This is a genomic window from Sphingobium lactosutens (assembly GCF_013393185.1).
GTDB lineage: Bacteria > Pseudomonadota > Alphaproteobacteria > Sphingomonadales > Sphingomonadaceae > Sphingobium > Sphingobium lactosutens_A.
Genome location: NZ_QJQX01000069.1, coordinates 1 through 57,671, shown reverse-complemented (window position 1 = coordinate 57,671; position 57,671 = coordinate 1). Strand labels below are relative to the sequence as shown.

At 63.3% G+C, this 57,671-nt stretch carries 46 protein-coding genes, 2 pseudogenes and 1 riboswitch (1 of these 49 running past the window's edge); of the genes and pseudogenes, 22 read left to right on the top strand and 26 right to left on the bottom strand.

Annotated features, from left to right (window positions below; all coding sequences use genetic code 11):
- Both DM806_RS18880 and DM806_RS18875 read right to left on the bottom strand, forming a co-directional pair.
- Window positions 1–221: the 5' end (the start) of an IclR family transcriptional regulator gene (locus DM806_RS18880; RefSeq protein ID WP_179044700.1), read on the bottom strand. The gene continues 574 nt to the left of window position 1, outside the view; only the first 221 of its 795 coding nucleotides appear in the window; its start codon is at window positions 219–221; the stop codon falls past the left edge of the window.
- A gap of 82 nt (window positions 222–303) precedes the next feature.
- Window positions 304–1,086 (bottom strand): IclR family transcriptional regulator, encoded by a 783-nt coding sequence (locus tag DM806_RS18875; protein WP_179044699.1) that lies wholly within the window; start codon window positions 1,084–1,086, stop codon window positions 304–306.
- A 255-nt stretch (window positions 1,087–1,341) separates the two neighbouring features.
- Here DM806_RS18875 and DM806_RS18870 point away from each other — a divergent pair.
- The 3 genes and pseudogenes from DM806_RS18870 to DM806_RS18860 all read left to right on the top strand — a co-directional run bounded on the left by DM806_RS18870 (window position 1,342) and on the right by DM806_RS18860 (window position 4,701).
- Window positions 1,342–2,351: pseudogene (locus tag DM806_RS18870) on the top strand (IS110 family transposase).
- A 201-nt stretch (window positions 2,352–2,552) separates the two neighbouring features.
- A pseudogene (locus DM806_RS18865) lies at window positions 2,553–2,729 on the top strand (transposase); the annotation flags it as partial.
- Window positions 2,730–3,228: 499 nt separating this feature from the next.
- Window positions 3,229–4,701 carry an MFS transporter gene (locus DM806_RS18860; protein WP_179044698.1) on the top strand — a complete coding sequence of 491 codons (1,473 nt, stop codon included), beginning with the start codon at window positions 3,229–3,231 and terminating at the stop codon, window positions 4,699–4,701.
- Window positions 4,702–5,008: 307 nt separating this feature from the next.
- On the opposite strand, the gene DM806_RS18855 is transcribed toward DM806_RS18860, so the two are convergent.
- The 4 genes from DM806_RS18855 to DM806_RS18840 form a co-directional block, all read right to left on the bottom strand.
- Window positions 5,009–5,149, bottom strand: a complete 141-nt coding sequence (locus tag DM806_RS18855) for a hypothetical protein (protein WP_179044697.1) — start codon at window positions 5,147–5,149, stop codon at window positions 5,009–5,011.
- A 199-nt stretch (window positions 5,150–5,348) separates the two neighbouring features.
- Window positions 5,349–6,713: an efflux transporter outer membrane subunit gene (locus DM806_RS18850; protein ID WP_179044696.1), complete on the bottom strand. Its 1,365-nt coding sequence runs from the start codon at window positions 6,711–6,713 to the stop codon at window positions 5,349–5,351.
- On the bottom strand, window positions 6,710–9,859 hold the full coding sequence (locus tag DM806_RS18845; protein WP_372859632.1) for an efflux RND transporter permease subunit: 3,150 nt from the start codon (window positions 9,857–9,859) through the stop codon (window positions 6,710–6,712). Before DM806_RS18845 ends, DM806_RS18850 begins: the two co-directional genes overlap by 4 nt.
- A 10-nt stretch (window positions 9,860–9,869) precedes the next feature.
- Window positions 9,870–11,003, bottom strand: coding sequence for an efflux RND transporter periplasmic adaptor subunit (locus DM806_RS18840; protein WP_179044695.1), 1,134 nt, complete (start codon window positions 11,001–11,003; stop codon window positions 9,870–9,872).
- A 351-nt stretch (window positions 11,004–11,354) separates the two neighbouring features.
- On the opposite strand from DM806_RS18840, the gene DM806_RS18835 reads away from it, so the two are divergent.
- Window positions 11,355–12,083, top strand: a complete 729-nt coding sequence (locus DM806_RS18835; protein WP_179044694.1) for a response regulator transcription factor — start codon at window positions 11,355–11,357, stop codon at window positions 12,081–12,083.
- Window positions 12,080–13,444 (top strand): ATP-binding protein, encoded by a 1,365-nt coding sequence (locus DM806_RS18830; RefSeq protein WP_179044693.1) that lies wholly within the window; start codon window positions 12,080–12,082, stop codon window positions 13,442–13,444. Before DM806_RS18835 ends, DM806_RS18830 begins: the two co-directional genes overlap by 4 nt.
- A 3-nt stretch (window positions 13,445–13,447) precedes the next feature.
- Here the strand turns inward: DM806_RS18830 and DM806_RS18825 are convergent, their stop codons facing one another.
- The 10 genes from DM806_RS18825 to DM806_RS18780 form a co-directional block, all read right to left on the bottom strand.
- Window positions 13,448–13,774, bottom strand: a complete 327-nt coding sequence (locus DM806_RS18825; RefSeq protein WP_179044692.1) for a DUF3325 domain-containing protein — start codon at window positions 13,772–13,774, stop codon at window positions 13,448–13,450.
- Window positions 13,771–15,279, bottom strand: coding sequence for a PepSY-associated TM helix domain-containing protein (locus DM806_RS18820; RefSeq protein WP_179044691.1), 1,509 nt, complete (start codon window positions 15,277–15,279; stop codon window positions 13,771–13,773). Before DM806_RS18820 ends, DM806_RS18825 begins: the two co-directional genes overlap by 4 nt.
- Window positions 15,276–15,581, bottom strand: a complete 306-nt coding sequence (locus DM806_RS18815) for a ketohydroxyglutarate aldolase (RefSeq protein WP_179044690.1) — start codon at window positions 15,579–15,581, stop codon at window positions 15,276–15,278. Before DM806_RS18815 ends, DM806_RS18820 begins: the two co-directional genes overlap by 4 nt.
- A gap of 4 nt (window positions 15,582–15,585) precedes the next feature.
- Window positions 15,586–17,679: a TonB-dependent siderophore receptor gene (locus DM806_RS18810; protein WP_179044689.1), complete on the bottom strand. Its 2,094-nt coding sequence runs from the start codon at window positions 17,677–17,679 to the stop codon at window positions 15,586–15,588.
- 105 nt (window positions 17,680–17,784) lie between these two features.
- Window positions 17,785–18,624, bottom strand: coding sequence for a hypothetical protein (locus DM806_RS18805; protein WP_372859631.1), 840 nt, complete (start codon window positions 18,622–18,624; stop codon window positions 17,785–17,787).
- 61 nt (window positions 18,625–18,685) lie between these two features.
- Window positions 18,686–19,846 carry a hypothetical protein gene (locus DM806_RS18800; RefSeq protein ID WP_179044688.1) on the bottom strand — a complete coding sequence of 387 codons (1,161 nt, stop codon included), beginning with the start codon at window positions 19,844–19,846 and terminating at the stop codon, window positions 18,686–18,688.
- Window positions 19,843–20,937 carry an endonuclease/exonuclease/phosphatase family protein gene (locus tag DM806_RS18795; protein ID WP_179044687.1) on the bottom strand — a complete coding sequence of 365 codons (1,095 nt, stop codon included), beginning with the start codon at window positions 20,935–20,937 and terminating at the stop codon, window positions 19,843–19,845. Before DM806_RS18795 ends, DM806_RS18800 begins: the two co-directional genes overlap by 4 nt.
- Before the next feature lie 136 nt (window positions 20,938–21,073).
- Complete coding sequence (locus DM806_RS18790) at window positions 21,074–21,706, bottom strand: 2-dehydro-3-deoxy-6-phosphogalactonate aldolase (RefSeq protein WP_179044686.1); 633 nt, start codon at window positions 21,704–21,706, stop codon at window positions 21,074–21,076.
- The gene (locus tag DM806_RS18785) at window positions 21,703–22,569 is read right to left on the bottom strand and encodes a 2-dehydro-3-deoxygalactonokinase (protein ID WP_179044685.1); all 867 of its coding nucleotides are present in this window, start codon (window positions 22,567–22,569) and stop codon (window positions 21,703–21,705) included. The genes DM806_RS18790 and DM806_RS18785 overlap by 4 nt, the downstream gene beginning before the upstream one ends.
- A 41-nt stretch (window positions 22,570–22,610) precedes the next feature.
- Entirely contained in the window at window positions 22,611–23,108 is a 498-nt protein-coding gene (locus tag DM806_RS18780) for a nuclear transport factor 2 family protein (RefSeq protein WP_179044684.1), read from the bottom strand.
- A 95-nt stretch (window positions 23,109–23,203) separates the two neighbouring features.
- Here DM806_RS18780 and DM806_RS18775 point away from each other — a divergent pair, with 95 nt between their 5' ends.
- The 8 genes from DM806_RS18775 to DM806_RS18740 all read left to right on the top strand — a co-directional run bounded on the left by DM806_RS18775 (window position 23,204) and on the right by DM806_RS18740 (window position 35,003).
- Complete coding sequence (locus DM806_RS18775; RefSeq protein WP_179044683.1) at window positions 23,204–24,118, top strand: NAD(P)H-binding protein; 915 nt, start codon at window positions 23,204–23,206, stop codon at window positions 24,116–24,118.
- Between the two features lie 8 nt (window positions 24,119–24,126).
- Window positions 24,127–26,310: a PQQ-dependent dehydrogenase, methanol/ethanol family gene (locus DM806_RS18770; RefSeq protein WP_179044682.1), complete on the top strand. Its 2,184-nt coding sequence runs from the start codon at window positions 24,127–24,129 to the stop codon at window positions 26,308–26,310.
- Window positions 26,311–26,318: 8 nt separating this feature from the next.
- Window positions 26,319–27,968, top strand: coding sequence for a GMC family oxidoreductase (locus DM806_RS18765; protein WP_179044681.1), 1,650 nt, complete (start codon window positions 26,319–26,321; stop codon window positions 27,966–27,968).
- 49 nt (window positions 27,969–28,017) lie between these two features.
- The gene (locus tag DM806_RS18760) at window positions 28,018–29,493 is read left to right on the top strand and encodes a carotenoid oxygenase family protein (RefSeq protein WP_179044680.1); all 1,476 of its coding nucleotides are present in this window, start codon (window positions 28,018–28,020) and stop codon (window positions 29,491–29,493) included.
- A 211-nt stretch (window positions 29,494–29,704) separates the two neighbouring features.
- Complete coding sequence (locus DM806_RS18755) at window positions 29,705–32,104, top strand: TonB-dependent receptor (protein WP_256869393.1); 2,400 nt, start codon at window positions 29,705–29,707, stop codon at window positions 32,102–32,104.
- 15 nt (window positions 32,105–32,119) lie between these two features.
- Window positions 32,120–33,589, top strand: a complete 1,470-nt coding sequence (locus tag DM806_RS18750; protein WP_179044679.1) for an aldehyde dehydrogenase — start codon at window positions 32,120–32,122, stop codon at window positions 33,587–33,589.
- A gap of 2 nt (window positions 33,590–33,591) precedes the next feature.
- Window positions 33,592–34,002 (top strand): hypothetical protein, encoded by a 411-nt coding sequence (locus tag DM806_RS18745; protein ID WP_179044678.1) that lies wholly within the window; start codon window positions 33,592–33,594, stop codon window positions 34,000–34,002.
- Between the two features lie 116 nt (window positions 34,003–34,118).
- Entirely contained in the window at window positions 34,119–35,003 is an 885-nt protein-coding gene (locus DM806_RS18740) for a BadF/BadG/BcrA/BcrD ATPase family protein (RefSeq protein ID WP_179044677.1), read from the top strand.
- Here the strand turns inward: DM806_RS18740 and tenA are convergent.
- Entirely contained in the window at window positions 34,976–35,638 is a 663-nt protein-coding gene (tenA, locus tag DM806_RS18735; protein WP_372859629.1) for a thiaminase II, read from the bottom strand. The two genes, DM806_RS18740 and tenA, sit on opposite strands and share 28 nt — an antisense overlap.
- A gap of 224 nt (window positions 35,639–35,862) precedes the next feature.
- Between tenA and DM806_RS18730 the strand changes: the two genes are divergently transcribed.
- On the top strand, window positions 35,863–36,321 hold the full coding sequence (locus DM806_RS18730; protein WP_179044676.1) for a hypothetical protein: 459 nt from the start codon (window positions 35,863–35,865) through the stop codon (window positions 36,319–36,321).
- Window positions 36,322–36,393: 72 nt separating this feature from the next.
- Here the strand turns inward: DM806_RS18730 and DM806_RS18725 are convergent, their stop codons facing one another.
- The gene (locus DM806_RS18725; protein ID WP_256869392.1) at window positions 36,394–37,131 is read right to left on the bottom strand and encodes a hypothetical protein; all 738 of its coding nucleotides are present in this window, start codon (window positions 37,129–37,131) and stop codon (window positions 36,394–36,396) included.
- 292 nt (window positions 37,132–37,423) lie between these two features.
- Window positions 37,424–37,533: riboswitch (TPP riboswitch) on the top strand.
- A gap of 33 nt (window positions 37,534–37,566) precedes the next feature.
- Between DM806_RS18725 and DM806_RS18720 the strand changes: the two genes are divergently transcribed.
- The 5 genes from DM806_RS18720 (at window position 37,567) to DM806_RS18700 (ending at window position 45,064) form a co-directional block, all read left to right on the top strand.
- Entirely contained in the window at window positions 37,567–39,861 is a 2,295-nt protein-coding gene (locus tag DM806_RS18720; protein ID WP_179044674.1) for a TonB-dependent receptor, read from the top strand.
- On the top strand, window positions 39,858–41,000 hold the full coding sequence (locus DM806_RS18715) for a phosphotransferase enzyme family protein (RefSeq protein WP_372859633.1): 1,143 nt from the start codon (window positions 39,858–39,860) through the stop codon (window positions 40,998–41,000). The genes DM806_RS18720 and DM806_RS18715 overlap by 4 nt, the downstream gene beginning before the upstream one ends.
- Complete coding sequence (gene pnuC / locus DM806_RS18710; protein ID WP_179044673.1) at window positions 41,000–41,596, top strand: nicotinamide riboside transporter PnuC; 597 nt, start codon at window positions 41,000–41,002, stop codon at window positions 41,594–41,596. Before DM806_RS18715 ends, pnuC begins: the two co-directional genes overlap by 1 nt.
- Before the next feature lie 189 nt (window positions 41,597–41,785).
- Entirely contained in the window at window positions 41,786–42,997 is a 1,212-nt protein-coding gene (locus DM806_RS18705) for a carbohydrate porin (protein ID WP_179044672.1), read from the top strand.
- Window positions 42,998–43,126: 129 nt separating this feature from the next.
- Complete coding sequence (locus DM806_RS18700; protein WP_179044671.1) at window positions 43,127–45,064, top strand: rhamnogalacturonan lyase; 1,938 nt, start codon at window positions 43,127–43,129, stop codon at window positions 45,062–45,064.
- Window positions 45,065–45,232: 168 nt separating this feature from the next.
- Here DM806_RS18700 and DM806_RS18695 read toward each other — a convergent pair whose 3' ends face one another.
- From DM806_RS18695 to DM806_RS18675, 5 genes are read right to left on the bottom strand one after another with little or no spacing between them, the layout of a single operon-like run.
- Window positions 45,233–46,837, bottom strand: a complete 1,605-nt coding sequence (locus DM806_RS18695) for an MFS transporter (RefSeq protein ID WP_179044670.1) — start codon at window positions 46,835–46,837, stop codon at window positions 45,233–45,235.
- A complete protein-coding gene (locus tag DM806_RS18690) occupies window positions 46,834–47,889 on the bottom strand; it encodes an amidohydrolase family protein (RefSeq protein WP_179044669.1) in 1,056 nt (351 codons plus the stop codon). Before DM806_RS18690 ends, DM806_RS18695 begins: the two co-directional genes overlap by 4 nt.
- Window positions 47,890–47,892: 3 nt before the next feature.
- On the bottom strand, window positions 47,893–49,320 hold the full coding sequence (locus DM806_RS18685; protein ID WP_179044668.1) for an NAD-dependent succinate-semialdehyde dehydrogenase: 1,428 nt from the start codon (window positions 49,318–49,320) through the stop codon (window positions 47,893–47,895).
- Between the two features lie 5 nt (window positions 49,321–49,325).
- Window positions 49,326–50,084, bottom strand: coding sequence for a nuclear transport factor 2 family protein (locus tag DM806_RS18680; RefSeq protein WP_179044667.1), 759 nt, complete (start codon window positions 50,082–50,084; stop codon window positions 49,326–49,328).
- A 37-nt stretch (window positions 50,085–50,121) separates the two neighbouring features.
- Window positions 50,122–51,546, bottom strand: a complete 1,425-nt coding sequence (locus tag DM806_RS18675; RefSeq protein ID WP_179044666.1) for an MFS transporter — start codon at window positions 51,544–51,546, stop codon at window positions 50,122–50,124.
- 132 nt (window positions 51,547–51,678) lie between these two features.
- Here DM806_RS18675 and DM806_RS18670 point away from each other — a divergent pair, with 132 nt between their 5' ends.
- Entirely contained in the window at window positions 51,679–52,581 is a 903-nt protein-coding gene (locus DM806_RS18670) for an SDR family NAD(P)-dependent oxidoreductase (RefSeq protein WP_179044665.1), read from the top strand.
- Here the strand turns inward: DM806_RS18670 and DM806_RS18665 are convergent, their stop codons facing one another.
- From DM806_RS18665 to DM806_RS18655, 3 genes are all read right to left on the bottom strand, one after another.
- Complete coding sequence (locus DM806_RS18665) at window positions 52,582–53,160, bottom strand: hypothetical protein (protein WP_179044664.1); 579 nt, start codon at window positions 53,158–53,160, stop codon at window positions 52,582–52,584.
- A gap of 212 nt (window positions 53,161–53,372) precedes the next feature.
- Window positions 53,373–54,641 (bottom strand): MFS transporter, encoded by a 1,269-nt coding sequence (locus DM806_RS18660; RefSeq protein ID WP_179044663.1) that lies wholly within the window; start codon window positions 54,639–54,641, stop codon window positions 53,373–53,375.
- Window positions 54,642–54,672: 31 nt separating this feature from the next.
- Window positions 54,673–55,458: a 2-keto-4-pentenoate hydratase gene (locus DM806_RS18655; protein ID WP_179044709.1), complete on the bottom strand. Its 786-nt coding sequence runs from the start codon at window positions 55,456–55,458 to the stop codon at window positions 54,673–54,675.
- A 130-nt stretch (window positions 55,459–55,588) separates the two neighbouring features.
- On the opposite strand from DM806_RS18655, the gene DM806_RS18650 reads away from it, so the two are divergent.
- Entirely contained in the window at window positions 55,589–56,641 is a 1,053-nt protein-coding gene (locus DM806_RS18650) for a LacI family DNA-binding transcriptional regulator (protein WP_179044662.1), read from the top strand.
- Between the two features lie 60 nt (window positions 56,642–56,701).
- Window positions 56,702–57,535, top strand: a complete 834-nt coding sequence (gene kduI / locus DM806_RS18645) for a 5-dehydro-4-deoxy-D-glucuronate isomerase (protein ID WP_179044661.1) — start codon at window positions 56,702–56,704, stop codon at window positions 57,533–57,535.
- Window positions 57,536–57,671: the final 136 nt, after the last annotated feature.

Here is a 57,671-nt window from a genome sequence, read left to right as displayed (position 1 = left end):
TAGCGTCCGGTCGCTGCATCCTTGTATAGCCATCGCCGGCGTTCCATCACGATGATGACGCGAAATAGTTCGCTGATCGATCGGTCGAGGCGTTGCGCAATCTCGGATACTGGCAATCCTTGCGGTGCGTCGGCCAGTAGCTCCAGAATATCAAAGCCTTTCTCGAGCGCGGGAGCGGAATATTCCTTTGCCTTGGCTTTCGGCGAGCCTTCTTCGATCATGGTTGCGTGGTAATCCCGTCATGCGGCAGGTGCAATGTGCGATATGCCAAGGCGGGCCTTTCTTGAATGAAGCAAGACACTGTCACCCGGTCCAGCCGACCTCATGGGATATTCTGCGCGCGGCTTCGCCAAGCTGAATGCGGGTCTCCTCACTATCGAGGGTAGACCCGTCCAACCGGGTCAGGAAGGGGATGGTCAACGCGGCGGAGATGCGCCCGTTGAAATCGAAAATCGGGTAGCTCACATCAATGATGCCGGATACTCTTGCGCTGGGCTGCTTTTCATAACCACGCTTTCGAACGGTTGCGAGGCGCTTGCGGAGCTGATCAAGGGACGCCAGGTCCATATCCGGCAATTTATCCAATATGTCATCAAGCCGGTCCTCGTCCGCATAAGCGAGCAAGACATGACCCGAGCAGCTGGTTGCGAGTTCGATAACCGCTCCGAGTTGCATCGCAAAGCCTGAAGGACCGCCATTCTCCTGACGCAGCACGACAAGTCCGTGCATGCCCGAACGGATGACGAGGTGACAGGACTGGTTTGTCGCCAGCGCCAGCGCCTGCATCTGGGGCGCCGCCGCGCTCGTCAGCGACTGTGTCAGCGTAGCCCGATACATGATGTCCAGCATCCGGTACGTGACGATGTATCGGTCGTCGCCTGGTTCCTTGTGGAGCCAGCCGCGCCGTTCCATGACCAGTAGAATCCGGTATATCTCGTTCATCGAACGACCGAGGCGCCGGGCAATCTGGCTCGCGGTCAAACCGCCATCCGTATCGGCCAGCAATTCAATGATGTCGAACCCCTTTTCCAGCGCGGGGGCGATATATGATTTTGACGGATTTTTTATGGGTTCGGCCGCAATCATAGCCGGTACGTAATGAAGTCACGGCGGCCATGCAACCACCTGCGCAGATCGCCTGTCGAACAAGAGCAGCAAAGCGCCATGCCTGATCCGCAATAGCGCTGCTTATCATGTTCCAATGATGTGTCGCAACCAGGCAGCTAGATGCCGTAATGGGCCGGCGTCTCCAAGGTAGCCAGGTGGCTGGCTGTCCCTCAGAATGATGGTGTTGGAACGAGGTCCGAGCGATCGGCCTCAAGCATCATGAGAGGAACAGCCATGGACTATTATGCCGGCATCGATGCCTCTCTGAAAGAAAGCAGCGTTTGCGTGGTGGATGCGAAGGGCAAGGTGGCCAGCGAGCCTGCCTGATTGGCTATTTCGACGAGCTGGATCTGACGGTGGTTCGCATCGGCCTGGAGGCACGCCCACTTTCCTAGTGGCTGCACGCGGCGCTGGTTACATCGGGACGGGAAGTCGTGTTGCTGGAGACCCGACACGTGAAAGCGGCGCTTTCAGACATGACGGTGAAGACGGACCGGAAGGATGCGCGCGGGATCGCGCAGTTGCTCTGCATGGGTTGGTATCGTCCGGTTCATGCAAAATCGCCGCCCGCCCAGGACGTCCGGGCTACTGGTCGGGCGCAAGCTCCTGCAGGGCAAGCTCCTCGACGTGGAACTGAGCATCCGGGGTATATTGCGCGGCTATTATGGGCTGAAAGTCGGCGAAGTGAGCCGCGGGCGTTTCGAGGCGCGGGTTCACGAGCTGATCGCAGGACACGCCACATTGTCGATGGTGATCGGCGGGGTTCTGGCAGCACGGGCCGCCTCGTGGAGTGAGTTTATGAGGCTTCACCGCGAGATGCTGAAGATCGCGCGCGCTGACAAGATTTGCCAGAGATTGATCACTACCTCAGGCGTCGGGGGCTTGTCGCGCTGACCTATCGGTCGGCCGCGGATGATCCAAACGGGTTCGGCAGATCCAATACGGTTGGCGCCTATTTCGGACTCACCCCGAAGAAATATCAATCAGGCGAGACGGATCGCGATGGCGGCGTCAGCAAGGTCGGCGACGCAATGGTGCGGATGGCGCTGTTCGAGGCGGCGCATATCATGTTGACGTGGGCGATGCGCTTTTCCAGCCTAAAGCGCTGGGCGCTCGATGTGGCCCAGCGTCGCGGCATGAAGCGTGCCAAGGTCGCGTTGGCTCGCAAGCTGGTTGTCGTGCTCCACCGCATGTGGATGGATGCGACGGATTTTGGCTGGGGAGCTGCGTCGAGGGCAGTGTAAGGAAAGATTTTTTGATTGAGGCGGACCCCTGATAAAAGGTCAGATTCGAATGAGGTCCCGTCGCTGGGACGCAGGCTTGGCAAGGTCGTGTGTAGTGCTGTGATCGTCTCGACGAAGAACGCTTCCTAGGCTCAGGACCTATTAAATTGGTTGCGAGGATGGCGATCGGTTGATTCAATGGCGGCGCGAGGAGGCGTCGTCATGAGTGATCTGATCTGGCTGTCGGAGGCGCAGATGCGCCGGATCGAGCCATATTTTCCGCTGTCGCACGGCGTGCCATGGGTGGACGACCGTCGGATTATCAGCGGTATCATCTTCGTGATCAGGAATGGCTTGCGATGGCGCGATGCGCCGGCCGACTATGGTCCGCCGAAGACAACGTGAGGATAAAAACCCAATGTGCGCCTGAGAAACAGACGCTTGAACGGCAGCCATCGCATGTATTTCCACGCAATTTTTCCGCTCGGCAACACCTTCACCGATAACCCTGGAGAAAGTGGATCATTCAAACTTCCCTTCCGTAGCGAATCGATGCGCGAGGGTGAAAATCCAGTCTTAGATTTCATTTTTCGGTATCTTCAAGGCGTGGCCACAGAGGATAATCGCGATAAAAACTGCGATAAAAGGGGTGTCTAAACAGGGCTGGCCGGGGCTAGCCGTGTCTAGATCTCCGCTCTTCGTAATCTCATCTAACCCACTGGAAGCACGCTCTATTTGAAAATCTGGAGTGCGATTTCAGTAACTTAGCTCCGGTGCAAAATGCCGGTTCCCTATGAATTCGTATGCCTGCCTTGCTCCTCATGCCTTGCCGTGCCAGCCCTGCGTTTCGGGCGCAGGCGGCGGGAGGCCGGTCGCGTAAGGACAGGAAGGGAAAGGCATGGAAAAGCCTCGCCAGGGCTTCGCCGGGCTGTGGAATATCAGTTTCGGATTCTTCGGCATCCAGATCGGGTTTGCCCTGCAAAATGCCAATATGAGCCGTGTTTTCCAGTCACTGGGATCCAGCATAGACGATCTTTCGGCCCTGTGGGTTGCGGCGCCGCTGACCGGGCTGCTGGTGCAACCAGTGATCGGTCATCTGTCCGATCGGACATGGCTCGGCCGGCTAGGGCGGCGGCGGCCCTATTTTCTGCTGGGCGCCATATTGGCCGCGACCGCTCTGCTGCTCATGCCCCGCAGCGACGGCCTGTTAGCGGCGGCGCTTCTGCTCTGGATGCTCGATGCCAGCCTCAACATTTCGATGGAGCCTTTCCGCGCCTTTGTCGGTGATATGCTGCGCAAGGATCAGCATGTGGTCGGCTACGCGGTGCAGACCGCCTTCATCGGTACGGGTGCGGTGGTGGGGTCGCTCTTTCCCTATGCGCTCGACCATATGGGCATCGCCAATGTTGCGCCTGCGGGCGAAGTCCCCGACACGGTGCGTTACAGCTTCTGGGTTGGCGGAGCGGCGCTCTTCGGCGCGGTGCTGTGGACGGTGCTGACGACACGTGAATATACGCCTCAGCAGATGCAGGCGTTCAGCGACGAGACGGAAGCGCATCTTGCGCCCGATCTGGCGGCGAGGAATCCGCTGCCCTGTCTGGCATGGATCGGCGCCGGCGCAGCCATTGCATTGCTGGTCGAGATTTGGGGAATGGAGAAGGAAGTCTATCTGCTCGGCGCATTGCTGGCGGGCTATGGCCTTGCCAGCCTGGCGGCGATCCTGCTGGCGCGTGCGGGACGGGTGGACAATATGCTGGCTCATATCATCGGTGACGTGGCAGGGATGCCGCCGATCATGCGGAAACTGGCCGTCATCCAGTTTTTCAGCTGGTCGGCGCTCTTCATCATGTGGATCCACACGACCCCGGTCGTGGCCCAATATATGTTCGGATCGGCCGATCCCGCGAGTGCGGCCTATCAGGCGGGCGGCAACTGGGTCGGTGTGCTCTTTTCAGTCTATAATGGCGTGGCGGCGGTGGCGGCTTTGACGCTTCTGCCCTGGATCGCCCGGCGGATCGGGCAGGCCCGCACGCATGCGCTGTGCCTGCTCGCCGGCGCGGCTGGCTTTGGAAGCTTCCTTTTCTTGCGCGATCCCGACTGGCTGCTGCTGAGCGAAGTCGGGATCGGCATCGCCTGGGCCTCTATCCTCGCCATGCCCTATGCCATGCTGGCGTCGAGCCTGCCGGCGGCAAAGATCGGCGTTTATATGGGGCTGTTCAACATTTTCGTGGTGGTGCCGCAATTGCTCGTAGCGACCGCCATGGGATCGATCATGAAGGCCTTTTTCCCCGGCGATCCGATCTGGACCATGGCTTTTGCCGCCGTGACGCTGATGGTTGCCGCGCTTGCCTCGCTGCGAATCAAGGCATGAAGTGATTCGCATCATAACGGCTTCTTGATGGTCTGACGCGGACGATAGAATATCCGGTTGACGCTACGGAAGCGTTGCAACCTGCCACGGATGCATATTTTGCAATCGCGAGAAGGTTTTTCGCACTTGCAGCAAAAACAGCTTTAGGTCAGAAAGAACATGCCTTTCAGGCATCCTCTCCTAAAACTTTCACGGGCTGATCTTCGGATTGGCCCGTTTTTTTATATGCACAATCAGATCTCTGGCAGGGAACGCCAATGTTTCGCTGCTGGCGGTACATTCGTCCGAAGTTGACAAAACGCAATGGTCAGCGCCGGTGCGTCGCACCATCGGCATCGGCCCGTCGCGCCGCGAGCGGACAAATCAGCTGGTTGAGCCGGGTTTCGTCCTGCACAGCGGACGCAAAAGCGTTACAAATCCAATCCAGAAACCGCGCCAGAAACAGCATGGCCCTCTCCATCCTCTTTGCGCCGATCATAGCATATGCGCAGTCCGATTGAAGAGGAAGCAGGGGACCTGACACAAATGATACGGTGGAGTACGGCTTCACGCGCCAGCCGCTTGCATCTGCCGGGGCTGTGCAGCCGGAGCATGTCGACATCTGGCGCATTGGGCATGCCGGCCGATTGGCTGCTGGGAACCCGACCCTACTGGTCTGCGCCGATCACGCGGTAGAGGAGAATATGATTGCTGATCAGGGCGAGATCGGTCGCAATCGCCGATTGTCGCGCGCTGTAGAGCGATCGCTGACTGGTAAGTGTCGTCAGGAAGGTATCGACGCCAGCGCGATACCGCTGGTCAGCCAGGTCATAGGCACGGCTGCTTGCGGCTACGAGCCGCCGCTGTGCGGCCTGCTGAGCGTCGATCGTCCCGTCGCGTGCCAGCGCGTCTGCCACTTCCCGAAAGGCGGTCTGGATCGCCTTCTCATATTGCGCGAGATAGAGATCGCGCTGCGCCTTGCTATAGTCGAGATTGCCCCGGTTCGCGCCGCCGAAGATGGGCAGGCTGGCCGATGGACCGACCGACCAGACGAAAGCATTGCCCTTGAACAACGCCGAGAGCGCCGAACTGGCGACGCCGATGGCGGAGGTGAGGCTGATCTTCGGGAACATCGCCGCTCGCGCCGCGCCAATGTCGGCATTGGCGGCTTTGAGTTGATGCTCGGCCTGGAGAACGTCGGGTCGCTGGAGCAGGATATCGGACGAAAGGCCGGCCGGTACTCGGGCGACGCCTGCGATCAGGCTGTCCAGCGAGGCGGGAAGCAGGGCGTCCTCGATCGGCGTGCCCGCGAGCAGATCCAGCGCATTGCGATCCTGTGCGACCTGGGTGATGTTGGCGGCGACATCGGACGCGGCCTGCTCCACCGTCGTTTCCGCCTGATGCACGTCGAGCTTGCCTGCAAGGCCGGCGGCGTTGAGCGAGCGGGTGAGGTCGAGCGTGCGCTGGGCGCTTGCCTGGGTCTGGCGCGACAAAGCGAGCAACTCCTGATCCGCCGCCAATGTGGCATAGGCGGTCGCCGTTTCGGCGATCAGGGTGATCCGGGTCGAGCGCGCGCCTTCCTCGGTCGCCAGGTAGGATTCCAGCGCCGATTCCGTCAGATTGCGCACCCGACCGAACAGGTCGATCTCGAATGCGCTAAAGCCCAGGTCCGCGCTGTAGCTGTTCTGGCGCGCATCATTCTGCCGGGCGACACTGGCGCCGGCATCAGCAGTGATGGTCGGCAACTGCGCCGCCCGCTGGACGCGATATTGAGCACGGGCCGACTGGACATTGGCGAGCGCGGCGCGCAGATCCCGATTATTGGCCAGGGCGCGTTCGACGATCGTCCTTAGCCGAGTGTCCTGCACCAGCTGCGTCCAGGGTAGGCCGGCCTGCGAATCCAGACGGCTCGCATAAGCCGCGCCGGTCGGCAAGGTTGCGGGCACAGGCGGGGCAGGGCGCTCATAATGGGGCGCCATGTTGCACCCGCCCAACAGGAGCATTGCGCTCAACGACAAACGCGTGCGGTTCATGCCGGAACTCCTGCTTCCGCGGCAGCGGGAGGTGCGGCCTTCGGTTTGCCACTGCCGAAAAGGCGAGCGATGGTGAGGAAGAACAGCGGTACGAAAAAGACCGCAAGCACGGTAGCCGTCGTCATGCCGCCGATCACTGCCGTACCGATCGCGACGCGGCTCTGCGCGCCCGCACCGGTGGCGATCGCCAGCGGGATGACGCCGGCGATGAAGGCGAGGCTGGTCATCAGGATCGGGCGGAAGCGTAGACGCGCGGCTTCCAGCGCGGCGTCCCATGCGTTCCTGCCCTCATGATGGGCCAGTTCGGCGAACTCCACGATCAGGATCGCATTTTTCGCAGCCAGCCCCATGGTGGTGAGTAGGCCGACCTGGAAGAAGATATTATTCTCCAGTCCCCGGGCCCAGACCGCAATCACCGCCCCGACCAGCCCGAGCGGTATAACCAGCAGGACCGCCAGTGGGATCGACCAGCTTTCATAAAGGGCGGCGAGGCAGAGGAAGACGACCAGCACCGACAGACCATAAAGCAACGGCGCCTGCCCGCCCGACAGCTGTTCCTGATAGGACAGTCCGCTCCAGGCATAGCTGGTGCCCGCAGGCAGTTGTTTCTGCAACTCTACCATCCGGTCCATGGCCTCACCCGAACTGGCGCCTTCACTCGCCTGGCCCTGGATCTCGAAGGCGGAGAGACCGTTGAAACGCGATACGCTGCTGGGCCCCATGGTCCAATGGGTCGTGGCGAAGGCGGAGAAGGGCACCATTTCCCCTGTGCTGCTGGAACGCACCATCCAGTTGTCGAGGTCGCTCGGCAGGGCGCGATAGGGCGCATCGGCCTGCATGTAGACGCGCTTCACGCGGCCCCGGTCGACGAAATCATTGACATAGGTGCTGCCCCAGGCAGAACTCAGCACATCATCGACGTCAGCCTGCGTCAGGCCGAGTACCGCCAGCTTTTCGGTATCGACATCGACCTTGAGCTGAGGCGTGTCCTCCAGTGACGCAGCGCGGACGCCGGCCAGCATCGGATCTTTCGCTGCGGCCGCCAGAAGCTGGTTCCGCAGTTCCAGGAAGCGTTCCCGGCTGAGGCCAGCGCTGTTGAGCAGTTCAAAGGTAAAGCCGTTGGACTGGCCAAGACCGCGGATGGCAGGCGGCGTCATCGCCAATATCTTCGCGTCGCGGATCGCGGCCAGTTGCTTGGTCGTGCGGCCGGCGATGGCGCCCGCCGTGTTGGCTGCGCCCTTACGATCATCCCATGGCGCGAGGTTGATAAAGCCCTGACCCACATTCTCACCCTGACCCTGGAAGCTGAACCCGGTCATGATGAAGGCGAAGGAGACATTGTCCTTTTCGTCGTTCAGGAAATAATTCTGAACCTGATCGATCGCCGCGTTGGTACGGCTGGACTTGGCGCCGGCGGGGAGCGTGACCTGCACCATGACCTGGCCCTGATCCTCGACCGGCAGGAAGCTGGACGGAAGGCGCACGAACAACAGGACCAGCACCGCCAGCACCACGACATAGAGCGCCCAGTACAGCTTGCGCCGGCTCATCACCCGCTCGGTCCGGCGTATATAACCGTCTGTCATCCGTTCGAACCAGCGATTGAACTTGCCGGCCCAACCCTTGTGTCGCTTTTCATTGTCCGACCCTTTGAGCAGGGTAGCGCAGAGCGCCGGCGACAGGATCAGCGCGACCACGACCGACAGCAGCATGGACGAAACGATGGTGATCGAGAATTGCCGGTAGATGACGCCGGTAGACCCGCCGAAAAACGCCATGGGCAGCAGCACGGCGGACAGGACCAGGGCGATGCCGACCAGCGCGCTGCCGATTTCATCCATCGATTTCATCGTGGCGTCGCGTGGAGAAAGGTCCTCTTCCTCCATGATGCGCTCGACATTTTCGACGACGACGATCGCGTCATCGACCAGCAGGCCGATAGACAGCACCATACCGAACAGGGTCAAGGTGTTAATGGAATAACCGAACAGGGCGAGGATGCCGAACGTGCCGAGCAGCACCACCGGCACTGCGATCGCCGGCACCAGCGTAGCGCGCCAGCTCTGGAGGAAGACGAACATCACGATGACGACGAGGACCACCGCCTCGACCAGCGTCTGGATGACTTCCTCGACCGACAGCTTGATGAACGGCGTGGTATCGCGGGGATAGACGATCTTGTAGCCGTGCGGCAGGTTCGGCGCCAGTTCGGCGACCCGCGCCTTGACCAGCTCGGCGGTCTTGAGCGCATCGGCGCCGGGCGCCAGCTGCAACGCCATGCCCGATGCGGGATGACCGTTCAGGCGGGCCGAAGTGGTGTAGCTTTCATTGCCCAGTTCGACGCGCGACACGTGGGACAGATGGACGATCGATCCGTCGCTTTGCGTCTTGACGATGATCTTGCGGAACTGGTCGGGCGTCTGGAGGCGTGCACGCGCCGTCACCGTAGCGTTGATCTGCTGGTCGGCCGGGGCCGGGTCCGCGCCGATCTGTCCAGCGGACACCTCGATATTCTGCGCCTTGATCGCCGTTTCCACGTCTGACGGCATCAGCTTGACGGCAGCAAGCTTATAGGGATCGAGCCAGATGCGCATCGCATATTGCGATCCGAAAATCTGGGTTGCGCCAATGCCGTCGATGCGCGCGATCGAATCCTGGAAATTATTGACCAGATAGTCGGCAATGTCCGCCTGGGTGGCATTGTCGGTTTCGTCGTACAGGCCGACCAGCATCAGGAAGTCGGTCTGCTGCTTGGTAACGGTCAGGCCTTGCTGCTGCACCGCATTGGGCAGACGGCTGAGCGCCTGCTGCACGCGATTCTGCACCTGCACCTGCGCGGTGTCCGGGTCGGTGCCTTTCTCAAAGGTCACGGTGATGCGCGACTGCCCCGTCGCCGTCGACGAGGAAGAGAAATACATGAGGCCGTCGATGCCGGTCAGTTGCTGTTCGATGACCTGGGTGACGCTGGTTTCGACGGTTTCGGCCGAAGCGCCTGGATAAGTGGCGCTGATACCGACGCCCGGAGGCGCGATGTCGGGATATTGTGCGATCGGCAGCGACAGCATGGCGCCAAGGCCGGCGAGCATGATGCCGATGGCGATGACCCAGGCAAAAATGGGCCGTTCGATGAAATAGCGGCTCAGCACGGCAAAGCTCCTACTTCACCGTCGCGACGGCGATGGGCTTCACCACATCGTCAGGCTGAACCTTGTCGGTGCCTTCGACGATCAGCTTGTCACCGGCTTTCAGGCCTGCGGTGATCAGCCATTTGTCGCCTATTGCCTGAGCAGCGGTCACGGTCCGGCGTTCGACCTTGTTCGTCTTGGTCACGACCAGTGCGGTGGCATTGCCCTTGGGATCGCGGGCGATGCCCTGCTGCGGCGCGAGGATGGCGCCAGGCACCACCGACTGCGGCGCAACGACGCGAACGAACATACCGGGTAGCAGCAATCCGTCGGGATTGGGGAAGCGCGCGCGCAACGTGACCGTGCCACTGTTCACATCGACGATCGGTTCGGCGAACTCGATGCGGCCTTCGAGCGGATAGTCGGTACCGTCATCCAGCTTCAGGCGAATGGTCGCGCTGGCGGGAAGGGTCTTGCCCGCCGCCAGCGAACGCCGCAGTTGCAGCAGTTGCGCGCTCGACTGGGTCACATCGACATAGATGGGGTCGAGTTGTTGGATCGTGGTCAGCGGATCGGTCTGGCTAGCCGTGACCAGCGCGCCGGGGGTGAAGAGGGTACGGCCGATGCGCCCGCTGATCGGCGCGCGAACCAGCGTGAACTCCAGGTTGACGCTGCTGGTCTGGAGACTGGCGCGAGCCTGCTGCACGGCCGCCTTCGCCTGGCGGGCAGTGGCAGTCACATCGTCGCGATCCTGTGCGCTGACAGCTTCGGTCTCGCCCAGGCTGTGATAGCGCTGCGCCTTCGCCTGGGCTGCGATCGCAGTCGCCTCGGCGCTGGCCAATGTCGCGAGCGCCTCGTCCCGCGAAGCGCGATAGAGACGCGGGTCGATCTGGTAGAGTGGCTGACCGGCGCTGACCGTCGATCCTTCGGTAAACAGGCGTTTCTGGATCAGCCCGGCCACCTGCGGACGCACTTCAGACACCATGGTCGATACGGTGCGGCCGGGCAGTTCGCTTGCCACGGTCACATTCTGGGTGGTCAGCGTCACCACGCCGACTTCAGCCGGTCCTTTCTTGGGAGCCTTTTCCTGACCGCATGCAGCAAGCAGCATGAGCAGGGCAATCGGTGCGACCCGAAGGCTGTGAAGGTGGGCAGAAATCGGCATGGGATCGGTGTCAGTCCTTGCAGTCAACATTACGGGCCCCTGCGATGCCACCCGCGGCGGCCAGGCGGTGGATCGGACGCACGGGGGGAGGGGGAGGGGATGTGCGCCGTCGATCCGGCCTGTCCAATCGGGCTTTCCGGCCATGGAGGCGGGAAGGGTCATCGCAAGGGCTCCGCTTTGTGCCGGCCGAGGGAAGCCGACATCGTCCTCTTGTCGATTTTACCCGTCACGTCATAGCGCGACTTGTTTTCCGATTGGGTCGGTCGGTTGCGGTGCGTATCGCTTTGTATCAGCCTGTATCGCGAGCAAAGGGGCGCAGACTTTTCGTGCGGGCAGCGCTAGGAAAGAGCCATGGTTGACTCTGCCCTTGCCCGGCCGGCCACGTTGTTGGTGGTCGATGACGACGCGGATATTCGCGAACTTGTCGTCGCTCAGCTGCAACAGGAAAATTACCGTCTGCTGTCGGCATCCAATCTGATCGAATTGCGCCAGACCCTGCGCGACGAGTCGGTCGACCTGATTGTCCTTGACCTCAACCTGCCCGATGGCGACGGACTTTCCTTGTGCCGCGAATTGCGGGCGGAGGGATCCGACGTGCAGATCATGATGGTGACGGCGCGGGGCAGCGCGATCGACCGGGTGCTGGGGCTGGAACTGGGGGCAGACGACTATCTGACCAAGCCTTTCGAACCGCGCGAACTTCTCGTGCGTATTCGCAACCTGCTGCGGAGGGCGCGCAGCGACCCCCCCTCGCGCGGCGGGACGATGCGTTATGCCCATTTCGGGCCTTGGCGGCTGGATTTGCAACAGCGCCGACTGGTCGCGCCCGATGAGCGGCTGGTGATGCTGTCGTCTGCTGAGTTCCGCTTGCTCAGCCGCTTCATCGAGGAACCGAACATCGTGTTGGCACGGGAAACATTGCTTCCGGAACGGCGCGCCACTGCCGCTTTCGACCGGTCGATCGATCTTCAGGTCAGTCGGCTGCGCCAGAAGCTGGCCGCGATCCGGGGCGGGGACGAATTGATCCTGACGGTGCGGGGCGAAGGCTATGTGCTGGCGAGCGGGGTCGATTATTCATGATCCAGCGCTCGGTGCAGCGCGTGCGCGCCTTTTTCGGCACGATGGCGGGGCAGATCTTCTTGATCCTGACCGTCGGCATGTCGGTCGCCGCGATCATTGCGCTGCTGGTCGCCGAGCAGGCGCGCCATCATGACTTCGAGCGCGTGCGACGGCAACGCGTCGTCGCGAGCGCCGTCGACATCGCAGCGCGCCTGCGGCGCGATCCGACCCAGGTCGAGGCGATGATGGCAGCGCACAATATCGTCGGCGCCTATCCCGAGCCGGAAGGAGTCGCGATCAGCGAACCCGACGCCGATCTGGAAGCGGCGCTGAAGGAACGTTTCGGCGCCCGATCGCAGCCTCAGGCGGGGCAGGTCCCGGTCGGTCTGTGCTTTCCCCCCAAGGAAAGGAAAGATCGGGCGGCAGGCCTGATCGATGCACCCAGGCCGGATTGCTGGGTCGTGCGCTTCACGGACAATGGCGGCCAGCGGCGCGCGATGGCGCTGACCTTTCCGCGTATCGCCAAGCCGCCCAGCACCGTGTTCAATCCTCTCTATCTGCTGGTGATCATTGCTGCATCGACCGGGCTGGCGATCCTAGTGGCGCGCTTCGTATCCAAACCGCTGCGACGGCTGGAACGCGCTGCGGAAGCCTTTTCGCTGTCGCTCGACCCCGAAGAAATTCCTGCCACCGGGCCGGAGGAGGTGCGGGCGGCGCTATCCACCTTCAACCTGATGCAGCGTCGCGCGCGTGCCGGCTTCGCCGAGCGCACGCAATTGCTCGCCGCGATCAGCCACGACCTTCAGACCCCGTTGACGCGTATGCGGTTGCGTCTGGAACTGGTGGAAAAGGGCGAATTACGCGATCGGCTGCTTTCGGACCTTCAGGCGATGCAAACGCTGGTACGGGAAGGACTGGACCTCGCCAGCAGCACGGAATCGCGTGAGGAATGGTCGGTGGTCGATGTCGATTCGCTCCTGGCAAGCATGGCCGAGGACGCCCAGGATCTGGGGCAGCCGGTGCGCTTTTCGGGTGGATGCGGCGGATCGGCACGGGTGAAACCCAATGCGTTGACCCGCTGTATCGCCAATCTGGTCGACAATGCAGTCAAATATGCCGGTAGCGCAGAGATCACTTGTACCCGAACGGCCGGACGGCTGCTGATCCACGTCCGCGACCATGGCCCTGGCATAGCGACCGACCAGATCGACCAGATGTTCGAACCCTTTACCCGAGGCCCCGGCAGCCAGCCGGGTGGAAGGCATGGCACGGGGATCGGACTCACCATCGTTCGATCGCTGGCGATGAGCTTCGAGGCTTCGGTGCGGCTACGCAATGCGGAGGATGGCGGCGTGATCGCCACCATCGACATGAAGGAATGATGCTCAGACCCGCAGGACGATGCCGGCCAGAATGAAGAGGCAAGCCACCACCAGGCCCGGCTGCAGCCAGGCAGGGCGATAGGTAAGGCCGAGCATGATGATTCCGCCAATCAGCGGCAGGAGTCCGCACCAGCTTACCAGTCCGACGCCGCCCTGCCAGAGCGGCGCGATACTGAACAGGGACAAGGCTAGCAGGCACCATCCCGCCGGCGCGAGCAATGGCGTGACAGCCGGCTGTTGCCAGGGACCGCTAATCACCCGACGGTGGCGATCCATGCTTGCGGCCAATGCGAACAGGCCGAGATAGAGGAGGCCGGCGGTGACGATCATGCCGTGACCGTCCGGCGGCGGGCCGGGAGGGGGGGATGCTTCGGACGGCGCTGGCGAAGGGCGACCGCCAGCAGTCCGGATGCGGTGGCCAGCAGCATCAGGTTGATGGTTGCCATGACCAGCCCCCCGGCCCAGATCGGTCCCAGGAGCGCAGCAGACAGGCAGGCGATGGCGAGAAGGCCGAGCAGGCTTGGCCAGCCGATTGTCGGCGGCAGGATCAGGCCCGCCAACACGGCAGCACCGGCCGTCCAGAGTGCGACAGACACTTCGGCTTCGGCGCGCGCCGCGATGCCCAGGGGCAGCAAACGATTGGCCAACAGGAAGGCGACCGCGCCGAGCGGGGCGCCTGTCAGCACGCCGACATTCAACCGTTCGAGAATGCGATTGCCGACAGATTGGGGCACACGCTCGCGGCGCTTGACGGTCCACAGCACCATTCCGGACGCGATCGCCAGGGTCAGCATCGTCCCTCCGAGGAAATAGAGCCAGCGGGTAAGCGACGGCGCGAAACGCGCCATGTGCAGGCCATAGATCGTCTGATAAGCGCGGATGCCCGGCCGCGCCTCGGTCCAGATCTTGAGCGTTTTGCCGGTCACGCCGTCGAAGCTGATCTCTCCGGGCATATAGCCGATGGCGTCCGCGTCTGACGGATAGACGGTGACAACCGCGCCCTTGTCGCCCGGATTGAAGATATAGACGCGGCCGATCGGCGTGTCGCCGAAATGACGTTGCGCCGTCGCAAGCATCGGTGCGAGGCGAGTAAGCGGCATCTTTTGCCCGGTTGCGGCGCGCGTCACCGATCCGGGCGTCAGGTCGGCATACAGGGTGGCTACGTCCTCGCCATAAGCGGACACGATAGCCCAGGGCAGGTTGAGAGACGCCAGCGTCAGCAGCCCGGTAAAGGTGATCATGATGTGGAAGGGCAAGGCCAGCACACCCAGCGCGTTATGCCCGTCGAGCCAACTACGCTGTCCCTTGGACGGACGAAAGGTGAATATGTCCTTGAAAATCCGCTTATGGGCGATGATGCCTGTGACGAGCGCGACCAGCATCATCATCGCCGCAAGCGAGGCCAGCAGCCGGCCCCAGGGGTAAGGCAATTCCAGCTCGAAATGGAGGCGATAGAACAATTCGCCACCCAGCGTCTCGCGCAGGACGGGCGTGCCGGTCAATGGATCAAGCGCCTGTGCCAGATATTGCCCATTGCTGTCATAGCTCGCTTCAACCGTGTTGGCTCGCCCGTCGGGGGCAGTGAGATACCAGCCGGTCGATCCCGTCGTGTTGCGTTCGAGCCAATGAGCGGCAGCGAGGATGGCATCGGAAGGGGATGCAGTCGCCACCGTTTCCGGTCGCATCCACCGGCTGATTTCCGGCTTGAACACCGTAAGCGTGCCGGTGAGGCACATGATGAAGAGGATATGGCCCAGCAGCAGCCCGGCCCAGCCATGCAGCCATGCCATGCATTGACGCACGCCGTCGCGTACCATCGTCAGGGGCGCGCTCATGCCGGCGGTCCCGCCAGCCAGATGATAAGCGCCAACACGCCGGCTGCCAGTGCCACACCCGCAAGCGCACGCCAGGGGCCGCGGGCCAGGAAGGCCCAGATCGTTGTCGCGGGCGCGACCAGATAGGCGATCATGGTTGCATTCGTCACCGCTTCCACCCGGCTCATCGGCAGGGTCCGCGCGAGCATGGCCGCCATGAGGGCAGCGACCAGATAGGCGCCTACGGTTCCGGCCAGAACGCGAAGCGCGACATTGGCGCGGTAACGCCATCCAGCCTGCCGCCGCTTTAGCCCGGCCGTCATGCCATCAATACTCCACGCTCAGCGTCGCCAGCACATTGCGGGGTGGCGCATAATAGGCTTGCTCCCACATCAAGCTGTTCAGATAGCGCTTGTTGGTGACGTTGCGGACATTGACCCTGGCACGGACATGATCGACCACGCGGATGCCCGCCATCAGATCGAGCACGGCATAGCCCTTCTGCCGATAGGTGCCGACATCGACCGCCGCACGGATTGCGTTCTGCCAGCGCAGTTGAGCTCCCAGCTTCAGATCGTTCAATTCCGGAATCGCATAGGTGCTGGACAGTTTCAGCGTCTGGGTCGGCAGCCAGGTGCGTGTGTCATTGCCTTCCGGATCCTCGATGTCGAGCCAGGTATAGCCGCCGCTCAACGACCAGTTTTCGGTGATATGCCCGGCAATCTCCAATTCGAATCCCTTGGATGTGGTATCGACTCCGCGATAATAGCTATCACCCGCCTGTCCTGCACCATCCGCGTCGAATGTGCCGGCAAACTCGGCCAACCCTTTCTGCCTGGCACGGAAGATCGCGGCCGTCGCATAGAGCCTGCCGTTCCGCCATTCGCTCTTTACACCGGCTTCGATGCTGGTCCCCTTGGCCGGATCAAGCCTGACATTGTTCACATCGACTTCGGTCTGCGGATTATAGATGTCGGTGTAGCTCGCATAGAGCGAGATATTGGTCGTCAGGTCCGCGACAAGGCCGGCATAGGGGCTGAGCTTGCTGTCCTTGCGATAAAGATCGGCGCCATAGCTGTAGCCCGTCGATTTGAGCCATATGGCGCTGGCGCCGACCACGGCCTTCAGATTATCAGCCAGGCTCAGGTGCGCAGCGCCATAGGCGCGGGTCAGCCTGTCGGTGCTGCGGGCAGCCAGATACGTATCGGGGAAATCGGGTTCGGCGATCGACGCCCGATCCCACTGGTCAACCGGTGAATAGACGATATCCTCGAACGAAAATCCTTCATATTCCCAGCCGTCGCGCTTGGCGGTGGATAGGCCGAAAGCCAGGCTATGTTCGCGGCCGAACAGACGGACCGGGCCGGATGCGTAGAAATCACCCAGATATTGTTTATAATCGGATGGATAGATGCCCGCCATGCCATGAACGCCCAGCCCTGTGACCGGATCGGGTGTCCCATAGGCGTAGAGCAGCTTGGCGTTTTCCTCGAACCTTTTGTAGGTGAAGACGCCCTTCACCGACCAGCCATTGGTGAAGCCATAGGCGATTTCTGCAAAGGCCGTGGTATCGGTCGTATTCCAGTAGGTCCAGTCGGCCGAGGTCGAGGCCGAGCGTGGATAGGAGATGTGGGTGCCATCGCTGTAGACCAGCGGCAAGGCACCCCAAAGTACGCCGTCACTATTATTCTCCTGCCGGCTATAGCCGGCTGTCGCCTTGAGCTGGGGCGTAACCTGCCAGCTGACGATAGCGCTTATCACATCGCGATTGTTGCGATTATGGTCGAGATAGGAATCCCGCTCCTCATGGGCGTAAGTGATGCGTGCCGCGACCGTGTCGGTCAGTGGAACCGATACGTCACCCTCCCCACGCCACAAGTCCCGCGAGCCGAGCTGAAAGTCGCCCGTTGCCTGGAAATGATCGAGTGGCCGCTTGCGTACATAATTGATCGTCGCGGATGGATTGCCGATACCGGTCAGGAGCGCATTGGCGCCGCGGATCGTCTCGACATTTTCGAACAGCGCGGTGTCGAGGTCGCCATATTGGATACCCCAGATCAGTGGCAGGCCGATACCGTCGAGCTGGAAGCTGGTGATATCGAAGCCGCGTGAATTGTAATAGGTGCGATCGGTCTCGACCCGCTCGACATTGATGCCAACTGCCTGTGCCAACAGGTCGTTGACATTGGTCAACGCGAAATCGTCGATGCGTTCGCGATTGATGATGCTGATCGATTGCGGCGTTTCCCGCAAAGTGAGGGAGAGACTGGTGGCGGATGTGATAGCCTGGTTCGCGACACCGGTGACGATGATGCTGGAATCATCGCCGGCAGGAGCGCCCTCCTCTGCAGCCCATGCCTGGCCGACGGAAAGGACGGCGACGGCACCGACGATCAGCAGATGGCGCGAATGGCGATGCATGTGATTCCCCTGATAACGGACAATGTAAGCGCCGTTAGAGGAGTTAAATAATGCGAGTCAATCGCATTAGCATCATTTCGCGGATGACACGCCGATATGTCCCGTTCATTTCTCGGCGCCGTCGGTGTCGATCATGCTCGCGATCATTTGGGAATGAGCGCGGTCTATCGACCAGAGCATGCCAGGCTTCACCGGATCCCAATCGATCGCCTGTCCCGGCGATGCGAATCCGATTGTCCGGCGTAGTTCCAGCGTCGATCCGGCGCCGGGCAGCGCCAGTTCGTAAATTTCCGGCCGGTCATGGCCTGTGACGAAAAGGTGGCCGTCATTGCTCCAACTGAGGCCCGAACAGCTTTTGGGCGCGAACCGCGCCAGCACCGCGGGAGGGAAGGTCCAGGCCGCTTCCTGCCGAAACTGGTCATCCATCCGGACCAACAGCGTATAGCGATGGTCGCGCCCCGGCTCGCCGCCCTTGCCGGCATAATTGGCGAAGACCGCCCACCATTTTCCAGCGTGACGATCCATGACGGTCAGGGAGCCGGGACCAAGGCCCAGGCTGACTGTACGCAGATGGCGCAGCGTCCGCGTGTCGAAAATCTCGACCGCGCTGGTCTGCGGCACGGCGGGATAGTTGGATGCGGCGCATATCAATTCGCGGCCCGTTACTGTGCAACTGTTCATGTGGGGAAAAAGGCGGCGCTCACCCTGCCAGCTGGCGACGCGACGGCCGTCGACAATGCGATATTTGCCGATGCGATCATTGTCGATCGCATAAAGATAGGTGCCGCCCGACGCCACGCCCTGATTTGCTTCGGGCGCGGCCAGCCGGACCGTCACGGCGGCGGGCGGTGGCGACGGCGCATCCATATCGTCTTGCGCCACGGCCATGGCCGACGCGATCAGGCCAGCCCCGATGGCGAACATGGAAAACAGACGACCCGTCATATTGCTGCTCCCGTCATGAAGCGCGGAGCGATAGGTGGCAAAGGCTACAGAAAAATGGCAGTCAGAGCGCAAGGCTGGCGGAGAGCATCAGGCTGCGGGCCTGGTCCTGCGCGCGCAGTCCGAGCGGCGCATCGGATGCGGTGAAGCTGCTGCTGGCCTGCCGGTCGGGATCTGCAATACGCAGGCCGAGGGTCAACCCAGGCGTGGCCACCGGCTGGCAACTGATGGCGGCCCGAACGCGGATCGACCGGTCATGAATATCTGTCGGCAACAACAAGGCGGGCGTGCTGGTCCGTGCGGCGCGCAGGCTGGCACGCCATGGACCGGCGTGCCACTGCCCTTCGGCCGCAAGTTGCGTCTCGTGCACCATGCCGCCTTCGATCCGGTTCACGATGGCGCGGCCATAGCGCAGCGACCAATTGAAATGGGGCGTCGGCCGATGTGTCGCGGCGAGGATGAGGCCGCGCAGATCGGCCGAACCGCGATTGACTGGGAGCGCACCACCGTCGGCAAAGGTCAGGCGATCCATGAGGCGCCCGTCATAGACATCGAATGATAGGCGCAGCGCAGGCGCCACCGCCCAGTCTGCGCCAAAGGCGAGGCGACGATGGCGCTCCGGTCGCAAATGCGCCTGCATTGCGCGAAAATCCTCGCGCGTCAGCGCCAGCGGGCCGCTCATGCCGATATCGGCATAGGCCAGCAGGTTTTCATCATAGCTGGCGCGCAGCAGGACATTGCGTCCCGCCGCCAAATGCAGAGCGGCATGCGGCTGGAACCAGTCGCTGGCGCGCAGATTAGCGTTGCTGTAGGCGGCGGTCGCATTGGCATTACGGTTGCTATATTTACCGCCCGACCAGCCGAGACGCAGGATCGTGCGATCATCCATAGGCAGCACGCCTTCGACCTTAATAGTCCGGACGCGCGTGCGGGAAAGATGACCCGCCAGCGGCATGGCCGCACGCGCGCCGCTTTCGCGTTGCTGCGAAAACTGGATCGTCTTTCGCGCGACGATGAAGATGACGGCGGCTTCGTCGCGCGCTGGCGGCTCGTTCATCGATGTGAACGGTGCCTGCCGCCGGGGCGTGGCTGGAATGCGTGGCGATGTGGTCCGTAGCTGTGGCTTCAGAGTGAAGCGCGCGCTCTGGTCGATGGAATGAATTTGCGCCAATGCCGGCGAGCATAGGCTGGGCAGGAGGACAAGGCCGCTCAGCAGGCGCCTCATGGCTGATCCTCCACCGCCAGCGCCGCCAGCCGCACGTCCGGTTCCTCCGGTCGACCGGTTGGAGCGTAGGTGAGGGCGTAGCCATAATGGTCGGACAGTGGTGCTCCGTCGGCTTCCTGGCCGAAGGGGACCGATGCTTGCGTCACCACCATCGGGCGACCCTGCTCATCGCGAGCGAACAGCCAGTCTTTGGCGCGTGCTGCCGAAGCGGCGAGGGCGTCGCGATCGATCTGGTAGGGAAGGTTCAGGGCACGCCGGACGCCACCGAGAGCCGGCTTGACGAATATATAGTCTGAATGCGCCCAATGGCGGAAGAAGGCGACATTGCGGGCGGGATCGCCGCCGATATTCATGTCTCCACCCAGGACAAGGCTGTGCCCCCGGGGTACCTGCGCGCCCACGAAAGCGGCCAGCAGCGCGACTTGCCGTGTGAAAGCCCGCTGCGATCGGCTGATCGGCACCCCGGCCGCCTTGCGCGCGTTGAGATGGGTGTTGACGATGCTGACCGGCGCGGCGAAGCCCGGCACGGCGATGTGCGCGATGAGAACGCCCTTGTTGGCGAGGCAATCGAACCCGGCGCAGGCAAAGGCGGGAAAGGCCATGCGCGCCTGTCCGACGATCGGATAATCGGACAGGATCATCAGGCCGCTGCCGAAACGCTTGCCCATCGCTTCGCCCCGATCCCAACGGGCCTGCGCGAGATAGGCGCGATCCGTGGCCGTTGCTGGCGGGGAGGGCGCTAACTCTGTCCCCGGACCCGTGGCGACATGGGCATAGCCGGCGCGGCGCGCGATGCCGGCGGCTTCCGGCGTGAAAGCTTCCTGGAGCAAGACGATATGCGGCTGTCGTCCTGCGCGACGTAATGTCGCCAGCCGATCGCCGATCTTGGTCAGTGCTTCTTCCCGACCCCATGCGATGGGCCAGGGGAGTCCCTGCACATTATAGGTCATCACCGACAGTTGCCCGTCGCGTGGTGCGGGGGCGTTCAACCCGTCAAGGGCGGCATAGGCGACGGGGCGGCTGCCGGTAGATCCGGTCGCCGCCATTACCGTCAGGCTCGCGAACAAAAGTGCGCGCAAAGGCTTCAGCATGATCAAGACCCCCGCCGATGCGCCTAGCGGAACAATGGGTCATGACCGCGAAAGTAAAGCGGCAGTGATATGAAAGTTCAGGGTCGGCCTGCTTCATGAAAAAGACGCCACCCTGTCATGAAAGTCAGGCTGTCGATCAGCCCAGGGTTGCTTTCCAGCCACTTATGAACGCTCGGGCTGCTTCGCCGACCTGCAGCGCCGTGGCGCCGGGCTTGTAGAGGGCGGAGCCTAGGCCAAAGCCGTTCGCGCCTGCCTGCACCCATGGCCCCATATTGCCGGGATTGATGCCGCCCACGACCAATACCGGTAGTGTCTTCGGGAAGACTGCGCGCTGTGCCTTCAGCACGGTGGGCGTCGCGGCTTCGGCCGGGAAGAGCTTCAGCGCTGTGGCGCCGGCCTGGACGGCGGCAAAGCCTTCGGTCGGGGTGAAATAGCCGGGCATGGAGATCATGCCAGCCTTGGCCGTCGCGGCAATGACTGCAAGGTCGCTGTTCGGTGAGATGATGAGTTGTCCGCCGACGCCTTGCACCTGAGCGACCTGTTCCGTGGTCAGCACCGTACCTGCCCCGACCAGTGCCTGTCCCTCGAACCGGCGCGCCAGCCTGCCTATACTGTCGAGCGGATCGGGCGAGTTCATCGGCACTTCGATCAGGGTGAAGCCGGCTCCGACCAGTTCGTCGCCGACCGCCTCGACTTCGTCCGGGCGGACGCCGCGCAAGATCGCGACCAGCGGGCAGCGGTCGAAGGCGGTGGCGAAATCGAGACTCATGACAGATACTCCCAAAGACGGGTCACGCCGGCGATGAAGGCCGTATGACTGTCGATCAGCAGCGGTGTGCCGCCGAGTTCGGTGATGGCTTGGCTGTAGAGCGCGCCCAGCGCCGGATCGGCCAGCAGATGGACTTCGCCCTTGCCCGCATGGCTGGCGCAGTCGGCGCCGATCAGTAGTCCGCTTACGAAGGCGGCGGCATCCTCGCGATCGCGCAGGCTCAGCAGGCTGGCGGGCCGAACGCCAAACAGCGACGCGAGCAGGTCGCCCCGCCCGCCTTCCCGCACGCCTTGCACAAAAGCCGCGCCGGGCGTGACCTCGCCGGTCATTTCCTGCCCGATCAGGGCATGCGCCTTGAGCAGAGCGAACATCTCGCCGGTCATGGCGGTGACGAAGGCGGACAATGTGCCGTCCTTCATCCAGGCCCATTTGCAATGGGTGCCGGGCTGGCAGAGCAGAGCGTCGGCCGGGGCAAGGCCGGCAGCAAGCGCGCCCAGAAGCTGGACTTCTTCGCCGCGCATCACATCGCCGCGTCCCTCTGCTACATGGCGGACACCGGGAATGATGAGTACGCCGTCCATCGGGTGCACCACCGCGGTCGCCAGTGCCTCAAGCGTCGCAGGCGTCGACACATAGCCTGCATCCACCCACCCGCGATTGGATCCGACCATGCCGGCCAGCACGACCGGCGCGCCACCATGGCGGTCGCGCAGCTTCGCGACCTCTTCTTCGAAACCACCGGCCGGGACGGCCGTTACGCCGAGCGAATCCCGTTCGGTGTCGACGACCGTGCCATTTTTGATGAGATAGGCGCGGCGATTGGTGGTCCCCCAATCAACGGCGATGAATGTCTGCTGCCCCATATATTGTCTGACTATATCGAGGCAGCGATTTAGGCAACCGCTCAGCGCTTGATAATGAGCGACTCCGGTCGTTTGCGTGGCACCCAATGGCCATGACCGGGAAAATTCTTCAGCACCTCCCCGTCCCAGAGGCGGACGGTGCGACGGTGGAAGCGCCATTGCCCGTCCCTATCCTTCATCGCATGATCGTCATACCAGCCTGCAAAGCGCAGTAGATAGGGTGGCTCACCCTCGCATTCCGTCACGAAGGCAAAGGAGCGCATCTTGCAGCTTCCATCGTCCTGAGCCGTATATTGGGTCTGGGTTACATGATGCTGGCGGCCGGGGAAGCCCGGTGCATTGCGATAATGTTCGGCAATGCCGCGAATCCCTTCATGTCCTTCCCAGATGTCGGGATCTTCGAACACTTCCTCCACCATGCGCGCGTCAGGCGTGAAGCAGGCGACAAGCGCATCGACATCGCCGGTGTCGAGCGCCCAGCTATAGGCGGCGATCAGATCCTGCAGCGCGATCCGGTCCTCGATCGGAAGGGATGGCATGGCGTTCACTCTCCTTTTCATCTCTCTTGACGCAACAATAACAATCGTTACGATTATCTGCAACAAGACGATAGATCATGCAAGCGAAAGGACGCATGGGGAAGATCATCATTTCAGGCGCTTCAGGCGCGTTCGGGCGTGCGGCAGCGGAGTTGCTGCTGGAGCATGTGCAGGCGTCCGATGTGATTCTCCTGTCGCGTACACCCGCAAATCTGTCGGAACTGGCAGCACGCGGCGCGGATGTGCGGTTTGCGGATTTCGATGATCCTGCCAACCTGCCTGCTGCAATGGGTGGCGGAGAAAAGCTGCTCTTGATCAGCACCGCCCGCGTCGGAACCCGCGTCGGCCAGCATCGCAATGCGGTGGAAGCAGCGGTCGCGGCTGGGGTGCGGCACATCGTCTACACATCGCTGATCGCCGCCGACGCGCCGGACAACCCGGCAATCGTGAAACTGGACCATCGCGCGACCGAGGAAATCATCGAAGCATCGGGCGCGGCCTGGACCCATTTGCGCGACAGCCAATATGCCGAGGCGATTGCCGGACCGATGACGATCCCGGCGCTGATGGCGGGCGGCAAGCCTGACAATTGCGGCGAGGGCGCGGTCGCCTTCGTCAGCCGGGACGATTGCGTGGCGACGGCTGTCGGCGTGCTGACGCAGCCGGGTCATGAGAACAAGGCTTATGTGCTCACCGGGCCGGAACTTTTCACCATCCCCCAGGCGATGGCGATGGCAAGCGAGATTGCCGGCAAGCCGATCCTAGTAGAGCAGGTCGATGACGACGCGATGTTCGCCTATTTCGACGCGCTAGGTGCGCCGCGTCATGCATCCGATATTGTGCCGGATGGCCCGATTCCCTGGTCGAGCGACGACATGGTGACGTTCGGCCAAGCGATCCGAGAAGGCTATTTCGCGGAGAAGACCGACTGGATCGAACGGATCACCGGTCGCAAGCCAAGGAGCCTGCGCGAGGTGATGCTGGCCCACAAGGGAAGCTGGCCCCTGTGAAAAGAGCAGTGAGAAAAGCCTGTCTGGCGGTCGCCGGCTTGCTGGCGCTGGCAAGCTGCGCACGGGGCGGGAGCGATGCGGGGGGCGGGGATGACTGGCCCTATACCGGTGGCGATGTCTGGGGCAGCCATCATTCGCGGCTGACCGATATCGACAAGGGCAATGTTGGGCGGCTGGGGCTGGCCTGGTCCTATGACCTCGGCACCAACCGGGTGCAGGAAGCGACGCCGGTGGTGATCGACGGCATCATGTACACCAGCGGCAATCTGGGCCGGGTCTACGCGCTCGATGCGGCGAACGGCAAGCCGCTCTGGACCTTCGAGCCGGAGGTCGACATGCAGGCCAACCGCGCCGCCTGCTGCGACCAGGCCAATCGCGGGGTCGCGGTCGCCAATGGCAAGGTGATGGTCGGCGCGCTGGACGGGATGCTCTATGCGCTCGACGCGAAGAATGGGAAACTTCTCTGGAAGGTCGACACAATTGTCGACCATAGTCGCGGCTATACCAGCACTGGCGCGCCCGAGGTGGCTGGCGACCTTGTCCTGATCGGCAATGCCGGGGCGGAATATGACACCCGCGGTTATGTGACCGCCTATCGCATCGCCGATGGCGGGCAGGCCTGGCGCTTCTACACCGTGCCGCATGACCCGGCGCAGGGACCGCAGGAGGACAGGGCGCTCGACGCCGCGCTCAAGACCTGGGACGCGAAAAGTCGCTGGGATATCGGCGGCGGCGGCACCGTCTGGGACGCGATCAACTATGATCCCAAGTTCGGCACCGTCTATATTGGCGTCGGTAATGGCGGTCCCTATTCGATCGCGACACGATCGCCCAAGGGCGGGACCAATCTCTATCTCTCCTCGATCGTCGCGCTCGATGCGAAGAGCGGGGCGGTGAAGTGGCATTATCAGGAAACGCCCGGCGACAGCTGGGATTTCACCGCCACCCAGCCGATGGTGCTGACCGAGATGGAGGTGGATGGGCAAGTCCGGCCGGTGATCCTCCATTCGCCCAAGAACGGCTATCTGTTTGTGCTCGATCGGGAAACCGGCAAACCGCTGCGCGTCAATGCGCTGGTGCGGACCAACTGGACCAAGGGGTTCGACAAGGACGGCACGCCGCAGATGACGCCCGAGCGGGTCAACTACTGGAATGGCCCGCGCATCATCTTCCCAGCGTCGGCGGGCGCGCGCAACTGGTATCCCGCCGCCTATGACGCCGAGCGGAAGAGCTATTATGCGTCGGTACTGGACATGGGGAACCTGATGTTCACCGTGCCGCCCGGCACCCCGGCGCAGGCGCGGCGGCCCAAGGCATTGAACGTCCAGACCACCCTGATCTTCACGCCGCAACTGGAAAGCGTGCTGCCGACCTTGCCGCCCGCGATCCGGGATCAGGTGGAGAAGCTGCCCGAAATGCGATGGGTGAAGGAGAAACCCTATAGCAGCGAATTGCGCGCGATCGATCCACTGACCGGCAAGGCGCGCTGGTCGGTGCCGACCGAGGGGTGGCAGGACCGTATGGGCATGTTGTCCACCGCGTCGGGCCTGATCTTCCACGGCACGATCGGCGGCAAACTGATCATTCGCGACGCCGATAGCGGCAAGCTGGTCAAGGAGATCGACACCGGCAGCTCGATCATGGCGGCGCCCATGACCTATAGGGTGAAAGGCGTGCAATATGTCGCGGTGGCGACTGGCTTTGGCGGGGGCGGATGGGGGTTTGTGCCGCGCTATTCGGCGGCCTATCGCTATGGCAACGCCAACCGGATCCTGGTGTTCAAGCTGGACGGCGGGGTGGTGGAGAGGCCGCAGCCCTTGCCGCCGGTAGAGGTCGCAGCAGCGTCACCAGCACAGAAGCCGGGCGTGACGCCGGCGACGATCGCGCAGGGGCAGACGCTCTTCTTCCAGAATTGCGCCATTTGCCACAGCAACCAGCTGCGCTCCACCGCACCCGACCTGCGGCGGATGCAGCCGGCGACGCACGAGATGTTCGGGCAGATCGTGCGCGACGGGCTGCTGCTGTCGGGCGGGATGCCGCGATGGGACGACCTGCTGAGCCAGCAGGATGTCGACGCGCTGCACGCCTGGCTGATCGACGAGCAGGGCAAGGTGCGGGCGCGCGAGTTGAAGATGCAGGCGGCGGGCCAGCCGCTCGACGCGCCCAGCTCGGCTATCATGTCCAACTTCTAGGAACGACCATGGAAGAGACTGACATCATCGTCGTGGGCGGCGGATCGGCCGGCTGCGCCATGACCGGGCGGCTGGCAGAGGCGGGGCTGGCGGTAACGCTGGTCGAGGCAGGGAAGAGCGACCGGCACATGCGGTCGCTGGTGCCGGCGCTGACCAGCGCGATCGTGCAGAACCCGGATTATGACTGGTGCTACCAGGTCGAACCGGACCCCTCACTGGGCGGCCGGGCCGATATCTGGCCGGGCGGGCGGATGCTGGGCGGCGGCAGCGCGCTCAACGGCATGATGTTCATTCGCGGGCATCGTTGGGATTATGACGAATGGGCGCGGTTGGGCGCGGCGGGATGGGACTATGAAGCTGTCCTGCCCTATTTCCGGCGGATGGAGGATAATGAGCGCGGCGCCGATGCCTGGCGCGGCGTGGGTGGGCCGATCGCCGTGTCGGAAGGGCGGGCGCGCTATCCGATCACCGACCAGTGGATCGCGGCAGCGCAGGCGGCAGGGATCCCCCGATCGCCGGACCTGAACGGGAAGAGCGCCGAGGGCGTCGACTATGTGCAGGTGTCCCAGCGCAATGGCACGCGCTGTTCGGCGGCGCGCGGCTATCTCCATGAGCGCAGGGGCGGGACAGCACCCAATATCCTGCTGGAGGCGCGGCTCGTCCGGCTGCTGATCGAGGACCGGCGCGCGGTGGGCATCGTCTATCGGCAGGACGGGATCGAGAAGACAGCGCGGGCGCGCCATGGCGTGGTGCTGAGCGCTGGGGCCATGAACACGCCGCGCCTGCTGATGCTATCGGGCATCGGCCCGGCGGAGCATCTGCGCGCGCATGGCATAGAGGTGGTGCACGACGTGCCGGGCATCGGCGGGAACCTTCAGGACCATGTCGGCACCCATGTCGTCAATGAGGTCGATGTGCCGACGCTCAACAGTGATGCGCAGGGGCTGCGGGGGGCGTGGCAGCTGCTGCGCTATGCGCTGGCACGACGGGGCGCGCTGACGACGGCGATCGGGCATGCCCAGGCCTTCGTGAAGAGCCGGCCGGAGCTGCCCGCGCCGAACCTCCAGATCAGTTTCGCGGCCTTCGCCTTCGACTTTGACGAGCGGGGGCGGTTGATGCTGCGCAAGACGCCGTCAGTGTCGACGCTGGTCGGGCTGATGCGGCCGAGCCATCGCGGGCGGATCAGCCTGCGCTCCGCCGACCCGTTCGACCCGCCCAGGATCGAGCATCGGCAGCTCGGCAGCGAGGAGGATATCGACCAGATCGTCGAGGGGATCGGCATTGCCCGGTCGATCCTGGCCGAGGCGCCGATTGCGGCGCATATCCGCAGCGAACTGCGACCCGGCAAGGCGCTGGACGATCCGGCACAGTTGCGCGACTATGTGCGGATGGCGTCGATCCCGCTCTATCATCCCGTCGGAACCGCGCGGATGGGGCAGGTTGGCGATCCTCAGGCGGTGGTCGATCCCGATCTGGCGGTGATCGGTATCGAGGGGCTTTGGGTCGCCGATGCGTCGGTCATGCCCAGCCTGCCGGCCGGAAACACCAATGCGACCGCGATCATGATCGGTGACAAGGGGGCGGACCATGTGCTGCGCGCGCTGCAAGGCGGACAGCGAAATAGACAATCTCAAACGCTATGCGAAACGCTTGCATAAATCATAACGATCGTTATTATTAACTTCGAGAGGATAAGGAGCAGGTGGCGTGCGACGCTTTCCCGAAACGATCCATTTTACTGGCCTCAACACGCCCGTCGGCATCGAATGGTCGGCGCGCAATCTGGAGGTCATTGGCGAAATTCCGGCGGAGATAGACGGCGCCTTCTTCCGCGCCGTGCCCGATCCGGCGCATCCGCCGATGTTCCCTGACGATATCGTGCTGTCCGGCGATGGCATGGTCGCGAAGTTCGCGATCCATGACGGCAAGGTCGACTATGCGATCCGCTATGTCGAGACCGAACGATACAGCCTGGAGAAGGAGGCGCGGCGGGCGCTGTTCGGCCAGTATCGCAATCCCTTCACCGACGATCCGAGCGTTGTCGGGCGTGACCGCACCGTCGCCAACACCACGCCGGTCTGGCATGGCGGGCGGCTGTTCATGACCAAGGAGGATGGCCTGGGCTATGAGGTCGATCCCGACACGCTGGAGACGATCGGCCGCTGGGACTATCATGGCGCCTTCACGTCGCAGACCTTCACCGCCCATCCGCGCGTCGATCCGCAGACGGGGGAAATGTTCTTCTACGGCTATGAGGCGGAAGGGCTGTGTTCGACCAAGATCGCCTATGGCATCGCCGATCGCGACGGCAATCTGGTAAGCGAGCTATGGTTCGACCAGCCCTATTGCTCGACCGTCCATGACTTCGCGATCACCGAGCATTACGCCATTTTCCCGATCTTTCCGACGACGGCCGACCTCGACCGGCTGAAGGCGGGCGGGGCGCATTGGGCGCACCAGCAGGATCTGGAAAGTTGGGTCGGCATCATGCCGCGCTATGGCAAGGTGGAGGAGATGCGCTGGTTCAGGGGGCGGCCGGGTATTTCGGCCTTCCATCTGGTCAACGCCTTCGAGGAGGGCAGACTGGTCCACCTCGACCTCTGCCTGTCCGACACCAATGCCTTTGGTTTCATGCGCGAGGCGGGCGGTGTGCAGCGCGACCAGCGCGACATTCAGGGCGGCCTGACGCGCTGGACCTTCGACATGGGCAAGCCCGGCGAGGGCTATGAGGAGCGGGTCGTCGGGCCGCCGGGCGACATGCCGCGACTGCGCGATGCGGATCAGGGGCGACCCTATCGGGCGGCCTGGTATCTGTCGATGAACCCGCAGGGCGGGCCGCCCCTGCCGGGTGGCCCGGTCGGTTTCGCGTTCAACGCACTGCTGCGGATCGAGCCGGGCAATGGCCGGATCGACATGATGGGGCTGGAGCCGGGCATGGCGATCAGCGAGCCGGTGCATGTGCCGTCCGCGCGGGGCGATCATGAAGGCTGGCTGCTGATGGTGGTGGACCGGCAGACCGGAGAGGCCGCGTTCCAGTCGGAGCTGTGGGTGGTCGATGCCGGCGCGATCGCCGCCGGGCCGATTGCTCGGGCGCCGATGCCCCTGCCGATGCGCGCGCAGGTCCATGGCGCATGGGTGTCGGCGGCGCAATTGGCGGGCGCCAAAGCGCGGCAGGCGGCTTGACAAAATACTAACGATCGTTATTGATATTCGGAGAGAGGCGGTTCGATCCGTCTTCTCCAACAAGGACTGCAAAGCAGGATCGGCCGGCGGTACGGGCGAGAGGATGACAGGACAAGGCAGGCGCAGCAGCGCCGCCGCGACCGGACCAGACTAGCGGGTCCGGTGTCGCCCTCCCCATGCCAGCGGCCGGACGGAAAGGGAGGAGAAGATCATGTCCAACGGGAAGTGCGCATTTCGAGGTCATGTGGCGATGCTGGCGCTGGCCAGTGCGATGGTGGGCGCGATGATGGCGCCGCCTGCACTGGCGCAGGAGGCGGCAGCGCCCGGAGAGCAGGCGGCCGAACAGGCGAACAGCGCCGATATCATCGTCACCGCCCAGTTCCGCGCCCAGAATTTGCAGGATACGCCGATCGCGATCACAGCGGTAACGGCCGATACGCTGGCGGCACGCAGCCAGACCAGCGTCACCGACCTGGGCCAATTCGCGCCCAACGTGGCGCTGGCGCCCGCGACCAGCATTCAGGGCAACGCCGTGGCGGCCTTCATTCGCGGCGTGGGGCAGCTCGACGCCAGCTTCGCGCTGGAGCCGGGCGTGGGCATCTATATCGACGATATCTATTATGGCACGACCTTCGGCGCGGTGATGGACCTGACCGATCTGGAACGGGTCGAGGTGCTGCGCGGGCCGCAGGGGACGCTGGCGGGCAAGAACAGCGTCGGCGGCGCGGTGAAGCTATTCAGCAAGAAGCCGGATTCGACGGCGGGCGGCTTCATCGAGGCGACCTATGGCCGGTTCGACCGGCTGGAATTGCGCGGCAGCGCCAATATCCCGCTGACCGACGACCTGTTCCTGCGCGTGTCGGGCGTTTCGAAGAATGTCGACGGCTATATGAAGCTGCTCGACTATGGTTGCGTGAACCCCGCGTCGGGCATCCCGGCGAGCAGCGGCAACAAAAATTGCCAGACCGGCACCGAAGGCGGCATCGACGTGATGGGGCTGCGCGCCGCGCTGCGCTACGCGCCCGCCGGTTCGCCGATCGAGATCAATATCGTTGGCGACGTGTCGAAGGACAAGAGCGAGGTGGTCGCCACCAAATTGCTCTACGCCGACAATCCTGCCGTTCGCAGCTATGTCGCGGGCGATGCGACGGCCGGCATCCCGTTCGACAGCCGTTTCCTGACCGGGGCGAAGAGCTACACCTCCTATGCCACCTATGCGACGGGTGGCAATTATACGACCGTGTTCGGCATCCCCACGCAGATCGCGCCGGGCGGTTTCAGCGCCAGCCCGACCAGTACGGTCAAGGCCTGGGGCATATCGGGCACGATCGACTATGATCTGTCGGACATGCTCAAGCTCAAGTCGATCACCGGTTATCGGCAGGCCGACGGCACCAGCGCGATCGATGTCGACGGGTCGCCGCTCGCCATATTGTTGCAGCAGTTCACCTATGGCCATGAGCAGTTCACGCAGGAATTGCGCCTGAGCGCCAATTTCAACGACGCGGTCGACCTGACCGTCGGCGGCTTCTACTACAAGGCGACCGACACGATCGAGGGGCGCAGCCAGATTCCGACCCTGCTGTTCGACTTCCTGTCGGACGACGTCATCAAGAACCGCAGCATTTCGGCCTTTGCCCATGCGGAGTTCCATGTGACCGAGGCTTTCAACATCATTGGCGGCCTGCGCTACACCGACGATAGGAAGACCTATCGTTATTCGCGCCGCAATGTGGACGGCAGCCTGCCGAGCGGCGCCTTCTTCACGCCCAATTTTCTGCTCGTCGGGCTGGACGGGTTGGTCGGTACCTTCACCGGCGATCGGCTGGATTACCGGCTGGGCGTCAATTATCGCTGGTCCGATGCGTTGATGACCTATGCGCAGGTGTCAACCGGCTTCAAGGGCGGGGGCATCAATCCGCGTCCGTCCGCGCCGGATCAGGTGCTGACCTTCGGCCCGGAAAAGCTGACCACCTATGAGGCGGGATTTAAGGCCGACCTGTTCGATCGGATGCTGCGACTGAATGGCGCGGTGTTCCTGAACAAATATAAGGATATGCAGCTAGTTCGCTACCAGTGCCCGGAAAGCGTGGTGCTGTCCTGTTCGGTGCCGTCCAATGCGGGCGATGCGGAGGTGCTGGGCTGGGAAGCGGAGGCGCAGTTCCATCCGGTCGACGGCCTTTCGATCGATGCGTCGGTCGGCTATCTCGATTTCGATTACAAGAAGATCACCAATCCGGCGACGCTCGTCACCAAGGACATGATCGCGCCGTTCATCAGCAAATGGCAATTGTCGGCGGGCATTCAATATGAGGCGGATCTGGGCGGCAATGGGACGCTGACGCCGCGGGTCGATTGGTCGTGGCGGTCCGACTTCTATTATAACTCGGTCAACAACCCTTATAATCTGATCGACGCGCCTAGCCTGGTGAACGCCCGGCTGACCTATCAGGCGCCGGACAAGGATTGGTCGCTGAGCGCCGGCGTGACCAATGTCTTCGACAAATTCTACTATAATGGCGTGGCTGAAAATGTCGGCACGTTCGGCGTCGTCACCGGCACCGTCGGGCGGCCGCGCGAATGGACGGTCACGGCGAAGAAGAGCTTCTGAGAGGAGATGGACAGCATGGTACCCGCAGGCATTCGTATCGCCCATCCCGACAGGCTGTTCATTGGTGGCGTCTGGGTCGATCCGACCGGCGATAGGGCGATCGAGATCGTCTCGCCCAATAGTGAGGAGGTCATCGCTCGTGTCGCCGAAGCGAGCGAGGCGGACATGGACCGGGCCGTCGCCGCCGCGCGCAAGGCGTTCGACGAGGGGCCGTGGCCGACCATGGACCCGGCCGAGCGCGGGGCGATTGTTCGGCGCCTGGGGGCGGAGCTGGAAAAGCGCGCGCCCGAACTGGCGGCGGCCTGGACCGCGCAGGTCGGCGGGCTGGCGAGCTTCGCTCCGATCATGACGGGCGGGGCGACCGCAACCTTGATGGCGATCGCCGGCTATGCGGACAGCTACCGCTTCGTGGAGCGGCGGCCTTCGCACATGGTGAACACCGCGATCGTGGTACAGGAACCGGCGGGCGTGGTCGTGGCGATCGCGCCGTGGAACGCGCCCTATGGCATCATGTCGGCCAAGGTCGCCTATGCGCTGGTCGCGGGCTGCGCCGTCATCATGAAGCCGTCGCCCGAGACGCCGCTGGAAGCCTATATTATCGCCGAAGCGGCGGAGGCGGCGGGCGTGCCAGCGGGTGTTCTCAACCTGGTCGCGGCCGGGCGCGAGGCGTCGGACCATCTGGTCCGCAATCCGGGCGTCGACAAGGTGAGCTTCACCGGATCGACGCTGGCGGGCAAGCGGATCGGCGAGGTTTGCGCCGGGCGGGTGGCGCGCTGCACGCTGGAACTGGGCGGCAAGTCGGCGGCGATCGTCCGTGACGACTTCCCGATCGAGGCGGCGGCCGCGATCCTGGGCAACACCATCACGATCATGAGCGGGCAGGTCTGCGCGATGCTGAGCCGCGCGATCGTGCCCAGGCATCGGCATGACGAACTGGCCGATGCCATCGCGAAAGTGATGCAGGGCATCCGCATCGGGCATAGCGACGCGCCCGACACGCAACTGGGGCCGGTGGCGATGAAGCGGCAGATGGAGCGGGTCGAGGAGTATATTGCGCTTGGCCAGGACAGCGCCGATCTGGTCACGGGCGGCAATCGTCCAGCACATATGAACAAGGGCTATTTCATTGAGCCGACCCTGTTCGCCAATGTCGATAATCGGAGCCGTATCGCGCAGGAGGAGATTTTCGGCCCGGTGTTGTGCCTGATCCCGGCGGAGGATGAGGAGGATGCGATCCGCATCGCCAATGACAGCGCCTTTGGCCTCAATGGATCGGTGCTGACCAACGATGCCGACGCCGCATACCGCATCGGTCGACGAATCCGCGCAGGCGGCTTTGGCCAGAATGGCATGAAGCTGGAGTTCGGTCTGCCCTTCGGCGGGTTCAAGCAGTCGGGCATTGGCCGTGAAGGCGGGGTGGAGGGGCTGCACCCCTATCTGGAAACCAAGACGATCCTGCTCGACGGCGTGCCCGCGGGTTTTTGAGCATGATTGCTCTGGATGCGCGGGCGCGCGGGACGGGGACGGCCTTTACCGCCGCCCGGATCGTCTTCGGCGGCTGGTTCCTCTTTTCGGGGGTAGAATATTTCACCCCCTTCGATCTCCAGCCGCTCGGCAATACGCCACTGGCGCGGGAATTCACGCTGGCGCTGATCCATTCGGGCCTGTTCGCCTGGATCAAGGTCATGGAGGTGATCGTCGCGCTGCTGGTGCTGGCGAACCGGGCGGTGTTGCCGGCCGCGCTCGCCTGCGTGCCGCTCAACATCGTGATCGGCTACTGGAATTTCGTGCTCGATCCGGGTGTGGTCGAATATGCGTTCGGGGTCGTGACGCTGCTGCTCAATGCCATCCTGCTGTGGCCGTGGCGACGGGAGATAACGGGGCTTTTGCGGTGGTAGACGCCGCCTCCGCTGCCATCTGATCGAGGGCTAAGGCCGCTTCGAACCATCCCGGCATCGACCTGATCACCATGGCAGGCTATTGGGGCGAAAGCAAAAAGGGGGAAGCGTGTCCCATGGGCTTTTATCTGGGTATCGATGCTGGCGGCAGCAATTGCCGGGCGCGACTGATCGCGGCGGACGGGACAATGGTTGGCGCCGGGTCCGGCGGCACCGCCAACGCACGGATCGGGCTGGAACCGCTTTACGCGACGCTGCGATCGGTGACGGAGCAGGCGATCGCCGAAGCGGGCCTGTCGGAAGCGCAGGCGGCGACGATACAGGCAGGCATGGGCATAGCCGGCATCTCGCGGCCGGGCGTCCGCGATGCCCTGCGCGACTTCGCCTTTCCTTTCGCGTCCGTCGCCTATGAAACCGATGCGTTCATCGCCAATCTGGGGGCGCATGGCGGTGCGGACGGCGCGATCCTGATCCTGGGCACCGGCAGTATTGCACAGGTGCGCGCGGAAGGGCGGGATTTTACCATCGGCGGCTATGGCTTCCCCATTTCCGACGAAGGAAGCGGCGCGGCGCTGGGCCTGAGCGCCATGCGCCATGCCCTGCGTGCGCTCGACGGGCGGACGCAGGCGACGCCGCTGAGCCGTGCGGTGACGGAGCGATTCGGCCATGACACGGCGCAGGCCATCGCCTGGATGGATAAGGCGACGCCCAAGGATTATGGCAGCTTCGCCCCGCTGGTAATGGACTATGCCGAGGCGGATGACGCCATTGCGCGATCGATCGTCGAGGATGCCGTCCAGCATATCGAGCGTTTCATCGAGACGATCTTCGAGCGCGGCGCAAGCCGGTGCACCCTGGTCGGCGGCCTCGCTCCCCGGATGCAGCCCTGGCTGCGCGCGCGCACCGTCGCCCGTCTGAGCCCGATGCTGGGCGATCCGCTGGACGGCGCGCTTTATCTGGCGGGCTACCGCAGTCAGATCGGCCAGGCTTCCCGTCGATAGGCGGAATCCCAGAACATCCATTCATAGCGGGTCGCCATGCGAAAGGCCTGCGCCATGGCGGTGCGCAAGGGGGCGGGCGCGGATCGCGCCGCTTGGTCGACCAGCGCGCGAACGCGCGCGGTCGCCTCGCCAAAACCCGGATCGGCATAGGTATCGATCCACGGCGCATAGGGATTGGGGCTGACGGCACGCGGCTTGATCGCGCAGCCGACCTCCCAATAGACCCAGAAGCAGGGGAGGATGCCCGCAATCAGTTCCTCATAGCTGCGTGTCGAGGCCAGCGTCATGAGATAGCCGGTATAATTCTGGCATGCGGGGCTGGGAAGGCTGACCTTTGCCATGTTGGGGGTGACGCCGAACTGGGCGAAGAAGGCCTGGTGCAACGCCTCCTCGACCTGAACCGCGACCTTGGCCCCATCGGAAAATTCAAGCCGCCCGGCCGCCGTTGGCGCGCGCGCGGCGGCGATCGCCAGCACGCGCGCATATTCGGCGAGATAGAGGCTGTCCTGCACGATATAATGGCGGAAACTTTCAGGCGGTAATGTCCCCTGCGCCAGCTCCTGCAGGAAGGGCTGGGCCAGGATCGCCTGCCGCAGCGGCATGATTTCGGCCCAGATATCGTCGCAAAATTCCACGGCTTTCGTTCCTTAAAGGCATGGGCTGGCGCCGATCGGGCAGCCGCCGTTGATGGTGAAGCCGTCATAGGCGGTGACAGACCTCAATCCCAGCCGCCATTGCCACTCGGTCGGACGCCCGCCCGGCTGCGGATGCGATTGTGCCGGTGAACCGCCATGCCACACGCCATTTGCGCCGGTCGATCAGTCTCGGCTAACCAGTGCTTGACGGAAGGAGAGTTCGCATGCGTTTCTTCATTCTCCCTGGCTTGATGATCCTGGCGGCCTGCGGTTCCGGCACGCCGAACCGATCGACCGACGCCGCGCCCGCATCCAATTCCGTGGCCGGCACCGGCGAAGCGGCAAAGCCGGTGCCCGAAGCCGTCGACACGGCATCGGTGGAGCCGATCGACGTGACCATGCCGGACTTTGCGCCCCGCTATCCGGGATCGACCGTTGCGGTGGTAGTCCCCGCCGCCGGAGGCGGCAGCCATGAGGTGCGGCTGACGACGCAGGATGATGCGGATGCCGTCATGCTCTTCTATCGGGACAGGTTCGCGGCTGCGGGCCTGCGCAAGACGTCGGACTTCGTATCGGGCGGCACGGGCATGATGTCGGCCATAGGAAAGGGGCGGAAGGCCGCGATCGCCATCGCCAGGGAACGGGACCATAATGTGATCATCATAACCTATTCCGGCGCATGAGCCTTGGCGGGCTGCGATGAGGGGTGAGTCCTGGTGCGGCGCTCCCCAATGGCGTCGCACTGGTCCGGACGGTCAGGTTATCGGCGTTGCCTCCCCCGTCGTGGTGGCGGCAGCCGGCTTGGGCGTTGCGGGCGCCGATTGCGCCTTCAGGCTGGCAGCGGCCGACTGCAGGGCGATCGCGGCAGCTTCGAGCGCGGCAGCAGGCGAAGGGGCTGGGGCCGGGGGAGCTGGGGGCGGGGGAGCTGCAGCCGCAGGAGCCTGCGGGGCAGCGGCAGCGACCATCGCGGTGGCGGGCGGCTTGTCCGGCGCGGCCATGGGAGCTTCGGCCATGGTTGCGGGCGCAACCGTGATGCATTCCTCTCCGACACCCGCAGGGCTTTCGGAGAAGCTCCGCGCCAGCGTCGGCAAGTCCGTGTCACTGGCATTGATCGCCAAAGTCAGTAACCCGTCAGCCATGTCGCAGGACCCTGGAGATTGTCGCAGAGCCGCATGACTATTGGCCACTTTCGTGGAAAATTCCTGATAGGCCTTCTGCCCGTCGGCGATCCCGCGTTCACGCATATATCGCGTCTTCAGGACATTGTCATAATTAACGATGAGATGATGCTTCTTGTCCGAGAATTGGTTATATTTTTCGTAAATACTCAGGTTGATCGTTCGACATTTCAGAGCCTGCAGCATGAGCATCGTCTGAAAATCTCTTACCCTGGCAGCTTCCAGCTCCTGTGCTTGCCAGCATGTCGTTTGACCCAAGGCCATTGTCGGACCTGAAACAAGCGCGACAAGGCAACAGGCGGCCCGCGCCGCCATTGACATTTTTCCCATGGTGGACCTCGCAGAGTCGATTTACCCCCGCCTGGAAAGAGTAGCATTTTGCCTTAAAATTGCCATTAATTTTCTCTTGACCGTGTTATTTTTAGCGCATTCGATTTTAGCCAACATCGCCAATGCAAAGAGGCGGCACCTCGATCGCTTTCGACCGGGAGAGGGGAGGCGCAGTCGTCCAAGAGCGATGATCCGGCGTCTCGCCGCATAATGACCTCGGCTTGTAACGACGTTGCCTCAAATAAGACTTTCCACGCCGCATTCCAGCGCATAAAGGGCGCCATCCCCGGGGGGCCGCTCATGCGCGGCTGAGAGGTGGTCAGCAGACCACGACCCGCTGAACCTGATCCGGCTGATACCGGCGTAGGGAGGGCAAGGCGGCATGGCCGTTGTCCCTCCATGTGGAGTGGACGTGAGACGATGACGATTGATGCGACTTTGGTTGGACGGGTTGCGCTGGCGACCGCGATGCTCTTTTCGACGCCTGCCGCCGTTGCGGCAGAAAGCGACGAACAGGAACGCGCCACCATAGAGGTCACAGGCTATCCCGACCCGCAAGGCCTGTTGCCCGACCAGATCGCGCCCAAAGCGGTCAGTTCGATTGCGGAAGCCTTCATCAGCAAGCAGGCGCCGACGCTCAACGCCTTCCAGCTGGTCAACCTGCTGCCCGGCGCGAATGTGTCGTCCAGCGATCCCTATGGCCTGTCCGCCACGTCCAGCCTGACGCTGCGTGGCCTGGGGCAGGACCAGATCGGCGTGCTGCTGGAAGGCGCGCCGCAGAACGACATCGGCTATTATTATGCCTATCCGTCCCAGTTTGCCGACGCCGAAAATGTCCGGCAGATCGCGCTGGCCCAGGGCGCGGCCGACATTGACGCCCCGGTCGTCGCGTCGGCGGGCGGGACGCTCTCGCTGATGCTGGATGATCCCAAGGCGGAGATGGGCGCTCTGGTCAATCTGTCGGTCGGTTCCTACGATCAGCGGCGCGCCTTCCTGCGGTTCGATACCGGGGAGATTGGCAGCAGCGGTCTCAAGGGGTTCATATCCTACTCCAACAACCGCGCGGACAACTGGCGCGGGGCGGGATATGACAAGCGCCAGCATATCGACGCCAAGCTGCTGCACGAATGGGGCGAGGGCAATCGCGCCAGCCTCGCCATTTCCTATAATGACGCGATCACCTCCACCTATCCCAGCCCCACCATGGCGGACTGGCAGGCGAGCGGGCGCGGCTTCAACTTCACGGAACGCTATACCGACGGCGACACGAGCTATTGGCGCCTCTATCGCGCGCCGTTCCGCAATCTCTATTTCGCCGCGCCGGTGCATATCCAGCTGAGCGACAGGCTGACCTTCGACAGCAGCGCCTATCTTCAGATGGGGCATGGCAATTCGCCCTATGGCACGCAGCTCACCACCACCGGCAATTTCCTGGGGACAGAAGAACTGACGCAGCCGATTGCGCTGCCCGGCGCGGTGGATGGCGTGGCGACGGTACTCGGCAACTGGACCGGCAAGCAGAGGCGCGTCGGCGATGTGAGCAAGCTGACCTTGCAGGCGGGTGTCCACACGATCACCGCGGGCCTGTGGTTCGACTATGGCACCGACCGCGTGACCCAAAGCTATACGTCGATCGACGCGAACGGGCGGCCGGTCGATGCATGGGGCTATCAGAACAAGGCGATCCGCACCGCCGACGGGCGACTGCTCGCCTATGAAAATCAGCGGACGGTCACTGTGACCAAGGGCTTTTTCCTGGCGGACAGCATTGCGGTCACGCCGCGGCTGGGCATCGATGTCGGGTTCAAGGGAGTCAGCCTGCTGCGCAATGGCCGTAACTATCTGCCGGGGCCGCAATCGACAGTGCATGTCGACAGTTTTGCCGCCCTGCCGCGCGCGGCGGTCCATTACCAGCTTAACGATCGGCAGCAACTGTTCGCCAACATCACCACCAGCTTCCGCACGCCCAACGAGTTTGCGCTCTACAACAGCTATTATGGCGGCGAACTGGTCAGCCAAGGGACTGACGCGCTCAAGAATGAATATAGCGTCTCGCAGGAACTGGGATATCGCTATATCGGGCCGAGCCTGTCCTTCTCCCTGACCGGCTTCCACTATCACTTCCGCAATCGTCAGGTGGCGACGGTGGTGAACAGCGGCGGCGCTCTGGTCAATTCGACGATCAACAGCGGCAGCCAGACAAGCTATGGCCTCGATGGCGAAATCGACTATCGCCCGGCCAAGGGGTTCAGCCTCTATGCTTCGGGTGAATATCTGCACACTCGGCTGAACGACGATCTTCTGCTGGGCGGCGACCTGCTGCCGACGAAGGGCAAGCGCGCGGTCGCCAGCCCGCGCTTCCAGTTCGCCGTGGGCAGCACCTATGACGACGGCCGCCTGTTCGGCAGCACGGCGCTCAAATATGTCGGTCGCCAATATGCGACGTTCATGAATGACGAGAGCATCAAGGGCTATGCCACGCTCGACCTGGCGATCGGCCTTCATCTGGCCGGGCTGATCGATAAGCAGCGCACTGACCTGCGCCTCAATGCGATCAACGTCACCAACCCGCGCGTCCTGTCGGGCATCCAGACGATCAGCAGCAACGCGCAGGATGTGATCGGCCGCAACGGCACCCTGATCGCGGGTTCGGCGCCGGGCTATTATGTGGGCAGCGGACGCGCCTTCGTGGCGACGCTGTCGCGGGCCTTCTGATCGTGAGCGGCGGCCATCTCGTGCATGGCATGGGCACGGCGCTGGAAACGCCGACATGGCCCGCCATCACGATGGCCGAAGCCGAGGCGGTCCTGGCCTGCTTTCCGGCCGCCGGATGCGTGACCTCCCTGCGGTGGCATTCCCCGCGCCCGTTTTCCGCAGCGACGCTCATCGAAACCGACCGGGGCGCCTATTTCCTCAAGCGACACCATCAAAGGCTGCGTACTCCGGCCGCGCTGACGGAGGAACATGGCTATATGGCGCATCTGCGGTCCGCGGGAGTGCCCGTGCCCGAGGTCGTGGCGGCGGCAGACGGCGCGGGCGCGATCGCGCAGAGCGAATGGACCTATGAACTTCACCGCGCCGCATCCGGCGTCGATCTCTATCGCGACCGGCCGTCCTGGACGCCATTCCTGACGCATCGCCACTCCTATGCGGCGGGCGTGGCGCTGGGGCGGCTGCATCTGGCTGCCCGGGATTACGCCGCAGCGCCACGCGGCGACCATCCGCTGATCGCCAGCTTCACCATCCTTACCGCGCACGATCCGCTGGCGGCTGCCGAAACCTATGTGTCGGCCCGCCCGGCGCTGGCCGCATTCCTGGGGGACAAGCCCTGGCGGCAGGAACTGGCGCGGCTGTTCGCCTTGCTCGGCGGAGGATTGCCGGAACGGCTGGAGCGCCAGGCGCCGCTCTGGACCCATAATGACTGGCATCCGTCCAATCTGCTCTGGTCGACCGATGGCGCGGTGGAGACCATCTTCGATTTCGGACTGGCGACCCGCACCTGTGCGCTTCACGATCTGGCCACCGCGATCGAGCGGACCTGCGTTCGATGGCTGGAACTGGGGCAGAGGAAGGATGGCGAACTGGCCGATGCGGACGCCGCCCTGGCGATGATCGCTGGATATGAAACGGTGGCGCCGCTCGATCGCGCCGATAGGGAAAGCGTGGCACGCCTCCTGCCGCTGGTCCATGTGGAATTCGCCTTGTCGGAGGTGGATTATTTTGCCGGCATAGTGGGCGATCGCACGCAGGCGAGCGTGGCGTGGAAGGAGTATCTGATCGATCATGCCGAATGGTTTCTGTCCGATGCGGGACAGGATTTCGTGCAGCGGATTCAGTGCGGAGCAGCGGGCTGATGTCGATGCTGGAGATCATCGCCGTCGCCGTCAGTTTCCTGGGCATCTGGCTGACGGCGAAGCGCAAGATGCTGTGCTGGCCCGTCAATCTCCTGGCCTGCGCGCTCTATTTCAGGATTTTCCTCGATGTGCGCCTTTATGCGGACATGGTGCTGCAAGCGCTGTTCGGCATCGCCATCTTCTATGGCTGGATCCTGTGGGCGCGGGGCAAGGAGGATGAGGGAGACATTGTCGTACAGCGGTTGCCGGTCGTGCGGGCTGCGGCCGGCCTCGCGGCAGGCGCCATTGGCGCCGTCACGATCGGCTGGTTTACAAGCCGTTTCACCAGCGCGGCGCTGCCCTGGATGGACGCGGCGCTCAGCAGCTTCAGTCTCGTCGCCCAATATTGGACGGCGCGCCGCCATGCGGCCAGCTGGCTGCTCTGGATCATGGTCGACATATTCTATGTCGGCATGTTCGCGTTCAAGGAGCTGTGGCTGACCGCCGGCCTCTATGGGGCGATGATCCTCCTCGCCGTGCAAGGGTATAGGCGCTGGCAACAGGTCGGAGCCGCGCCTGCGGTCCGGCCGCATTCGGGAGTGCAGGGAGAAGTGTGAACGGAGCAGGACGGCTGCGGCCGATCGCGCCGGGATCGTCGTCGGCGTTTCCTGCCGCAAGGGCGCTGCATTTCGATCATTCATTGCGTAAGCTGGTCGTGATCCATTCTATATATAGACGGCTATACACTTAGTCTTGCGGGTCATGATATTGCCCCCTGCCCGTGATCCGAATGAAGGGACCGCCCGATGATCGGCGCCGCCCTGCTACTGGCGGCGGCTGCCGCAGCCATTCCGGCGGGGGAGCCTGCACCGGCGACGAACAGCAATCCGCTGGTTCCCATCCGTCCCCACTCGCATATTCATGCAGGACAACAGACACCGGGCGAAGGGCCGGTCGTACTCGATATTTCCTATAGCAGCGACACGATGGGCGTGGTGGCGGGCGGGGTAAAGCGGCGCGCGCGCTATCTCGACAATCTCGATCTGGTGCTGGAGGTCGATCTGGAGGATCTGGTCGGCTGGGAAGGGGCCGAGATGCATGTCTACGGTCTCTACAATAATGGCCAGTCCATCTCCCAAGTCGTCGGCGACGCGCAGATGGTGAGCGAGATCGAGGCTAATGCGCAGGCATTCAAGCTCTACGAAGCCTGGATCGACCAGATGGTCGCGCCCGACCTGTCGATACGGGCCGGCATCTACGACCTCAATTCGGAGTTCGACGTGCTGGAAACGGCGACCCTGTTCGTCGGAGGCGCGCATGGTATGGGAAGCGACATCGGCATGTCAGGTCGCAACGGTCCGTCCATCTTTCCGGCCACGGGGCTGGCTGCACGCCTGCTCTATCGTCCGGCGAAGGGATGGGCAGTGCGGGCAGCGATCCTGGACGGCATGCCGGGCAATCCCGAACATCCGTCCCGTACCAGCATCCGGCTGGGCGGCGGCGAGGGCGCGTTGCTGATCGGCGAGGTGGAGGCGCCGGTCGCCGGCGGCCGGCTCCTACTGGGCCACTGGCGCTACACATCCTCCTTCGACCGGTTCGAGGGCACCCATGGCGGCGGCAATGCCGGCATCTATCTGCGCGGCGAGAAGACCCTGGCGGAAAGTGGCGACCGGCGCGTCGATGGCTTCTTCCGCCTGGGTACCGCCGCCAAACATTATAATATGTTCGACCGCTTCGTGAGCGCAGGCGTGAAACTGAGCGGCTGGATCGGTGGCCGGCCGGAGGACGAAATGGGCCTGGCCGTCATCGGGGCGTTCACCTCGCCCGAATATCGTCGCGTCAATGATGCCGGACGATCCGAAATGGTGGCGGAGGCCACCTATCGCGCGCCGATCACCCCCTGGCTGGCGGTCCAGCCCAACCTGCAATATGTCCGCCACCCGTCCGCCGATCCATCCATCGACGACGCCTGGGTTGTCGGGCTGCGCGTGGAAATGGCATTTCGCCTGATCGACTGAATGGCGACTATCCGAGTCTGACTTTGCCACAAGTCCCGATAAATGGGACATAGTTAGTAAATGTGGAACATGCTTGCCGTGTTCCTGCCGCCATCCTATAGCTTCGGCAAAAGGCGAGAGGAACGGCATATGCGGCTGCGCAAAGCATTGGCGGAATGTGGAGGTCTGGCGGCGCTGCTGTCGGGGGCGATTGCGGTCCACGCCGCACCTGCTGGTTCGCGCCAGATCGAACGGCTCGATCGTGCGCTGGTTGCGGTGCCGCTGGCGTCGGGACAGGGCATGCATGTCAGCTGGCGCCTGTTCGCAACCGATGCGAAGAATGGCCGTTTCACCCTGCTGCGCGACGGCAAGCCGATCAGGACCGTTGGCGCCAGGGATGCGGCCAGCGTTACCGATCCCGCCGGTAGCGCCCGGAGCCATTACAGCCTGCGCGACGCCGGCGGCAGGATCGTCGCCACGACGACGCCATGGGCGGCGGGCTATCTGCCGATCCGGCTCGACAAGCCGGCCGACCGCGTGACGCCCGATGGAGAGCGCTACAGCTATTCCGCCAATGATGCGAGCGTCGGCGATCTGGATGGCGACGGCCGGTATGAGATCATCGTCAAATGGTATCCTTCGATCGCGAAGGACAATGCCTTTGGCGGCTATAGCGGCGAAACCCTGCTCGATGCCTATACGCTGGACGGCAAGCGGCTGTGGCGGATCGACCTGGGCCCCAATATCCGGTCGGGTGCGCATTATACGCAGTTCATGGTCTTCGACCTGGACGGTGACGGTCGCGCCGAGGTGGCGATGAAGACCGCGGATGGCACCATAGACGGGACGGGTACGGTGATCGGCGACGCCAGGGCCGACTGGCGCGAACATGATGGCGAAACGCCGCAGGCCGATCGCACCGGCGCCACCGTCCTGCCCGATGGACGCAAGGTCGCGCGGCTGAAGGGGCGGATCCTGCGCGGGCCGGAATATCTGACCCTGTTCGACGGCCTGACCGGCAAGGCGCTTGCCACGGCGCCCTATGCGCCGGCGCGGGGACCGAGCGGCGACAATCCTTCCTCCGAGGAGCGGGCGGCGACCTGGGGCGATGCCTATGGCAACCGATCGGAACGCTATCTCGCCAGCATCGCCTATCTGGACGGGCGGCGACCCAGCCTGATCTTCGCGCGCGGCTATTATGCCCGCTCGACCATCGCCGCCTGGGACTGGCGCGACGGCAAACTTAGCCAGCGCTGGCTGTTCGACAGCGCATCGCCTGGCCATGCCGATTATGCTGGTCAGGGCAATCACCAGATGTCGGTCGCCGATGTGGATGGCGATGGCCGCGACGAGATTATCTATGGGTCGATGGCGGTGGACGACGATGGCAACACTTTGTGGACGGCGCGCCTGTTCCACGGAGACGCCATGCATGTGTCCGACCTCGACCCGACACGCCCCGGCCTCGAAAAATTCGGCGTGCACGAGGATATGCGCAGCAACGGCAATATCGGCGCGGCGATGCTGGATGCGCGGACCGGCGAGCGGCTCTGGACCAAGCCGGCCGATCGCGACACGGGGCGGGGAATCGCCATGGATATCGATCCGCGCTATCCGGGGGCGGAGGCCTGGGCTTCCAACTCGTCCGACCTGTGGGATGCAAAGGGCAATGTCATCCCCGGCGGTCATCCCCGCGCCGCCAATTTCGGCATATGGTGGGATGGAGACGGGCTGCGCGAACTGCTGGACGGTACGCGGATCACCAAATGGGATTGGCGGAACGGCAGGGAAGTGCCGCTCCTTGCGCCCGAGAGCGTGGAATCGAACAATGGGACGAAGCAGAACCCCGCCCTGTCGGCCGATATCGTCGGCGACTGGCGCGAGGAACTGATTTTACGCAGCGCGGACAGCAGCGAATTGCGTATCTATGCCACGCCCTGGCCGACGGCGATCCGCCTGGACACGCTGATGCACGATCCGGTCTATCGTCTCGGCATCACATGGCAGAACAGCGCCTATAACCAGCCGCCGCATCTGTCCTTCGCCATCCCGGTGGATGTGCCCGCAAAGGACGACACCGGCCGTTGACGGGTCAGTGCCGATCCTGCGCCCCGACGGCAATGACCAGGGCTTGGAACAGCTTTTCCGCAGGATGGTCTAGAGTTGATCCTGTTTACGCTGAATTAGGATAAACTATTTTCTTTTGTTTTCCGTGATTTCCGAGCCGTGAAATGTTCCATTTCACTCGAAATCACTCTAGACGGCTTCGCCCGCAATCCGCGCACGCGGCAGCAGGCTGGCGTGATCGCGTTCGACGCGCCAGAGCAGGATCAGCAACAGCAGGAATAGGGGCGGCGCCACCCAGTTGATCGACAGGATCGCCGCGCCCAGATCGCCACCCCGCGCATCGCTGATCATCCCGACCGCATAGGGGCCTGTGCCGAGGCCGAAGATGGTCGACACAACGATATAGAGGCTGACAGTCAAGCCCCGCATGCGGGGCAGAACCTGCTCGAACAGCACGGCATAGAGCGGGGGCATCCACATCGTCAGGACCAGGCTGTAGAGGGTGAAACGCAGGTAAAAGCTGCCGGGGTCGGCGGCGCGATAGACCCACAGGGCAATCAGCGGCGACAGGCCCATCGCGAACAGCGCGACCCAGACGCGGCGCGACAGGCGATGCGTCCCGATCCGGTCGGACAAGGGGCCGGCGATCAGCGGGCCGATCACCCCCAGCCCGGCCGAGAGCAGGCCGAACTGCATACCCGTGTCGGCGGCGGAGAGGCCGTAGCTTTTCATCAGGAAGGACGGGGTAAAGCCCATGACGCCATAATTGATCACGCTTTGCAGCGATCCGGCCGCGATACAAAGGAGCAGCGATGGATTGCGGGTGATGAGCGCAAAAGCGACGGGGTCGCGGCCTTTCAGATTCTGGATTAGATTGACGACGACGAAGGCGCCGAAGCCGATGACGCTCCATTGCACGACATGAGGACTGATGGGGACGCCGCCCAGCATCAGCGGCGGACGGGGCGAGAAGGCTTCCGCCCAATGGATCGCGAGCAAAATGGCACAGAAAATCAGCACGAGCAGGCCAAGATTGCGCGCCCAGTCGCGGCCGCTGGCGCGCGCCTGCGCCAGGCTCAGCCAGTGAAAGCCGGGTGTCACCGCTCCGAGCAGGGCGATGCTGGCCCGGAAAGGATGCGGATCGGGCGGGCTTTGAATGCCGTCGATCGCGCCGCGCTGCGGTTCGACGAGGCGCGACATGAGGAAGGCGATCAGAAAGCCGGGAAGCGCGGCGACCGCGAAGGCGAACTGCCAGCCCTTGAGGCCCAGAGGCGCGCCGCCATCGGCATGTTTGGCGTCCCACCATTGCGCGGCCACGCCGCCGATGATCAGCGATCCGCCAAGACCAATGGCGATCGCGGCGGCCATCACGGCCATCACCATGCCCCGCTTTTCGCGCGGAAAATAATCATAGGCGAGGCTGGTGCCGGCGGGCTGCGATGCCGCCTCGCCGATGCCGACGCACAGGCGCGAGAGCATCAGGGTGAAGAAGCCCGTCGCAAAGGCCGCGCCACCCGTGGCGAGCGACCAGAAGCCGATGGTGATGGCGAGCAGCTTCGTCCTGATCCAACCGTCCGCCAGCCTTCCGAGCGGCAAGGAGAAGAGCGCGTAGAACAGCGCGAAGACGGTGCCGTAGAGCAGCCCCATTTCCCCGTCGCCGATCTTCAGGTCTGCCTTGATGGCAGGCGCCAGGATGGCCAGGATGTTTCGGTCGAGCAGGCTGACCAGATTGGTCCCGGCGATCAGGGCCAGCGCATAATAAGCCGCACTGCGGGAAGGGACGGGGCTTCTCACAGGCGGAACACGCGCTCGGCATTGCCCTGCATCAGCTTGCGCTTGGCGGAGTCGGATATGTCGAGCAGATCATGGGTGCGCACTTCGTCCCCCACATATTGATAGGGATAGTCCATCGCATACATCACCCGCTCCTCGCCCAGTACTTCCTGCGCGAAGCGGATCGCCGGTTCCCAGGCCATGCCGCTGGTGGTGACGCAGACGTTCGATCGCATATAGTCGTGGATGCTCTTGCGGAGCGGCTTCATCCGTTCATAGCGTTGCGATCGCACCCCGGCCTGGTGCATGTAATCGAGCCGGTAGAGCCAATATGGCAACGCCTCTCCCATATGGCCGACGATAATCTGCAAGTCGGGATAGCGGTCGAAAATGCCGATGGTGATCAGCCGCAGCAGGTGCATTCCCGTTTCCACCCCGAAGCCGAAGATCGCGCCGTCCAGACCCGCCTCCAGCATCGGGCCGATCATAGCGTCGGGCGGCGTGGACGGGTGGATGTAGAGTGGCTGGCCGGTATCGGCGAGTGCGCGGAAGATCGGGTCGAACTTCGGGTCATCCAGATATTCGCCCTGGCTATGGCTGTTGACCATCACCCCCTTGAAACCCAATTCGCCGGCGCCTCGTCTTATTTCGGCGGCCGACCAGTGCGGGTCCAGCGGCGCGATGGAGGTCATGCCGACGAAGCGGGTCGGATGAGCGGCGCAGCGATCGGCGAGATGATCGTTGGCGCGGGCGACCATCCCCTTGGCCTCGTCGATATCCGGCAGCGGCTGCACGCCGGGCGATGTCAGTGACAGGACCGCCACGTCGATGCCGGTCGCATCCATGTCCGCCAGCCGGCGGTCGCCAAGGTCCAGCAGCCGGTCGATGATCTGCGTGGCCCGTTCGGACGGCGACTGGGCGTAGAAGCCCCAGAGCGACACCATCCCCTTGTCCGCCGTGCCATTCCGCACCATGCGAAGATAGGCGTCGATCTGTTCCCTCGTGGCGAAGGCTTCCTCGGTTGCGATGCGGCGATAGCCACGGTCGCCGCCCGTCTTCAATTCATGCGTCATCGGTTATCCTTCATGGATGGCTTTGGTGATGAGGCAGGCTTCTATCCCTTCCGGGCCGTCCTCCGCGCCATGGCCAGACCATTTGACGCCGCCGAAGGGGGAATCCGATCCGCCGATCATCCCCGTGTTGACGCCAACCATGCCGGCTTCCAATTCGCGGGCGATGCGTCGCTGCCTCGCACCATCTGCGGTCCAGACATAGGCGGCAAGGCCATAGGGCAGGCGGTTGGCTTCCGCGATCATGGCGGCTTCATCGGCATGGCGGTTGATGAGCGCGACCGGGCCGAACGGCTCCTCGTTCATGATCGCGGCGTCGAGCGGAACATTGGAGAGGATGGTCGGCGCGAAATAATAGCCTGTGTTGCCGATCCGCCTGCCGCCCATTTCCAGCGTCGCCCCCTTGGCGGCGGCTTCGCCGATCAGGCGATCCATCGCATCGAGCCGGCGCGGATTGGCCATCGGCCCCATGATGCTTGCCGGATCAAGACCGTCGCCGACAGCGATCCGTCCGGCACGGTCGATAAACCCTTTTAAAAATGGTTCATACACATCTGATTCTACGACAAATCGCGTTGGCGAGACGCAGACCTGCCCGGCGTTGCGATATTTGCCCGCCACTAGCGTATCGAGCGCCTTGTCGATGTCGGCATCGGCAAAAACCAGCACCGGGCCATGACCGCCCAGTTCCATCGTCGTGCGCTTGCAATCCTCCGCCGCGAGTTTCGCCAGATGCTTGCCGACGGGGGTGGAGCCGGTGAAGCTCATCTTGCGGATGATCGGGGAAGCGAGCAGGTGGCGCGACACTTCGTCGGGTACGCCGAACACGGCCTGCGCGACGTCGCCGGGCAGGCCCGCATCGATCAGGCATTGCAGCACGGCGAGCGCGCTGGCCGGCGTTTCCTCCGCCGCCTTCAATATCACCGAGCATCCCGCCGCGATCGGCGCGCCGAGCTTACGGCCCGGATTGCCGATCGGGAAATTCCAGGGCGCGAAGGCCGCGACCGGGCCGACCGGTTCCTTCGTCACCATCGATCGCTGGCCTGCCGGGCGCACCAGTGTGCGACCGTAGAGGCGGAAGACTTCGCCGGCGTAGAAATTGAACAGGCCGACATTCATCATCACTTCGGCGCGTGCCTCGGCCAGCGTCTTGCCCTGCTCCAGCGTGGCGATGCGAGCCAGTTCCTCTTGGCGCTCGACCATCAGGCGCGCCGCGCCTTGCAGCACGGCGGCTCGGTCGTGCGCTGTGCTGTCCCGCCAGCGGCGGAAGCCCCGCTGCGCCGCGGCGAGAGCGGCATCAAGGTCCGCGGCGTTGGCAAGCGGCAGGTCGGCCAGCGGAGCGCCGGTGGCAGGGTTGACGACCTTGTGGGTACGCCGCCCGCCGCCCGACAGCCGCTGGCCGTCGATCATCAGGTAGAGATCGGGATAGGCCATGGGGATCAGGCGCTCACCGCTTCGCGCGCCGCCTGTTCGCGGTCGATGTCGCCCTGCCAGCGTTCGGCGACGATTGGCTTGCCCGTCACCGGATGGACCATGTGGAACGGCACCAGCTTGTGCGTCGGCCACAGCCAGTGATCCGCGATCAGCGCATCGGGGCCGGTCGGGTCTTCGGGATAGGTGATTTTGGGGAAGGGAACATATTCGGCCGGTGTGTTGGCCCAGCCCTTGTCGAAATCGGCATGCCATTGCGGCATATAGTTCAGGATCTGGATGCGCCAGACGCCATCCACCTTCTTGTAGGTATTTTCATAGATGCCGCCTTCCCACCATTGGCGCGCGCCCAGTGCCGGATTGGCCGGATCGGTATAGTCCTTGTGCCGGCCGGCCTGCATCATCGACCGGGCGCGGGCATGGGCGGTGACGCCATCGGGATCGATGTCGACAATATCCTGTAATTGCGGATGGTCGAGCAGGAAGCCGTCGATCGGGCCATTGGTGCCATGGGTGAAGCGCGCCTGGAAACGTTCGACATAGAGGCGACGGATGCCGGCCTTGCCGCGCCACACGCCGCCGAAGAAGCGGACTTCGCCATCGTCGGCGAAAAGATCGACCGTTTCGTTATAGAGGCATTTGTCGATCAGATAGCCGTAGAGATGCTGGAGCTTGCGCACGTCCAGTTCATCCTCGCGCCGTTGCAGGCGGCTGTTGAGGTCGGTGACGGTCTTTTCCAGATGCGCGATGCGGTCGGCGTCGGACATAATTCTCTCTCCCATCATTGTATGCAACACTTACGAATTAGGCTGCTTCGGCAGCCAGCCGCTCCACTTCTTCGCGATAGGGGCGGATGGCGCGGGTCATGCAGAAGGTGGCGATCGGCAGCAGGACGCTGGCGGTCAGCAGCAGCGTTTTCCAGAGTTGCCGCGGATCGCCGACGATATAGTCCTGCACCAGCCCCACCAGAAAACTGCCCATCGCGCCGAAGAAGGTGAACATGAAGAGATAGATGGCCGTCACCTGCCCACGCATGGCGTTGGGCGCGACGCGCTGGATCGCGGCATTTTGCGGCACCGCGCCGGCGATGCCGAACATCGCGCCGACGCTGGCGACGCCGAGCGAGGCGTAGCCATTGGGCATCAGCGGGGCGAGGATGGCGCAGATCGTGACGCAGCCGAAGAAGATCGCCGCCGCACGGACATTGGCGTCGGCATGGCGTTTGGCCAGCCATTCGACGAAGATCCCGCCGAGCAGCAGGCCGAGCAGCGACGCCACCAGCGTCATCGTGCCCATGACCGCGCCGATCTGCGCTTCATTCCAGCCATAGGTGCGGATCATGAAGGGCACGCGCCAGAATTGCAGGCCGAACACCTCCACCGCGCTGAGCGCCAGCCCCGCAAACAGTGGATAATAGACGCGACGCTTGGCATGGATCGCCCTGGCGGCATCAAGACCCGTGAAGGTCAGGACATGGCGGCCGATCGAGCCGCCGGACGGCGGCGGCATGGCACCCGCTGCCGGGGCCTGGCGCGGTGGTTCCTTGATCGTCAGGAACAGCAGCGAGACCATCAACGCAGGCAGGCCCAGCCAGATCATCAGCCATTGCCAGCCCAATATGGTGAGGCCGCCATGCTGCGTCGGCGCCCATCCCGCCACCATCGCGATCAGCATCCCGCCTATGGCTGGACCCAGCGTGGTACCGCCGATGAAGCCGAATTGCAGCAGGGCGAAGGCGCGCGTCAGGACAGCCGGCGGAAATGCGTCGGCCAATAATGAATAGGAAGAAGGTGCGTGGGCCGATCCCCCCGCAGCCAGAAAGACGCGCGTGCCGACGAACTGGCCGAAATTCTGGGCGATGCCGCCCATTGAGGTAATGACGCCCAGCGCCGCGACACCGCCGGCCAGCACATATTTGCGAGGGAAGATGTCCGCCAGACGCGCCAGCGGGATGCCAACGAACAGATAGCAGATGATGCTGGCCGGGCCGGCAAGGAAACCTAGCTGCGAGTCGGAGAGGCCGAAGTCAGCCTTGATCCGTTCGGCCAGCATGGCGAACACCACCTGCTCGAAAAAGGTGACGAAGGTCGCCAGGACGATGACGAACAGTGCCCAATAGGCAGCCGTCATGCTGTAGGACGCGCTTGGGGAGCGGGCCGTGTCCAGCGGCACCATGCCTTCTTCATTCCACGGACCATCGGTCGCAATCGGCGCGGGTGCCAGGGCCATGACCTTCTCCTCTCCACTTCCCCCTTTATTCATAGGGGTGAAATTTCGGCTTGGTGAATTTGTAAGTGATCTATACGAATATGGCGAGAAAAAAATGCACGCTCGTTACAAAGATCGACAGAGGAGAATGGGATGCTGGAATTTTCCGGACGAACCGCCTTCATAACCGGGGGCGCCAACGGGATCGGGCTTGGCCTGGCGCGCGCCCTACTGGCCGAAGGGTGCAAGGTCGCGATTGCCGACATTCGGGAAGATGCACTGGAAACGGCGATCGGAACGCTGGCCAATCAGCATGTCATGGCTGTCCATCTCGATGTCGCGTCCAGGCAGAATTTTGCCGACGCCGCCGATCGGGCGGAAGCGACGCTGGGGCCGGTCAGCCTGGTCTTCAACAATGCCGGCATCAACCTGTTCCAGACGATCGACGACTCCAGCTATGACGATTGGGACTGGGTGTTGGGCGTCAACCTGCACGGCGTCATCAATGGCATCATGACCTTCGCGCCTCGCCTGAAGCAGGCGGGGCTGGGCGGCCATATCGTCAACACGGCGTCGATGGCGAGTTTCCTGTGCGGCGCAGCGCCCGGCATCTACAACAGCACGAAGTTCGCGGTGCGGGGCATGAGCGAATCTCTGCGCTATAGCCTTGCGCCGCACGGGATCGGCGTGTCGGTGCTGTGCCCCGGCCTGGTGAAGAGCCATATCTATGCCAGTGACGAAGTCCGCCCGGCGACGCTGGCCGCGGGGGCGAAACCGGTCGATGACGCCGCCGTCGATCGGCTAGCCCAGTTGCACCAGTTCGGTATGGAACCCGATGTCATCGCCGCGCGGACATTGCAGGCCATGCGCGAGAATCGGTTTCATATTTTCCCACACCCGGAATTTCGCGATGAACTGGCGACCGTCTTCGACGAGATACTGGCCGATTTTCGCGACTATCCCGCAGATGCCGGTTTTGAACAGCGCGTCGGTTTCGAGCGGATGCGACGGGAGAATTATGCCAAGGCCCGTCGCGAGGCGCGGGATCGTGCCTGATCAGGAGGCGAAGAGATCGCCCTGACGCGGCCGAGTGGCCGCAGCGCGTTGCTGCGGAGGCGGTGCACCGACGAGCGCCCGCGCCCGGCCTGTCAACGTATAGACGGCCTGACGCTGCGCGCCGCGATTGAGATGGTCGACACGATAGCCCTGATAATGGCGCTTGAGCAGGCCAGCCTTGACCAGTTCGGAGGCGGCGCGGCTGAGATTGGTCTTACCCGACGCGCGCACACGTGTGCGGACCTCATCCTGCACCAGTGCCTCGTCCGCTACATTGTCACCCGACAGGCGCCCGGTCTTGCGCAGTTCGTCCCGCACCCGATCGACCAGCGCCATGCGCCGCGGGTCGCGATGGCCCATCGGCGTCAATGCATCGCAAAGCCAGTCGCGCAACGGGACCAGCGCATCGCCTTCAAGCACCAGCGGGCCGGCGCTGCCGTCGGGCCGGGCCACATCGGCAATCAGCGTCAGCAGCATGAAGGCATAGCGGGGGCGGGAGCAGCAATGGGACAGCTGGTCGAGCAACAGCGAAATATCGCTGCCGCCGGTCATGCGGGGTGAGACGGACGCGTGAAACATAAGGTGAATCAAGCACAGACCGGACTCCTTGTGAATCCGCTTTTTCAGGCGAGTCGCACTTTTGTCGGCTGTGACACTTTGCCCTTCGGTAAAGTGTCATGGCGGAAACTTTACCGAAGGGGCGTGGGGCGTTGCCCGGCAATGGCCGGCAAAAGGAAAGGGCGATCCGTCGCCGGACCGCCCTTTCCCCACCAGATGATGTGCGAACCCTTTTAGACGCTGACGCGCTCCAGACGCGGGGTCAGAAGGTGGACCGCTGCCAGGGCTATGAAATAGGCGCTGCCGGCAACTGCGAAGAGTGGCGTGTAACTACCGATGCTATCAAGGATATAGCCGGCATATTTTGCCATCGCCATGCCACCTACAGCGCCCATGGTGCCACCGATGCCGACGACCGATCCGACCGCGCCGCGCGGGAACAAATCGGACGGCAAGGCATAGAGGTTGGCGGAAAAGGCCTGGTGCGCGGCCGTTGCGATGCCGATGATCAGCACGGCGAGCCAGAGATTGTCGATCGACTGGGCAAAGAAGATCGGCAGCACCGCGCAGGCGCAGAAGAGCATGGTCAGCTTGCGCGCGGCATTGACGGTCCTGCCCGCCTTGATCAACCGGCCCGACAGCCACCCGCCAAAGACGCTGCCGCCGTCGGACAGCAGGTAGATCACCACCAGCGGCGGTCCGAAGCTGATAAGGTCGAGGCCATAGCGCGTGCCCAGATAGCCGGGCAGCCAGAAGAGGAAGAACCACCAGATCGGATCGATGCAGAATTTGCCGATCGCGAAGGCCCAGGTTTCCCGGACGCTGATGATCCGGCCCCAGCCGATCTTCTGCGCCGGATCGGCAGGATCCTGCTGAATATAGGCCAATTCCTCCGCCGTTACCTTGGGATGTTCTTCGGGACGGCGGTAAAGGGCAAGCCAGGCGATCAGCCAGATTATGCCGAAAATGCCGGTCGCATAGAAGGCGACGCGCCAGCCATAGGCGACCGTCAGCCATGGCACGAGCAGCGGTGTCACGATCGCGCCGACATTGGCGCCGGCGTTGAACAGGCCGATTGCAAAGGCCCGTTCCTTTTGCGGGAACCATTCGGTCACGGCCTTGATGCCCGCCGGGAAATTGCCCGATTCCCCGACACCCAGGCCAAAGCGGGCCATGGCGAACTGCGTGACGCTATGAACCCCGCCATGGGCCATGTGCGCGATCGTCCAGATCACCACCGCCACGGCATAGCCAAAGCGCGCGCCGATCATGTCGACCACCCGGCCAAAGCCCAGATAGCCGACAGCATAGGCCGCCTGGAACCAGAAGACGATATTGGCATAGTCGGTTTCCGACCAGGCCATTTCCTGGGACAGCGTGGGCTTCAGCACGCCGATCATCTGGCGATCGACATAGTTGATCGCCGTTGCCGCAAAGAGCAGGGCGACCACCACCCAGCGATACCGTCCGACCGGCCGTGCCTTCATACTGGCTTCCATCATCATCCTGCTCCGTCTTGAAATGCGGCCGCTTTTAGCGCGGCTCTTGTGCTTCGATCCTGCAATGGAGGATTCCGAGCGGGCCGAAATCCATCTCCACATTCTGTCCAGTTTGTACGACATGTACACCGGTGACAGCGCCTGTCGATATCCACCAGCCGGGCTGGATGGCAATCCCCCGTGCAACAAGATTTTCGAGCAGGAAGCTGACCGAGCCGATCGCCCCGCGGGCGAAGGCGGATGCGGTGCCGCTGCCGATCTCGGTACCATCGATCCGCGTCGTCACCAATTGTTGCGCATAGCTTCCCTTGCGCCAGTCCGGAACCGCCGGACCGACCAGCAAGCCATTATTGTTCCCGAAGTCGGACACCGTGACGGCCGGGCCCATATTGTTGATTCCGACGAAGGGCGAGCTGGCTATTTCCACGCCGATATGGACCGCGTCGATATGGTCGGCGGCTTCCTCCAGGGTGAATTCCCGCTGGCCCAAGGTCGGAACCTTGCCGATCCGGAAGAGAAATTCCGCCTCGATCGCTCCGAAACCCTCTGTAAAGACAAGGCCTCGGGAATCAGGCGTGATCGCGGCGACCGTGCCGGCGAAGATCGGCCCCGCCAGCCGGTCGCAGCCATATTGATCGGAAAGTGGCGGCAGGATGCGACCGACTTTCCAGCCGGCAATCCGTTCATCCACCCGCGCCAAGGCAGCGTCCTGAATGGCGTAGGCCTCCGCCAGCGTGGCCGGCGCCGTACCCGGATAATCCTCAAGGCCGTGTGCAGCCTTGCGGGCCGACAGAAAGCGTTCCGCGATGGCGTCGGCCATGCTGCTGCTTGCGCTCACGCAATATTCCTTTCGTTGAACATGGAATCCGGGTTAATGGAAACCGGTGTCATTGACAAGCCATAGTCTGCTTGGCTGCTGGCGCTTCGAGCTAACTGGACTATAAGGCGGCATGGCGAAGCATAAACAGGAAGAGGGGCCAGCGCCCAAGCTGACGATCAACGACATTGCCCGTCTGGCGGGCGTGTCGAAAAAAACGGTCAGTCGGGTCATCAACCGGTCGCCGCTGCTGAACGAAGAAACCCGCGACAAGGTGGAGGCCATCATCCGGGAAACCGGCTATGTTCCCAATCCACAGGCCCGCGCGCTGGCGTTGGGACGCAACTTCCTGATCGGCCTGGTCTATGACAATCCCAACGCACAGATGGTGTTGTCCATGCAGCGCGGGATATTGGAAGCACTGCACGGAACCGAATTCGAACTCGTGATTCGTCCGGTCGATCGCGGATCGAACCATGTGATGGATGATATTCGCGGCTTCGTAACGCGCCAGCGCCTGTTCGGCGTGGTGGTCCTGCCTCCTATGTCGGAAAATGACGCGCTGGCGCGAATGCTCGACGAACAGGGGTGCCGCTATGTCCGCATGGGGTCAGCGATGCTGGACGATGCCGAGCATATGGTCGCGTCGAACGATCGCGAAGCGGTGGCCGATGCGGTGCGCCATCTGATCGCGCAGGGGCATCGGCGCATCGGCCTGATCGCGGGACCACATGGCTTCCGGTCGGCGCAGGAGCGACGCGAAGGCTTTGAAATGGCGCTGACCGAAGCGGGGATCAGCCTGCCGCGCAGCCTGATTGCCGATGGGCAATACACGTTTGAATCCGGGCTGTCGGCGTCGGAAAGCCTGTTCGACCTGACACCGCGCCCGACCGCTATCTTCGCCAGCAATGACGAGATGGCGGCCGGCGTACTCTATGCCGCACGGCTGCGGGGCATCGCAGTGCCGGAGGAATTGTCGATCATCGGTTTCGACGATACGCCCGTCACCACGCGGGTCTGGCCGCCGCTCAGCACGGTACGCTGGCCGATCGTCGCCATGGGGCGTGCCGCTGCACTCAAGCTGATCGGCACCGCAATCGGCGAGGGGGCGGACGTCAAGGAACCGTCCATGTTCAGTTCGACGCTCATCCGTCGCGGATCGGTTGCGCCGCCTGCCAACAATTGATAGAACGGGTTTATGACACCGGTGTCCAATGCGACATCGCAACGAGGATGAGGAAGCATCATGTTCGAGAAGACCTATCACGCGACGCACCCTGACATGATGGAGTGCGTGGACAATGAGAGCCTGCGCGACCGTCATCTGGTGGGCGGCATGTTCGTCGAGGGTGAGGTCGTCCTCAACTACAGCCATAATGAGCGGTTCGTGATCGGCGGCGCGGTGCCGGCCGGTGGCAGCCTGAAGCTCCCCGACCAGACCGAGCCGGCGTCGGCGGCGGGCCATCCCTTTCTGGAACGCCGTGAAGCGGGCTTCGTCAATATCGGCGGACCCGGCGCGATCACCGTCGACGGCGCCCGCTACGAAATCGGCAACAAGGAATGCCTCTACGTGCCCATGGGCACCAAGGAAGTGATCTTCGAGGGCGCCGAAGCGCGCTTCTACATCGCCTCGCTGCCCGCCCACAAAGCCTTCCCGGTCAAGAAGATCACGCTGGAGCAAGCGAACCCGCTGGAGCGCGGCGACCTCGCCAACTCCAACCATCGCACCATCTATCAGCTGGTGATCCCCGGCGTGTGCGAGAGCGCGCAGCTGCTGCTGGGCCTCACGGTCCTCGAAACCGGCAGCGTGTGGAACACCATGCCGCCGCATCTTCATGACCGCCGTAGCGAAATCTATCTCTATTTCGACCTTCAGGGCGGCGACCGCGTCTTCCATTATATGGGCGAGCCGGACGCCATGCGTCACATCGTCATCGAGAATGAGGAAGCGGTCATCTCTCCGCCCTGGTCGGTGCATATGGGGTCGGGCACCAAGAGCTATGCCTTCATCTGGGCGATGGGCGGCGAGAATCTCGACTATACCGACATGAACGTGCTGGACATCTGCCAGCTGCGGTAATTTGCCGTCATCCCCGCGAAAGCGGGGACCCATCTCCCGACCGTGGCGCTGGACGTGAGGCATGGGAGATGGGTTCCCGCCTGCGCGGGAATGACGAAGGAGACATGACATGACCACCCCCTTCGATCTTTCCGGC

Excerpts from the sequence above, each read along its gene's own strand:
- DM806_RS18875 (WP_179044699.1), bottom strand. The coding sequence starts at position 1,086 with ATGATTGCGGCCGAACCCATAAAAAATCCGTCAAAATCATATATCGCC.
- DM806_RS18860 (WP_179044698.1), top strand. The coding sequence starts at position 3,229 with ATGGAAAAGCCTCGCCAGGGCTTCGCCGGGCTGTGGAATATCAGTTTC.
- DM806_RS18855 (WP_179044697.1), bottom strand. The coding sequence starts at position 5,149 with ATGCTGTTTCTGGCGCGGTTTCTGGATTGGATTTGTAACGCTTTTGCG.
- DM806_RS18850 (WP_179044696.1), bottom strand. The coding sequence starts at position 6,713 with ATGAACCGCACGCGTTTGTCGTTGAGCGCAATGCTCCTGTTGGGCGGG.
- DM806_RS18840 (WP_179044695.1), bottom strand. The coding sequence starts at position 11,003 with ATGCCGATTTCTGCCCACCTTCACAGCCTTCGGGTCGCACCGATTGCC.
- DM806_RS18835 (WP_179044694.1), top strand. The coding sequence starts at position 11,355 with ATGGTTGACTCTGCCCTTGCCCGGCCGGCCACGTTGTTGGTGGTCGAT.
- DM806_RS18830 (WP_179044693.1), top strand. The coding sequence starts at position 12,080 with ATGATCCAGCGCTCGGTGCAGCGCGTGCGCGCCTTTTTCGGCACGATG.
- DM806_RS18825 (WP_179044692.1), bottom strand. The coding sequence starts at position 13,774 with ATGATCGTCACCGCCGGCCTCCTCTATCTCGGCCTGTTCGCATTGGCC.
- DM806_RS18820 (WP_179044691.1), bottom strand. The coding sequence starts at position 15,279 with ATGAGCGCGCCCCTGACGATGGTACGCGACGGCGTGCGTCAATGCATG.
- DM806_RS18815 (WP_179044690.1), bottom strand. The coding sequence starts at position 15,581 with ATGACGGCCGGGCTAAAGCGGCGGCAGGCTGGATGGCGTTACCGCGCC.
- DM806_RS18810 (WP_179044689.1), bottom strand. The coding sequence starts at position 17,679 with ATGCATCGCCATTCGCGCCATCTGCTGATCGTCGGTGCCGTCGCCGTC.
- DM806_RS18805 (WP_372859631.1), bottom strand. The coding sequence starts at position 18,624 with ATGACGGGTCGTCTGTTTTCCATGTTCGCCATCGGGGCTGGCCTGATC.
- DM806_RS18800 (WP_179044688.1), bottom strand. The coding sequence starts at position 19,846 with ATGAGGCGCCTGCTGAGCGGCCTTGTCCTCCTGCCCAGCCTATGCTCG.
- DM806_RS18795 (WP_179044687.1), bottom strand. The coding sequence starts at position 20,937 with ATGCTGAAGCCTTTGCGCGCACTTTTGTTCGCGAGCCTGACGGTAATG.
- DM806_RS18790 (WP_179044686.1), bottom strand. The coding sequence starts at position 21,706 with ATGAGTCTCGATTTCGCCACCGCCTTCGACCGCTGCCCGCTGGTCGCG.
- DM806_RS18785 (WP_179044685.1), bottom strand. The coding sequence starts at position 22,569 with ATGGGGCAGCAGACATTCATCGCCGTTGATTGGGGGACCACCAATCGC.
- DM806_RS18780 (WP_179044684.1), bottom strand. The coding sequence starts at position 23,108 with ATGCCATCCCTTCCGATCGAGGACCGGATCGCGCTGCAGGATCTGATC.
- DM806_RS18775 (WP_179044683.1), top strand. The coding sequence starts at position 23,204 with ATGGGGAAGATCATCATTTCAGGCGCTTCAGGCGCGTTCGGGCGTGCG.
- DM806_RS18765 (WP_179044681.1), top strand. The coding sequence starts at position 26,319 with ATGGAAGAGACTGACATCATCGTCGTGGGCGGCGGATCGGCCGGCTGC.
- DM806_RS18755 (WP_256869393.1), top strand. The coding sequence starts at position 29,705 with ATGTCCAACGGGAAGTGCGCATTTCGAGGTCATGTGGCGATGCTGGCG.
- DM806_RS18750 (WP_179044679.1), top strand. The coding sequence starts at position 32,120 with ATGGTACCCGCAGGCATTCGTATCGCCCATCCCGACAGGCTGTTCATT.
- DM806_RS18745 (WP_179044678.1), top strand. The coding sequence starts at position 33,592 with ATGATTGCTCTGGATGCGCGGGCGCGCGGGACGGGGACGGCCTTTACC.
- DM806_RS18740 (WP_179044677.1), top strand. The coding sequence starts at position 34,119 with ATGGGCTTTTATCTGGGTATCGATGCTGGCGGCAGCAATTGCCGGGCG.
- DM806_RS18730 (WP_179044676.1), top strand. The coding sequence starts at position 35,863 with ATGCGTTTCTTCATTCTCCCTGGCTTGATGATCCTGGCGGCCTGCGGT.
- DM806_RS18725 (WP_256869392.1), bottom strand. The coding sequence starts at position 37,131 with ATGGCGGCGCGGGCCGCCTGTTGCCTTGTCGCGCTTGTTTCAGGTCCG.
- DM806_RS18720 (WP_179044674.1), top strand. The coding sequence starts at position 37,567 with ATGACGATTGATGCGACTTTGGTTGGACGGGTTGCGCTGGCGACCGCG.
- pnuC (WP_179044673.1), top strand. The coding sequence starts at position 41,000 with ATGTCGATGCTGGAGATCATCGCCGTCGCCGTCAGTTTCCTGGGCATC.
- DM806_RS18705 (WP_179044672.1), top strand. The coding sequence starts at position 41,786 with ATGATCGGCGCCGCCCTGCTACTGGCGGCGGCTGCCGCAGCCATTCCG.
- DM806_RS18700 (WP_179044671.1), top strand. The coding sequence starts at position 43,127 with ATGCGGCTGCGCAAAGCATTGGCGGAATGTGGAGGTCTGGCGGCGCTG.
- DM806_RS18690 (WP_179044669.1), bottom strand. The coding sequence starts at position 47,889 with ATGACGCATGAATTGAAGACGGGCGGCGACCGTGGCTATCGCCGCATC.
- DM806_RS18685 (WP_179044668.1), bottom strand. The coding sequence starts at position 49,320 with ATGGCCTATCCCGATCTCTACCTGATGATCGACGGCCAGCGGCTGTCG.
- DM806_RS18680 (WP_179044667.1), bottom strand. The coding sequence starts at position 50,084 with ATGTCCGACGCCGACCGCATCGCGCATCTGGAAAAGACCGTCACCGAC.
- DM806_RS18675 (WP_179044666.1), bottom strand. The coding sequence starts at position 51,546 with ATGGCCCTGGCACCCGCGCCGATTGCGACCGATGGTCCGTGGAATGAA.
- DM806_RS18670 (WP_179044665.1), top strand. The coding sequence starts at position 51,679 with ATGCTGGAATTTTCCGGACGAACCGCCTTCATAACCGGGGGCGCCAAC.
- DM806_RS18665 (WP_179044664.1), bottom strand. The coding sequence starts at position 53,160 with ATGTTTCACGCGTCCGTCTCACCCCGCATGACCGGCGGCAGCGATATT.
- DM806_RS18660 (WP_179044663.1), bottom strand. The coding sequence starts at position 54,641 with ATGATGGAAGCCAGTATGAAGGCACGGCCGGTCGGACGGTATCGCTGG.
- DM806_RS18655 (WP_179044709.1), bottom strand. The coding sequence starts at position 55,458 with ATGGCCGACGCCATCGCGGAACGCTTTCTGTCGGCCCGCAAGGCTGCA.
- DM806_RS18650 (WP_179044662.1), top strand. The coding sequence starts at position 55,589 with ATGGCGAAGCATAAACAGGAAGAGGGGCCAGCGCCCAAGCTGACGATC.
- kduI (WP_179044661.1), top strand. The coding sequence starts at position 56,702 with ATGTTCGAGAAGACCTATCACGCGACGCACCCTGACATGATGGAGTGC.